The sequence below is a fragment of the Bacteroides sp. PHL 2737 genome (genome assembly GCF_004115325.2).
In the GTDB taxonomy this organism is placed as follows: Bacteria; Bacteroidota; Bacteroidia; order Bacteroidales; family Bacteroidaceae; genus Bacteroides; species Bacteroides hominis.
Genome location: NZ_CP040630.1, coordinates 2652887 through 2710557, shown reverse-complemented (window position 1 = coordinate 2710557; position 57671 = coordinate 2652887). Strand labels below are relative to the sequence as shown.

Here is a 57671-nt window from a genome sequence, read left to right as displayed (position 1 = left end):
GCCGGACGTAGACCTTGTAATAGGCTCGGTCTTGATTCCGGGAGACAAGGCTCCGCACCTGATCACCCGCAGTATGCTGAAGATGATGCAACCGGGTACAGTATTAGTGGATGTAGCTATCGACCAGGGAGGATGTTTCGAAACTTCGCACCCCACTACCCATAGTGAGCCGACGTATGTGGTTGATGGAATCGTACATTATGCCGTAGCCAATATTCCGGGAGCAGTGCCTTACACTTCTACATTGGCACTGACCAATGCCACTCTGCCTTATGTAACAGCACTGGCAGGAAAGGGGTGGAAACAGGCATGCAAAGAAGATCCGGCACTGGCTTTGGGATTAAATGTGGTAGAAGGGAAAGTGGTATATAAAGCAATAGCTGAGGTATTCGGGCTTAAATACGAGCAATTGAATTTAGAATAACAAGTAATACCACGGAGTAACACAGAGTTTCACGAAGCAGAATCATAAAAAGAAGAACTCCGTAAGACTCTGTGTTACCCTGTGGTGGAATGATCCGTTTATAACAAAAAAGAAGATACCTTGTCCGAAGCTCTGCGGTATCCCTCCAACAATTCTTTCATTACCTCGTCCACACTTTGCCTGCGGCGGAACAGAGCAGCCACCTGCCCTATCTCAAGCTCTCCTTCTTCCAGATCACCTTCGAAGATGCCTTTCTTGGCGCGTCCTCTGCCCAAAAGTTCACGAAGTTCTTCGGCAGAAGCTCCCCGCGCCTCAGCCACTTCCACCTTATCACGGAACGAATTGGTCACAAGACGGGTGGGTGCCAGTTTCTTCAGCAATAATTTGGTATCGCCTTCGTTCAACCGCAAACAATATTCCTTGAAAATATCACTTGCCGAACTTTCATCCGTCAAAGCAAAACGAGTACCTATCTGAACTCCTTCGGCCCCTAACGCCATCGTGGCGAAGATGGCCTCACCGGTACCAATCCCTCCGGCCGCAATCAAAGGTAAAGTAGTGGCTTCACGTACTGCAGGAATCAGACAAAGCGTCGTTGTCTCCTCCCGGCCATTATGCCCGCCGGCTTCAAAACCCTCAGCTACCACGGCATCGACTCCCGCCTCTTCGCATTTCATGGCAAACTTAGAAGAAGAAACGACATGTGCCACCGTGATGTCACGCTCTTTCAGCCAGCCAGTCCATGTCTTCGGGTTTCCGGCAGAGGTAAATACGATTTTAACCCCTTCTTCCACAATGATATTCATGATCTCCTCTATCTGGGGATACATCAAAGGAATATTTACCCCAAAAGGTCTGTCTGTGACTGCACGGCATTTACGAATATGTTCGCGCAAAATATCGGGATACATCGAGCCGGAGCCTATCAACCCCAAACCACCCGCATTACTGACAGCCGAAGCAAGCCTCCAGCCACTACACCACACCATACCGCCCTGAATAATGGGATACTGAATACCGAAAAGAGAAGAAATTCTGTTCATAGTCATATCGTTTTTGAAAAAAGAAGGCAAGAATCCCCCTATTTATCTTTTAACAAATTCAATGTATAATCGGTTCAGGAAGCAACACCGTTGTCGAATCACCATACGCTTTCAGAACTTCCAGTGTACGCGCCCTCCGTTCACGTCCTTTTTTGTCCCAGAAATCTTTTGTGAAAATAGTCATCAGGTCAAGACCTCCGATAGTGCCTCCACTCACAGTTACTCCACTTTTGCCAAGCTTCATGGCAGAGGTATGCACCATGCTCTGCGTAGTCACCATCCTGCCATTGGCACGTTCGCCAAACAAATTATGCCGCAACCCACTGGAACGGATTTCCTCGTATGAACTGCGGATACCTTTATCGTATACATTCTTAGCCCAGTTGGAAGGAACGGTCTCATAAAACTCGACAAACGGATCTCCTCGCCACGTATCGGCATCCACCTGTATCTTTTTTTGGTAAATAGGGTCCCAGTTATATTTGGTATTGGCCGTATAAGGCCGGAGAGTCAACACAATTTTCTTTCTATCAAGCACTTGTGGAAGCGTCTCGTCCAATTTCAGACCGGGCTTCTCCTTCGACATTTTGGGAGCACCCGGCAAACTGTTGAAATCAATCTGTTTCACAGCATCCATATTCAGCTTGATATCCTCTTGGCCGTTCAAGATGCGTTGCAGATTCAATGAATCCTTCGCAGTCCATTGGGCACGGGCTATCAGGACCATCGGACATAACCATATAAACAATATCAAACGCTTCATTCTTCTACACTTATTTAATAAGATGAAAGTACCTGCTTCGCATGTTCCTGTCTTTGAATTCCTTTACGTGGCTGTTCATCGGGCATAAAGGATCACTGCCGCCCCTGAAGACAGCACCAGAAAGTCGATACGTTTCATCTGATTTAGTTTTTTACCACCAACGGTATCCACTCCCGCAAAGGGGCTCGTCAAAGCATGCGTCAATGGTCCATGCCGTACGAGGATACTGCCTGTTTTCCCACCAGCGGCGATACCGGGCAGCAGCATCAAGTAACTCTTCATCGGTCAGGAAATAGATGCCCTCGTAGTTCTCGGCATTGGCTCTCACCATTTTGCAGCCAAACGACGCATAATGCCCTAACCGAATGGTTTCTACGATCCACAACATGCACTCGCCCAACCGGACCTTACCGCTATAGTAAGCAGATACCGGCGGAAGCGGAAAAGAAGCAACCTGAGTCAGGTCTTCTGCATAATTCAGCAATGCCGGAATATCCTTCTCCGTAAATTTAGGCACTTCTACAAAGCCCTTCGGGCTCTTGGTATTATAGTTCCCCGCTTTGAGTTGCCTTACGAAAAGGTCTACATCCGGGTTATTGTAATCTAATGTCTCTTCGCTGCAACTTACACAAGTAAGCAATGATAAAACAACCGTGAGCAGCATAAAAAATGTTTTTTTCATAACGTCCGTACTAAATGGTTAATAGGTCATGCGCAGACCGCAAATCAGGTTAAAATTCGTAGGCCGTGCCGAACGTACTGTTTCCAGCTTGGAGTCTGTCTTGAAATGGTGCGACACTCCCGGTTCGGCAAATAAAGCCAGTTTATCATTAATTTTATAGTTCACTCCCACTCCTGCGGTAAGGGCCAGTTGCACAGGCTCCTGTTTGAAGCTGTTATCGGGTGCTCCCGCTATGCACTTATCCGCAACTCCGCCTACAGAAGCATATATATCCAACTTCGGCATTTCCGCAAGTGTCACGTTCAGTTTTACGGGAATTCCCAGATAATGCAAGTTCTGTCCGGCACGCAAACTGGAATATAATAAACCGGTTTCTACGGCTAAATGTTTATTTATTTTTTTCTCTACCGTCAGACCGACCATAACAGGCATCTTATATTTACCATCTCCGGCAGGCAATGCGGTACCGACTGCCGCCTTTACAGCCCATGTCCGGGCTTTAGCGGTCATAGCCGTATAATCGGAAGACGGGGATTCATCAGCAGAATTTACTAAGGTCTGTCCATCTCCGCCGGCCTGCCAGTAGTTTTTATCCGGATGACTATTTTGTCCTCTGCGAGTAGTCGTTGCAGAGAAGCTGAATGACATGGAAACCGTAACCGAAACCGAATCATCATCTTCGTCCTGATATTGGGCCAGAGTACCGAAACGCTTAGGCGTCGGTTTACTCAAAACAGGCTCGGAATGTACGGGAGTGAAATCCTGTTTCACCACGTCACCATCCAGGTGAGTCGCATTTCCACTGACAACCGCTACCTGGGTAAAGGCTTCTTCTATCTCCTCTTTCGGAGAGAAGAACCAAAAAGCAGCCGATGAAGCAGCCAGTACCAGCAGTACGGAAGCGGCTGCCGCTACGCGGAAGAAAAACACCTTCCGACGATGGCAACGCACCATCACCTCAGAATTCAGTTCTTCCCAGAAACCATCCCGCACAGTCATCTCGGCGTTGCCCAGACGGGAACGGAACAGATCGGTTATTTCATCATTTTCTCTCTTCATGATTTCTATATTCTTTAATCCTTTTTGCCAATAAAAACTTTGCACGGTGCAACTGCGAAGTGGATGAATGCTCCTTAATACCCAACATATCGGCTATCTCTTTGTGAGACTTTTCCTCAAACACGTAAAGGTTAAAAACCGTCCGGCAGCCATCGGGCAAGTCTGCGACAAACTTCATCAACTGTTCTTCGGATATCGGTCCTGCCTCCCCTCCTTCCGGAAGATCGGGAATATCAGGAAGCTGATCCTCGTGTATCACCAACTGACTGATCCGTTTTTGCCTTCGCAGGTAATCCAGTGCCTGAGTCACCATCACCCGGGTCACCCATGTTCCAAGCGAAGACTCACCACGAAACGAAAAGTTGGTGAATATTTTGATGAAACCGTCATGCAGTACATCGTGCGCCGCTTCCATATCGCCCGTATAGCGGAAACATACCGCCAGCAATTGCCTCGAGTATAGGGTGTAAAGTTCCTTACGGGCCGAATCCTTTCCTGCCCGACAGCCCTTTATCAGTTCTATCTCGTTTTCCAATGTCAATTGTCTTTTTAAAATCGAACGTATGTCTGCGTCGTTTGTCTATTAGACGCAAGGATGCAACGAATGCTGCAAACAATAATGCAAAAAGAAGTTAAAGAAACAATAAACGATGAATAAGCCTTTGCATCAATGCGTAGCCTGTTCATCGTTTATCACTTAAGAACGTTTATCGCCGACCGTTCAAAATGTCAGCATGCCTTGAAACTCATATCGAGTCCCTTTACCGAATGGGTAAGGGCACCTACCGAAATAAAGTCTACACCACACTCGGCATAGTCACGGAGTGTATCGAACGTGATACCACCGGACGATTCGGTCTCATATTTTCCGCCGATCATCTCGACAGCTTTCTTTGTATTTTCGGGAGTGAAGTTATCGAGCATGATGCGGTCTACCCCACCGATATTCAACACCTGCTGAAGTTCGTCGAAATTGCGCACTTCGATTTCAATCTTGAGGTCTTTTCCTTTTTCCTTGCAATATTCTTTAGCACGGTTGATGGCCTTATCAATGCCACCGGCAAAGTCCACGTGATTATCTTTCAGAAGAATCATATCGAAAAGTCCGATACGGTGGTTGACACCCCCGCCAATCTTTACCGCTGCTTTCTCAAGCATACGGAGTCCCGGAGTAGTCTTCCGGGTATCCAACACACGTGTTTTGGTGCCTTCCAGCTGCTTCACGTATTTGCGTGTCATAGTGGCAATGCCGCTCATACGCTGCATCACGTTCAGCATCAGACGTTCTGTCTGAAGCAGAGACTGAATTTTACCTTCCACAACCATTGCCACATCACCCGGCTTCACTTCGGCACCGTCGTTGATAAACACCTCAACCTTCATAGTCGGGTCGAAACGGTGAAATATTTCTTTGGCAATTTCGATACCGGCCAATACACCGGCTTCTTTAATCAAAAGTTTCGATTTTCCCATTGCAGTGGCGGGAATACAGGAAAGTGTTGTGTGGTCGCCATCGCCTATGTCTTCGGCAAAGGCCAGATCAATCAGTCTGTCTATTAACTCATTCATTGGTTTTATCTATTCTTATTTGATTTATAAAATATTTGTTCTGTACCCTGCGGAAGAAGCAGTTCACCCGGAAATTGCCGTTAGCAGTGGTCAGGGTACCGATAATAAAACTCGACTCCTCTCGCTTACCTTCGTGATTTACATTAAAACCACTCACCTTGTTGCTATTAAAGAAAGAAGCAAGTGTTGCTTCAGCAGTCTGTTTGTCGACGCTTGTCGAGCGATTCTGAATTACCAGATCCACCTTCTCTCCCAAATACCTGTTCAGTTCTTGGGAGTTTCCTTTCTTAAACGCCACGACCACGCCCACCGGTATGTCCTGTGCGAAGAGCGAAGTTACAGCGAATACGAGTCCGGCCATCCATAAAAGTACCCGTTTTTTCATAATCACAAGTATTATCGATACGCAAAGGTAAGTATTTAATGCTAAAAACAACATTTTTTTCTTATTTTTGTGCAATAAACAAGAGTTTGCACTTGAATGAAAACAACCCTTATCGTCGTAGGACGGACTGTAGAGCAGCATTATATCACTGCAATTAACGATTACATAGAGCGTACTAAACACTTCATTTCTTTCGATATGGAGGTGATTCCCGAACTGAAAAACACGAAAAGCCTCACCCCGGAACAACAAAAGGAGAAGGAAGGCGAACTGATAGGCAAAGCCCTCCAACCGGGAGACGTGGTAGTGTTGCTGGACGAGCACGGAAAAGAGATGCGTTCGGTGGAATTTGCACGCTGGATGGAGAAGAAGCTGGTAAACGTCAACAAACGCCTGGTATTTATCATAGGAGGACCTTACGGATTTTCACAAAAGGTATATGATGCGGCACACGAAAAGATATCCATGTCGAAAATGACTTTTTCGCACCAGATGATCCGCCTGATCTTTGTAGAACAGATGTATAGGGCCATGACCATACTGAACGGCGGACCCTATCACCATGAATAGGGTTATCCCCTATTCATGATTCATCAACCGCCGGGCAGCCATCTCTTCATATTTCGTTCCGGGGCGACCATAGTTGGCATACGGATAAATCGAAATACCGCCGCGGGGTGTAAAGATACCGGCCACTTCAATGTATTTGGGGTCCATCAGACGGATCAGGTCTTTCATTATGATATTCACGCAATCTTCATGAAAAGCACCGTGATTGCGGAAGCTAAACAGATATAGCTTAAGGCTCTTGCTCTCCACCATCTTCACATCGGGCAGGTAACTGATACGTATTTCGGCAAAATCCGGTTGTCCCGTTATGGGGCACAAGCTGGTAAACTCCGGACAATTGAAACGTACCCAATAATCGTTCTCAGGATGCTTGTTATCGAAGGATTCCAATACTTCGGGAGCATAATCCTGCTTATATTCGGTCTTTCTTCCCAGTAAAGAAAGCTGGTCTTTCAATTCAGTCATAATCTATTAATCATTTAACGGTTTCTTTTACTTAAATACTCTTCCAGCCCCTGTTTCCGCAATTTGCATGCCGGGCAGTGTCCGCACCCGTCGGCAGGAATCCCGTTGTAACAGGTCAGCGTCTCGTTCCGTACAAGATCGAATACGCCGAGTTCGTCCGCCAATGCCCAGGTTTCGGCTTTATCAATCCACATCAACGGTGTATGGATAACAAACTGTTCGTCCATCGCCAGATTCAGAGTGACATTCAACGACTTGATAAACGAGTCGCGGCAATCGGGATAACCGCTATAATCGGTCTGCGAAACTCCGGTAACCAAGTGGAAAGCTCCCTGTTCACGGGCAAAGACAGCGGCAATACTCAGAAAAAACAGGTTACGTCCCGGAACAAAGGTGTTCGGGAACGAATCTTCCGGCTTGTCTTCGTCCATCGAGATGCTGGTATCCGTCAACGAATTGCTTCCAAGGCTCCCGATAAAAGAGGTGTCCATCACATGAAACTCCACTCCTGCCCTTTCGGCTATTCCCCGGGCCAGTTCTACCTCGTGTGCATGTTTCTGTCCGTACAGGAAACTAAGCGCATATACTTTGCTGAAATGTTTCTTCGCCCAGAAGAGACACGTTGTAGAGTCCTGTCCGCCACTGAACAGAACTACTGCTGAATCATTTTTCATCATTTATTTTCTTGAAAAAAGTGTTTTTAAGTTCTCCTTATTATATATCCTTTACCTTAAGTACATTATAGGAGATGTCGGTATCATAAACATCGCTCCCGTCAATTCTCTTAACGGCTTTCACGACACGGATGGTGATCGGAAGGATAATCACTTCGTAAAGGGACTTCAGCACAATCTGAGTGCCCATCATCACCAACAGCTCGGGCCAGGCAATCAGTCCGCCGAATGCGATGGGAAAGAAGATCAGTGAATCGGCCGTTTCTCCCACTACCGTAGACCAGATGGCACGGGCAGAAAAATTACGTCCGCCACTGGCCACTTTCATTTTACTCATGACATAGGCATTGAGAAACGAACCGACCAGAAAGGCCAACAGACTGGCTACAACAATGCGGGGAGCCATGCCGAACACAAAATCAAAATGCTGTTCGCCTTCCCAGAAAGGTGCTGCGGGCAACGCCACGGCAATCAGCCCGAGCCCTACCACAAAGAAGTTCATGGCAAATCCGCTCCAAATAATCAGACGGGCCTTTTTAAATCCCCATACTTCGGCTATACAGTCATTGATAATATAGGATATGGGAAACACCAGCAATCCGGCAGTAACAGTGATACTGCCAACCTGAATCACTTTGGTTTCGAGAAGGTTTGCTGCAATCAGGCAGACGTTGAACAGAATGCCGAGCAACATGAAGGGTATAGATACTTTTTCTTTCATAATTCCTGTTTTTTACGTGGTGTTCTAGAATACACGACCGCTATTCACGGCATCATACGTTTACGGGCAGCAAAGGTAGCAATTCTTTTTTAATCGACAAAATAACAATATATGTAACGGGGCATTACATATATTGTTATCGCGATAACATATAATGTAATGCCCCGTCCAGGTACAACATAACAAACACTTAACACACTATTCTTTTTTACTCTTGTCACAGAGTTGCAAAAGCCCATTCATACTTCCGGAAAATCCGGCATCAATCTTAATAAGCGCTCTTACGAGAAGTCTTTCAAATCCTGCTGTAATCTTTTGCGGATCAGGAACAGACGGCTCTTGATAGTCCCTACCGGCAAATCCATCTTCTCAGCTATCTCACGATACTTGAATCCGGCAACAAACATCAGGAAAGGCTTCTTCAACTCTTCGGGAACGGCATTAATCACCTTATAGAGTTCCTTCAGATCGTAAATTGTTTCAAAGCGGTTGCCGTCCTCACCTTCCGTCATGGTTTGCGCATAGAGATTATAGGTGGAATCGGTCATATCCACTTCACGTAACGACTTACGGTAATTATTGATAAAGATATTGCGCATGATGGTATACATCCATCCCTTGAAATTCTGGGTATGCACAAATTTCTCTTTGTTGTCCAATGCCTTCAACAGACAATCCTGTACCAGATCATTGGCCGACTCCCGGTCAGCAGTCAGTTTATAGGCAAAATGTTCCAGTTCGGGCTGCATAGCCACTATCTTATGGGTAATATTCATCTTTTCCATTGCTCTTCTTTCTTTCTGATTATCGAATATGCAAAGATTCGCATTTTAAACGGTCTGTCCTATAGCAATTCTTCCGCATAATTTGGCGATTTTTCCCTCGGCCCTTCAACCATTTCCCATTTAAGTTGTTCAATAGGGCAATTCACCTAAAACTTAACTTATAATGAAAACATTTTTTAGATCTGTAGCTATGCTACTCGGATTGGGACTCTTGCCTGTAGCGGCACATGCCCAGAAAAAAGTAATCATCGAAGATGAAGAACCGAACTCCGTGATGTTTGTATCGACCGACAAAGCCGGAGACGAGATTATCCGGATCATGAACGAGACGCGTCTTCCGCGTTTCCAGGAACCGAAGGCTCCACGCTTCGTACTGACCGACCGGCAAGGAAAGTTCGCACTGGGTATCGGCGGATATGTACGGGCAACCGCCGAATATGACTTCGGGGGAATTGTGAAAGATGTAGACTTCTATCCGGCGCTGATTCCTAATAAAGGCTCTGCCGACCGTGCACGCAATCAGTTCCAGATGGATATCAGCACTTCGACTCTTTTCCTGAAACTGGTGGGACATACCAAACGTCTGGGTGACTTCGTGGTTTATACTGCTGCAAACTTCCGTGGAGACGGAAAGACTTTCGAGTTGCAGAATGCTTATGCTACCTTCCTCGGCTTTACTCTGGGTTACAGCTATGGTAACTTTATGGACCTTGCCGCCCTGCCTCCTACCATCGACTTTGCAGGCCCTAACGGCTCGGCTTTCTATCGAACTACTCAATTGAGCTATATGTGTGACAAGCTGAAGAACTGGAAATTCGGCGTCGGTGTCGAAATGCCATCGGTAGACGGTACCACGAATCAGTATCTCACCATCAACACCCAGCGTATGCCCGACTTCACTGCCTCAGCACAGTATAACTGGAATGCCAACAGCCACCTGAAGTTAGCTGCCATCGTTCGCAGCATGACTTATTCAAGTTCCGTAGACAATAAGGCGCACTCAAAAGCCGGATACGGACTTCAAGCTTCAACTTCCTTCAACGTGACTCCGAAATGGCAAGTATACGGACAGGTGAATTACGGAAGGGGTATCGGACAATATCTGAACGACTTGAGTAACCTGAATGTGGATATTGTTCCTAACCCGGAAAAAGAAGGGCGCATGCAGACGCTCCCCATGTTGGGATGGTTCGCCGGATTGCAATACAACATCAGCAAAGATGTATTTGTATCGGGCACTTACAGTTTGTCACGCCTCTACTCGGAACACACGTATCCAAGCGATGTACCCGATATGTACCGGAAGGGCCAATATCTGGTGGCTAACCTGTTCTGGAACGTAACCAGCAACTTACAGGTAGGCGCCGAATATCTGAGAGGATGGCGTACGGACTTCAGTAGCAATACCCGTCATGCCAACCGCATGAACGCATTGGTACAATATTCGTTCTAACTTTTTATAAATCTCTCTGAACTCTAACGTAAAAAAAGTCCAAGGACGAACCCAGCCCCGTCTCTGTTATTACCCTACGGAGATGGGGCTAAAAATAAAATTTCACCACACAGGGATTATCATCTTCTACTCTTTTACTTAATGCCCGATATTCTCCCTCGGGAAGTATACTCTTATAATTTTCCAACTCCTCGGTCGGAACGATGCAAAGCATAAAGTCCTCAGTCACCACCTCCGGGCTGATCCGGATTCCCTCCCGTGTCTTCTCAAAATAAAAAACAACTCCATCCTTTTTGCGATAAAGAAGATTTGTAAGTTTCCTTTGGGGATAGGATGACATACTGAATAATTGCGCATAGTAGTATTTATCCGTCTGATATTGCTTGGTGAAATTAAAGGCTATCTTACCCGTTTTACGGTATTCCCTCAGCCGTTCTTCCTCTTCCTTACGTGTATCCGGCCCTGAATTAAAATGATACTGCTCTATATTTATATTCTGCTCTCCCATATCCCAGCGATAAGCTACACGAAGGCTATCCCGTGTGATTTCGTAAACTTCTTCATAAAACGTAGGAGAAAAGTAGGCTTTACCCTGATAAGAATAGAATACATCCCAACAAGCCCAGTTCAGACAGAAGTGATCAGACCAGAACTCATTGATCAACTTCGCCGAATCGGCCTCCAACCGCATGACGCAAGCCCCGTCATCTTTGTTCAGTGCCGACCACGTCAACAGGTCACCGCCCGGAGTCAATCCTATCTTCTGGAAGTTTATCTTCTCCGGCAGTATCTTTTTATCTATAAACGAACCGTCCAGCCGATAGGTATACATCGAACCGAAAGGAGACAACATATACACCAGTTTTCGTTGGTCATTAATGACTGCATCATAAATCTGTGAATATTCACCGGGACCTTGCCCTACTCTCCCGATAGAACGGAGATAGTTCCCTTTTTTATCAAAAGCCATCAACGTGATATGCCTGAAAGTAGGATAATCCTGAGTCAATATATAAGTAGTATCTCCGGAAACAAGCACTCTCAAAATTGTGGCCAGCAGGCAACTGTCCGAGGTTTCCAACGGAATCACTTCAACTTTAGAAAACAGTTCGGAAACGGAAACAGGAGTTTCTTTCAGCTCCACTTTCAGAATATCGGGCTCTTTCACGGGATTAGTCCGGCTGCAAGAAATGCATGCAAAGCTCAATGCAGCAAAGAAAAGAAAAAATGTGTCTCTCATATCTTTCAGGATTAGAACACAAAGATAATCTTAATATAGGAGGGTTAAATGAAAAAGGACCGGATTATTTGAGTAATCCGATCCTTCTTGAGAGTTATATTAATAAAGATTAGTAGAAGCCTTGTATCAGAACTTATAGTCGAGACCGATACCGAATACTTTATTGGTACGAGTAAAGACATCCTTTCCGGAGATTCCTGTACCTCCATAATTAGGAGTCTCTTTGGTATATTTATCGTAATCAGTCCAAAAATAAGCAACGTTCAGTTTCAGGTTCTTCGCAATGTCGAATCCGGCACCAAAACCGTATGAATAAGAACTAACTGCAAAACTCATATCGCTCTGGTAATTATCACCTACACCATATTTGGTACGTTGCATACCGGCACTTACCTGGGCCCATTTACAAACATCCCATTCGATACCACCCAAATATTCGTTAGTACCTTGTTTGATGAAATGCTGTTTACCCATAGTCTGGCCGGTCACAGGATCTTTAGCATCGGCCATACGTGCACTGGTATCAAAGAAATGATGATAACCAACTGAAGCACGAAGTACCGGAAGAATTTCATAAGAAACACCTACTGTCAACAAAGCCGGAATATCGTGCGGAGTATTTACTCCATTCGCAAACAGCCCTGTATTATCTATACGAGTCTTGTTCTCTACATTCAGTTTGGTGTTGAACTCATATTTTACACCAATGTTCCACTTATTCATCTTAAAGTCCAAGCCCAAAATAGGAGTTACCCCCCAACCTGTCTGGTCGCAGTCCAACTCTTTATCAGCCGTCAATTCTGCAACACCGGTCGCTTTCTTTGCGATAGCATCATATTTTGCATAATTAACCATATCATTCGCTGCCAGATAAGCATCTGCAGCTGTTCTGGCTTGCTTGGCATAATCGCTGAAATATTTGTTCACATTTACCATTTCCCCTCCACCGATATTAGCTTCAATATTACGAATATGTCCTTCATATCCATTGCTTACGTAATTCATACGTACACCGGCAAATGCAGACAAGTAATCGGTGATTTTATAAGATGCTCCCAGTTGAAGACCAAAAATCATCTGCTTACCACGCATATAGCTGTCAACCGAGTATTTATTGGTACCTTCAAAGATATTAATCGGCAGAATGCCTCCGTCTACCATTTCTTTACCGGCAGCTACCATCATTCCGGGCACTACAGATACCAATGACTCGAATGAACCCAATCCCTCATTAAAGGTAGCCTTACCACCACCACCGGTTACTGCAAAATTCCCGGAGAATGCCCACTTATCCTTCTTATATACTGCAAATACACTGGGGATGAACGGAGCCGAAGCTTCACCTTTATATACTTTTGTAGCGTTTCCGCCAAAGCCTGCAAACGGAGCGAAAGTAGAAGTGATGGTTCTTGTCTGGAAAGCACTCTGTCCGTTGAGAGACAGATGAAAACCATCTTCCATGAAGGCGACACCTGCCGGATTGGAATATACTGCGTCAATTTGTGTAGAAGCATCACGAGCCAACATTCTCAAAAACAATACGTGCTGATTGGTATTTGTCAGGAGACCTCCCGCAAAAGTTGAAGTTGAAACGATTAGCAACCCGATGCTAATCAAGAATAATTTTCTCATCTAAATCTTTTTTAAGTTATTTCGGGCGCAAAGGTACAATAATATTGCACATGACGAATATTTCTGTGCATCTAATTACGTTTTCACCAACAAATTAATTGGAAACACAAACTGTTTCGATTGAAACAAATAGGAAAACATCGCAAGAAAAGACACCCCGAAAGCCAAACATTACTCCATTGCTAAACGTTTTTATATCATATAGAATATAAATAAGAAAACTATGGCATATACAATCGCATTTTTTGGTACCAAACCCTACGATGAAGCTTCTTTCAACGAAAAAAACAAAGAATTCGGATTCGAACTCCGATTTTTCAAAGGTCACTTGAACCGGCACAACGTGCTGCTGACCCAGGGAGTGGATGCTGTCTGCATTTTCGTGAACGACACAGCTGATGCTGAAGTAATAAAAACAATGGCCGCCAACGGGGTAAAATTACTCGCTCTTCGCTGTGCCGGATATAATAATGTAGACTTAAAAGCCGCTGCCGAAAACGGAGTAACCGTTGTCCGCGTCCCGGCCTATTCACCGTATGCCGTAGCCGAATATACGGTTGCCCTGATGCTTTCACTCAACCGGAAGATTCCGAGAGCTTCGTGGCGTACACGGGATGGGAACTTCTCTCTGCATGGACTGTTAGGTTTCGATATGCACGGAAAAACAGCAGGTATCATCGGTACGGGAAAGATTGCAAAAATACTGATACACATCCTCAAAGGATTCGGCATGAACATATTGGCCTATGACCTATATCCGGATTATAACTTTGCACGGGAGAACCAGATAGTATATACGACGCTCGATGAATTATACCACAGCTCGGATATCATATCATTGCACTGCCCGCTCACTGAACAGACAAAGTATCTGATCAATGACTACTCGATCAGCAAAATGAAAGACGGAGTAATGATCATCAATACCGGACGGGGACAGCTGATTCATACCAATGCGCTGATCGAAGGATTAAAAAATAAAAAGATCGGTTCGGCCGGACTGGATGTTTATGAAGAAGAAAGCGAATACTTCTACGAAGATAAATCGGACCGTATCATCGACGACGATGTGCTGGCACGTTTGCTGTCATTCAATAACGTGATCGTAACTTCTCATCAAGCATTCTTTACCCGCGAGGCTCTGGCTAATATTGCAGCAACGACTTTGGAGAACATACGGGACTTCAAGAACCGGAAACCTTTAGTGAATGAAGTGAAACTGGGCAATGCTTAGAAAAGAGCAACACGAAAAAGTGATGTGTAACAAACAATAATGCCTGCCACTTCTTTCTCAAGAAACGGCAGGCTTAATCCAAGGGGGGGGAACCCGGATGAAATACATAATATCCGGGATTACTATTTAGCATTCTCTATTTATGTGCCTTCGGTTCACCCTTTTTTCATCAGTATTCCACAATGCTCTCTAACAAAGGCTCTCCCTTCAGAGGAGCATAAATAGTTACTTTAGCAAAACCATACTTGGGCTCGCGAGTTACTGTTTTAGTCATACAGATGAAGCGGTAGTTATAGCCGCTTACCAGTTGTTTGGCAACCAGAAGTGGAGTATAATCCACCCCTTTCAAAGTCATGCAGGTCTGAAACAATTCTTTATCCTGATCCGTCAATGGTTCAAATTCTCCCCAGCCTCCTATTATTATATCCGCTTTCTCGGAAGTAACTACTGTATAAGGGAATACGTCTTCGTAAAGGACTCCCGTGACATCACGATAATAGGCAAACTGAATCTCTACCTGTCCCGGCTGCAAAAACTGGAAAGTAAAAGACTGTACAGACATTCCACCCAAGGTATCGGCATCTTCTGACAATTCCTCCACAAGGGCAACTCCACCAGTCAGGCGTACTAAAGCGTAACGATAACCAGTACCTGCATGTGAGGTACGTTTGATGGTGATTGTATCACCTACTTTGAATGCTTTCCTAATCATAACAATACGTGTTTTTTAAAAGATTAACTCTGTGAAATTTTCTAATAGCCTGATGCAGTGACCGGCCTTGCTGAGAATAATCTGCCGGGAGAAAACTCCCGGCAGATTTTGGGTACAGTACATCACCTAAACCAGATTCGTTGATGTGGTTCAAAGGTAAAGGGAAAGATTTACAGATCAAAATACCTGAAGTGGGTTATTCTCTCATTTTTTCACTCTTAGTCTCTCATTTTTTCACTTTCACTCAGTAATTTCCTTATTACTAACACGTTGTACTCCTACCTGGAAATCGGTAGGAGTCACCCCAAATTTACCGGAAAAGAGACGATAAAAAGATTGGGTAGACATTCCACACTCCTGGGCTATCGTGTCTACTGTATAATCGGGGTAATCTTTCAGCATCTTGGCAGCATACTCCAAGCGAAGATTATTAATGTATTTTGAAAAACTCATTCCGGCATATTGCTTAAAAAGCGGCGCAAACTTATTCTTGGGAATGTAGATTGTCTTGATTAACTCCTCTCTCGAAAAGTCCGGCTGAAGATATAACTGCCGGTTAATGATTTCACGCTCCAGTTTGTCGAACAGCATTTTATCGTGTACCGCATTGTTATCTTCCGTCTCGGGTTCCGGATCGACAGGAACATCCGACTTTCCGGGCTCTTCTGCCTGCAATGCATTTCCATCTATATACGTCCGTACTTCCCGCTCTTTCTGTAACTGTTCTTTCAATAGATGGTTCTCCTCTTTTTTCCGGTAGAGTTCTTCTTTGTGAACCAGCAAATCCTCGATGGTTCCTACCATTGCCTTATTCTTACGGCGTATGGTACGATTATGTCGGATGGTTCTCCATAAAAGTACCCCTAACAGAAAAACAATACAGACCACAAATATCAGCAAGGCATTCCTCATCCGCATATCAGCGGCTTGCTGCTGAATAAACATGTCCTTTTCATTCGTTTCATAAACCGCTGCCAGTTCCAATGCAGCACTTTTCTGCTCTCTGGCCTTAATGCTATCACGCAACACAGCCAGCTGTTCAAAATATCTTGCAGCAGTCCGGTAATCACCTTTATCCCGATAGGCACGCCCGAGGGACTTCTTAATGGTGACCATATAATAATTTACCGTATCTTTCCGCGTAACATATACCTTTTCACGAGCAGAATTCATACGGATCACCTGATCATACATCTTCCGATCGAACAGATAAGGCATAATCAGGTAGTCATCGCGATCGTATTCCTTACTTACTGACAAAAATAGCCGGTAATAGCGGTCAGCCTCTTCCGACCGCCCCAACCGGAAAAGAACCACAGCGTAATGGGCATACATCGCCTTTTTCTCCTTTCCGCTCAATCCCTCCATCGGTATCTCACTGCCGGTCTCTTCCGTCACGATCCTTTCTAATGCAGCCAGTGTTTTCAGGGCCTCTTCACTACGCCTGTCCGACTCCTGAAATATCAGCAAAGTATTGTAATTATAGCGCAGGTTATCGTACTTATATGGGTAGTCTGTTTTTTCCATCATCGCTACCGCCTGCTCCATGAATTCATATCCCTTATCCTTATTACCCTGATAATAGAGCATCTTCCCCATATTAAACAGAGCAACGGACTGCATCGCTTTATCATCACACAGCTCAGCCCTCTTCAAAAGCAAATCCACATACTGTGCCTTTTTATTCTCATTGTGCAAACAGTCGTAACACGAAATCATACGGTGCACCTGTTCCATATAGTTTTTATCACTATTGAGCACCGAGTCACTTTCCAAAGCACGCTTATAGAATTTCAACGCCCAGTAGTATTGCCCTACATTGAAATACAAATCGCCTTCCACCACATCCAAGCGGAACGGAGGAAGCGACTTCTGTTTCCTCAACTGCTCCATGATCTGCTGCGCTTTTTCAAAGTCGGAGAATGTATACTTATATACGTTGTCATCTGTAATCAAACTGTCTGGTAAAGAAAACGTTCCGGCGCAAACAGACACCGGAGATATAAAACAATGAAGCAGTACTAACAGAATAACATACAATAACTTTCTCATATCTTCTTACTATTGGCAGATTTTAGAAGCACAAAAATAAGATAATAATATTTTCAACAAAATTTTCTCCGGCTCATATTTACCGAACGCATTCAAATCTTTTCTGTTTGCCGGATTTCAGGAGCCTGATTGTTTCTCTTCTGGAACCGCCTCCTTCCCCTTGTTCCTAATAAAAAAGTGAACGCTTCAAACCATTTATACTTCCCAATTGTTTGGCTTATAGAATACATTTTAAAAGAAAGGATACATTATGAAAAAGGTAGTTCACCGCTCGGATACCCGCGGACGATCTTTATATGACTGGCTTGACAGCCACCACAGTTTCAGCTTTGATGAATATTATAATCCCGAACGCATCCACTTCGGCGCTTTACGGGTGCTGAATGACGATCGTGTCGCACCGGGAGAAGGTTTTCAGACCCACCCACATAAGAATATGGAAATCGTCTCCATCCCCCTAAAGGGATTTCTGGCACACGGAGACAGTAAGAAGAACAGCCGTACCATCACTGTTGGCGATATTCAGGTGATGAGTGCCGGAACAGGCATCTATCATAGTGAAATGAACGGCAGCAAGTCGGAACCTGTGGAGTTTCTACAAATATGGATCATGCCCAAAGAGCGAAACACCCACCCACTCTATCAGGATTACGACATCCGGGGGTTGCTGAAGAAAAACGAACTGGCCCTGATTCTGTCACCGGATGGCAGTACACCAGCCAAACTGCTACAGGACACCTGGTTCTCGATGGGTGAAGCAGAAGCCGGAAAAACGCTTGAATACAAGATACATGGAACGGATACGGGAGTCTACGTTTTCCTCATCGAAGGAGAAATAAAAATAGACGATATCATCCTGACCCGCCGCGACGGATTGGGAATCTCTGAAACCAAAAGCTTTGAGATAGAAACCTTGAAAGATTCCAAGATATTACTGATAGAAGTACCGATGTAAATTTAAAGTAATTGCTTATGTCAACCGATCATACGTCCACACATCCTGATTCCCCTCTTCACGGAAGAGGGGCCGGGAGTGAGACTATCAACCTCGCTGCCATCCGGCAGGAGTACACCAAAGGCGGGCTGAAGGAAGGAGATCTTCCCGACAACCCGCTTTCTCTTTTCAACCGATGGCTGCACGAAGCTATCGATGCACAGGTAGAAGAACCTACAGCCATGCTGGTAGGTACCGTATCCCCCGAAGGGCGACCATCGACCCGTACCGTATTGCTGAAAGATTTACATGACGGAAAATTTATCTTTTATACCAATTATAAAAGCCGTAAAGGCAGTCATCTGGCAAAGAATCCGTATATTTCCCTCTCTTTCGTCTGGCACGCGCTGGAAAGACAGGTACACATTGAAGGTATTTCCTCAAAAGTCCCTGCCGGTGAATCCGATGCCTACTTCCACCAACGCCCCTACAAAAGTCGCATCGGAGCACGCATCTCTCCTCAAAGCCGTCCGTTGAAGAGCCGGATGCAATTGATTCGCAGTTTCGTTGCAGAAGCTGCCCGATGGGTAGGCAGAGAAGTGGAACGTCCGGTACACTGGGGAGGCTATGCCGTCACCCCTGAACGAATCGAGTTCTGGCAGGGTAGAGCCAACCGACTGCACGACCGCTTTCTCTACACCCTCCAAGCGGACGGAAGCTGGCGGAAAGAGAGGCTTGCCCCTTGATATTTCCGGTTATTGTGCTTGCGCAACCAACAAATAATACGTAATATTGCATTCATAAAATACATCCGCTTATGATTCTGGATTATATATACCACAGCGGGTTTGCCATCGAAGCAGAAGGTGTAACCCTTATCATTGATTATTACAAGGACTCTTCGGAAACAGAACGAAATAAAGGTATCGTACACGACCGTCTGCTCCAACGACCCGGCAAGTTGTATGTACTTGCCTCACATTTTCATCCCGACCATTTTAACCGGGAAATACTGACCTGGAAAGAGCAACGTCCGGACATTATCTATATCTTCTCAAAAGATATCCTGAAGCATCATCGGGCACAAAGTGAAGATGCGATCTATATTAATAAAGGTGAGGAGTACGAAGATGATACACTGCGCATTCAGGCTTTCGGTTCTACGGACGTAGGCATCTCCTTCCTGATTCATCTGCAAGGGAAAAGCATCTTCCATGCCGGTGACCTCAACAATTGGCATTGGAGCGAAGAGTCTACCGAACAAGAGATACGCAAAGCCGAAGGCGACTTTCTGGCAGAAGTGAAATTTCTCCGGGAATCTGCTCCGGCCGTCGATCTGGTAATGTTCCCCGTCGACCGCCGAATGGGAAAAGATTATATGAAAGGCGCCCAACAATTCATCGAACGAATAAAAACTACTATATTTGTACCCATGCACTTCAGCGAAGACTACGAGGGAGGTAATGCTTTCCGGTCTATAGCCGAAGCCGGTGGATGCCGTTTTATCACCATCACTCACCGGGGCGAAAGCTTTGAGATATAACTAAATAAAACATACGATTATGAACAAACTGACACAATTTTTTCTCGTGTTATTTATGATTTGCCTGCCTGCAACCCTTTGGGCAGACAATGACAAAGATGATGATGACAGCAGATACCTTGCGGGCGCCGTGCCCGAAGTTGACGGACGGGTAGTTTTCAGCCGCGAATTCAGCATTCCCGGTATGTCACAAGACGAAATCTATGAACGGATGCTCAAGTGGCTTGACGGACGCATGGCCCAGAACAAAAACAATAGCCGCGTGGTATATAAAGACCAAGGTGTCATTGCCGCAACCGGCGAAGAGTGGCTGGTATTCAGCTCTACCGCTCTTTCTTTGGACCGTACTTGGCTGACCTATCAAATCACCGTTAACTGCCAGCCGCAGAAGTGCACAATGGAAATAGAAAAAATCCGCTACACTTATCGTGAAAAAGAAAAATATACAGCCGAAGAATGGATCACCGATAAATTTGCTCTGAATAAAACCAAAACCAAACTGGTACGTGGTCTTGCCAAATGGCGCAGGAAGACGGTAGACTTTGCCGATAACCTTTTTGAAGAGGCAGCAAAAGCACTGAGCCAAAAACCTCAGGAAGCCGCAGCAGCAGAAACCGCTCCAAAAAAGCCGGCAGTAGTGACCGCTCCGAAAGTTGTGGTAATCGGTGGTGAAAAAGAAACTGAAAAGGTAGAAAAAGCAGCTACGGTTACCCCCGCAATCCCTGTTACCCCTCCAAGCACAATGCCGGGCTATAAAGAAGTAGCTCCCGATCAAGTTCCTGCCAACGCCATCCAGATGGGTGCAGGCCGACTGGTGATCGCTATCGGCTCCGATCCTTTCAACATGACCATGATGACAGCTAACGCCGGAGGATCCATAGGAAAAATTTCCGGAAGCCCTGTTGTATTCAGTATCCTCTCGCCCGACCAGCCTTACGAGCAATTGGAGAAAGCAGAGACATATAGCATACGTTTCTATCCTACAGGACAAAGCGAGCCGTCTGTCATAATGGAATGTCAGAAGCTGCCTGCCCCGACACCAATGGAAGGACAGCCCAGAACTTATGCAGGTAAAATAACAAAAGCATTTATGAAATAAATCAGCCACCACAGATTACACGGATAAACACAGATTGAATTTTAATTAGATTATTAATATAAACAATCTGCCCTAATCAGTATAATCTGTGGTGCAACTTTATAAGTTCTATTTTAACCTAAAACAAAATAAACTTAGCAACAATGGAAATAAAAAGTAGATTTGACCACTTTAACATCAATGTGACTGATCTGGAACGCAGCATTGCTTTCTACGAAAAAGCACTGGGACTGAAAGAACACCACCGGAAAGAAGCCGCCGACGGCTCCTTTATCCTGGTATATCTCACAGATAGCACCACCGGATTCTTATTGGAACTCACTTGGCTGAGAGACCATACCGAAGCATATGAATTGGGAGAGAACGAAAGCCATCTCTGCTTCCGTGTAACGGGAGATTATGATGCCATACGCCAATATCACAAAGAAATGAACTGCGTATGCTTTGAGAATACTGCCATGGGACTGTATTTTATCAACGATCCGGATGATTACTGGATCGAAATATTGCCGGAGCGGTTCTAAAACGATAAACGACGCATGTTTCTAAACAATGAACGATAAACAGGCTGCACATTAATATTGCAAACAGTTTATCGTTCATCGTTATTTACCGTTTATGTCTATTCGCCCTCTTTCTCCGGATTTCAGCTTTCATCTTGGCTGCTCCGGAACCATGGGTTCCCTTTATATAAGTTGTTTTCTTCGCTTTTGTTTTCACTTTATTTTCATCTTTTTTCGGGCCTTCTTTCTTTCCTTTAAAGACAATCCCACCCATAATTGCATCTTCTAAACTCATAATCTTTCCTTTCTTATTCTATATTTTCCGTGGACAAAGATACTCTTTTTCTGTGAATTCCCTATCTTTGCCCGCTGTAACAACTAAAAACCAATCAATGGATACATTCCTGCTCCCGGCAGAAAAAGACCCGATGGGTGCCGCCATAGCCGATTATTATCACAATCACAAGGCAGACAGACTGCGTGTATTTTCTTCTCAGTTCGATGAAGACGAAATACCCGTCAAACAACTTTTCCGCGAAGCCGGACAGATGCCCCTGCTCGAACGCACAGCTCTTCAAATGGCTACCGGAAGAATACTCGACGTAGGCGCCGGAAGTGGCTGCCACGCCCTTGCTCTTCAGAAAGCCGGCAAAGAAGTTTCTGCCATCGACATCTCTCCTCTGGCCGTCGAAGTAATGAAACAACGGGGAGTAAAAGATGCCCGCCAGATTAATCTGTTCGACGAACACTTTGCCGATACTTTCGATACCATACTGATGTTGATGAACGGTTCCGGTATCATCGGACGCTTGGAGAATATGCCTGTCTTCTTCCGTAAGATGAAACAAATACTCCGCCCGAATGGTTGCATCCTGATGGATTCAAGTGACCTCCGCTATCTGTTCGAAGATGAAGACGGAAGTTTCCTAATCGACCTGGCCGGAGATTATTATGGAGAAATCGACTTCCGCATGCAGTACAAAGACATTCAAGGTGATTCTTTCGACTGGCTGTATATCGACTTCCAGACCCTCAGTGCCTATGCTGCCGACAATGGCTTCAAGGCCGAAATGATAAAAGAGGGCAAACATTATGACTACCTGGCCAAACTGACTGTTGTCCCGTGACCGGGCAGGCATGAAAATTCCCGATAACCAGTCCTCCTAAAAGACTAAAACGGAAACAATAACGGCAACACGAACACCATCACCACGCCCATAATGATCTGCAACGGAAGACCAACTTTTACATAATCCATAAATGTATAGCGTCCTGCCGGCATCACCAGTGCATTAGGCGGCGTGGAGAAAGGTGAAGCAAAACACATACTCGCCGCCACCGTCACGGCAAACAGAAACGGATAGGGACTCAGTCCCAACTGTACGGCAGAGTGAAGCGCAATAGGAGCAAGCAGCACCGCAGTAGCCGTATTGCTGATAAACATCGTCATCAGCGAAGTAGTGAAATAGATGCCTGCCAACAAAGCAAAAGGCCCGTAAGTACCCAGACCGTTCACCAATGATTGCGACACCACTTCCGAAGCCCCGGTTTTCTCCAATGCCAATGACATGGGCAACATTCCCGCTATCAATACAATACTCTCCCAGTTGATTGTTTTATAAGCTTCTTCCACATTGCGGAAACATCCGGTCAGCACCATCAGCAGAGCTGCGACAATTACTGCCGTCACAGGGGCCACCGGAATAAAGTCGAACATCATGGTTATAATCATCCCCAACATGATCAGTGCCGCTACCGGTGCTTTATGGTTCAAGGTCACTTTAGCTGCTTCAGCCAATGGTTGCCCCAGAACGACCCATTGCGACTGGTCTTCACCAAGCCTGGCAATGTTTGCCCAACTTCCCTGTACCAGCAAGACATCTCCCGAATGCATTTTTTCATCCTTCAGGTTCTTCAACAAGTAGTCACGCTTGCGCTGAATTCCCAATATATTAATGCTGTAATTCTCCCTGAATCCGGAAGCTTTTACCGGTTTGTTTATCAAATTGGCAGTAGGCAGCAACAAGATTTCGGCAATGCCTATCTCCTGAAAATCGAAACCTTCATCCGTATTATGCAAATTACCTTCCGTCTTATGTGTATCCAATAAAGCCAGACGATTCTCACCGACAAAACGTTTCACGTTCTCAAACTCCCCTAATACATAAAGAATATCTTCTGCTTCAATCAGGGTTCCCGCTTCTGCCATCTCCTGCTTTTTTGTCTTAAAAAAGTGTCGGGATGAAACCGATCGGCGACGCACTTCCAGAATTGTCACATGATACCTCTGCGGAATCCCTAACTCCTGTATTGTTTTACCGACAATTCCTGAAGATTCTTCGACCTCCACCCTATACAGGTTCTGCGATAACTGATATTCCCCCGCCAATTCCTGAAGCGACTTATTCTTATGCTTTCCCCGCGTTTCTTTATCTGTTTTCTTCGTCAGGAATATCTTACTCAGCGGGATCAGCACAATCAGACCGACAGTAACACATACCAGTCCCACGGGAGTGAAGGTAAAGAAAGAGAGCCGTTCATATCCGGCTTCAATCAAGGCATTCTGTATCACAAGGTTAGGCGGAGTACCAATTAACGTCATCATACCACCCATACTGCTGGCAAAAGCAAGAGGCATCAGCAGACGGCTTACATTGATATTGGCACTCATGGCCATGCTGACCACAATAGGCAGCATCAACGCCACCGTTCCCGTATTGCTGACAAAAGCGCCGATAGCCGCTGTCACCAATATGATCAGTACAAAGAGTTTCAACTCGCTTGTTCCCGCAAACTTCAGGATACGGCTACTGATCATCTTTGCCAGCCCCGTTTGGAAAATAGCTCCGCCCACCACAAACAGACCGATCATCATAATAACAACAGAATTGGAAAAGCCCGAAAGCGCTTCCTCCGGAGTAAGGATATTGAAAAGTATTAATAATACCAGCGCACACAATGCCACTAAGTCAGACCGTACCTTTCCACTCATGAAAAAGGCAGCTGACAGTACGAGAATAATAATCGTTATAGCCATAAAATAAAAAGATGGGGTGATTCCATGCTAAAAACAAAAAATCACCCCTGCTTGTTCAACTTATTTCTTCAGCATTTCATCAATTTGATTTACCAGTGAAGTAAATTCCTCTTCGTTATACAAACGAGTCAGCTTCACAATCTTACCTTCCCGGTCTATCAGTACATTGCGGGTGATACCCGATTCACGCAATGCATATTTTGCAAATATATCCGCTCCCGGATCCAATCCCAACGGATAAGTCACCCCTACTGACTTACCAAATGCAATCACTTTGTCAAGAGGTTCGTCACGATCAATACCGATCAAGGCAAACTCCGGATTGCTTTGATGTTTCAGCCAGATATCTTTCTCTATAAAAGGCATCTCTTTACGACATACTCCGCACCAACTGGCCGTGAATTGCAACATCACCACTTTGCCACGAAGTGCAGAAAGCTCTATCTGCTTTCCGTCTGTCAGAGTAATAGTAAAATCGGGGGCCATCTCTCCTACTCTCACAATATATCCTGTGCTGTCTGCCGCAACACTATCCGTTTTCACCACTACACTATCCGCAACAACGGTTGCTTTATCCGCTTTTCCCTGTCCGGAACATGCTGCCATACCCCAAAGAAGCAATGACAGACCACATACATAAAAAAAGTTCTTCTTCATACTTTTCTATAATTAATTGATTTGCAAAAGTAAACAAAGAATCCGATTTATCAAACACTATTTTTATGAAGCATTTTTTGCCAAAGTATTTGCAAGCTTAAAAGTTTTTCCTACCTTTGCACCCGCAAAACAGAAATGACGCCTCTTTAGCTCAGTTGGCCAGAGCACGTGATTTGTAATCTCGGGGTCGTTGGTTCGAATCCGACAAGAGGCTCAATAAAAGAGAAAGGATCAGCAATTGCTGATCCTTTCTCTTTTATTGAATTAATTTCTTTCCTGAACTTACTTCCGAGCTACTCCTCCTTCTTCTTTCTCACGTAATAAGGTACAAAAACAAAAAGAAGGATTTTCCCCACTTTCTTTAAAAACGTATCTAACGAATGATGCTCCAAAATGTCAGAAATATAATTTTTAAATATTCCTTCACCGAACGATTACATATATATTTCATATTATACCGTATTTTATCGGGCATAATCTGTTCTATATATGCCTTGTCGGGATCCGAAGCCTTTCCTAGAATCGTATTTTCATCCACATATTCAATAGAAGCATAATCCGTAATTCCGGGACGTACGCTCAATACCTTTTTCTGGTCATCAGTATACAAATCCACATACTTACGAACCTCAGGCCGTGGTCCCACCAGACTCATATCACCTTTCAGTACATTGAACAACTGGGGTAATTCATCTAATTTATACTTCCGGATAAAATACCCGGTACGGGTTATTCTGGGATCTCTCCCCCCCACCGTTATCAGTCCCTTCTTATCAGCCCCCACACGCATTGAACGGAATTTATAGACATAAAAATCCCGCCCGTATTGTCCCACACGAAGTTGTTTATAGAAACCGCCTCCTTTACTTTCAAGGCAGATGGCTATATAAAGAAAGAGAAAAATGGGAGAAAGCAGAAGAATTCCCAAAAGGGAAAAAACAATATCAAAAAAACGAATCAAGAAGCTTATCTGTTTAGTGTTTGTAAATATACTATCTGTTTTCTGCGATTACGGTCGTATAGGCCGCCTTTACAGTATCAATAATGAAATTCAATTTTTCACTATCCAGTTGAGGATATATCGGCAATGATATCTCACCCTTAAAATTCTGATAAGCCTGTGGATAATCATTCATATCATATCCCATCGATTTGAAGAACGACAACATCGGCATCGGTATAAAATGTACATTCACAGCCACTTCACGTTTAGCGATCTCGTCAATCATCCGGTCACGTTGCTCTTCTGTAAAGTCTTTCACACGCAAAGCATAAATATGATAAGAGCTTTCCTTTTCTCCATCTACAGAAGGCGGAACGATGGCCCAGTCACAAGTCGAAAAAGCATCATTGTAAGTATTGAACACCCTCTTCCGCTCCTTCAGTAACTCCGGATATTCCCGTATTTGCGCCAGTCCGATGGCAGCATTCACATCGGCCATATTGATTTTCATTCCGAAACCGACAATATCATAACGCCATCCTCCGGCTTTAGATTTCGAAAAAGCATCCTTAGTCTGGCAGTTCAGGCTCATCATCCGGAGTTCTTTATACAGCTCTGCATTATCGAACGGCTTGGGCAAGTTCAAACAAATGGCTCCACCTTCGGCAGTAGTCACGTTCTTCACGGCATGGAGTGAAAAGATAGCCACATCAGTTTCGCAACCGGTACGCTGCCGGTTACTGTAACGTGCCCCCAAAGAATGGGCAGCATCATTCATCACCAAGATACGTCCTAATTTTTCTTGCACCGGAGATTCCGCACGGAACAATTTTATCATTTCAGATTCCTGTACCAGTGCCATGATCTTTTCATAATCGCAAGGAAAACCGGCAATGTCTACCGGGATAATTGCCTTTGTTTTAGCAGTAATAGCTTTACGAACAGCCTCTACCGAGATATTAAAATCCATTCCGGAATCCACCATCACCGGTTTAGCCCCGGCATGAAGCACGGCCAATGCCGTTGCACTATAAGTATAAGCAGGAACAATTACTTCATCTCCCTCCTTCACTCCCAGCCAACGCAACATCATAATAGCTCCTGATGTCCAGGAATTGACACAAAGTACTTCCTTTGCTCCCGAGAAAGATTTTATTTCTTCCTCCAAAGCCTTCACTTTCGGACCGGATGTGATCCAACCGGAACGTAACGAATCAACGACTTCGTTGATGACCGCCTCGTCAATATAAGGTGGTGAAAATGGTATTTTCATTATATAACGATCAAATTAAATAATATCTAAATATTTCCCTAAAATAACACTCTCTGAATAACTATGCTCTGCCAATTTCCGAGCTCTATTGCCCATCTCTCTTAATGTCTCAAGTTGTAACGTTGATAAATTATTCAAAAATTCTATAAGCCGTTCTTTTTCTGTCCATTGAAAACAGAAACCTATTTTATTATCCGAAACCACCTTCCAAATCTCACTATCAGAGTTACCAATATACAAAATAGGCTTGCCTGCTGCCATTATATTATATGATTTAGAAGGCACTGCCAATCCATACATTTCATCTGCCAATGTTATTAATGCAATATCACAAGATCCTAAAATTTCACTTTGTTTATTTCTACTATATCCCCCATCAAATAGAACATTCCTTATTTTCTTAGATTTCACTAAATCCATCATTGCCGATTTTAAAGCACCAGTACCTCTAAAAGAGAATATTAATTCATCATTTCTTATCAGACTTATAATATTTATTAAATCTAATAATCCTTGTACTCGCCCCATATTACCAGCATATAACAATGTAATTTTATCTTTATTATCCGATATTCTTGGAGTAATAGAGTTTACCTCAGCCCAATTTTCTATAATACTTATTTCTGTGTTTACACTAAAGTGCCCAATTTTATTCCTCATAACCTTCTCCATATCCCGACCAATAACTATCAGCTTATCAGCGTAAGAATACGATTTATCAAAAAGTTTTTTCAGCAACTTATATAATAGTGTTGAACTATTTTTCATTTTTCCTGTAGCCCTTATATTCTCAGGAAAAACATCATAGACCAAAACAGACCAATATATACCTTTTATTTTCTTCACAACAGTAATAAAAAGCAATAAGAACACTGGAGTAGTCACAATTAGTACTTTATCATGTTTAGCAACCCTTTTAAATAAACAATACGACAGATTCAGACTTATTTTTAAAGCTTTATATAAAAGAAAAATATAATTACTATTTTTGTTTATTTTAGAGCCTTTAATTCTGATTATATTAATACTGGGAATAACATTAAAGTCCTTATTATTATTTTCTTTCTCTTTATCATATTTTCCATTACAACATATAACATTCACATCATATTTATTAGACATTGCATTAGCTATCTTTGTTAATAAATACGAAGTAGAAGTTTCTTCTGGATAAAAAAGTTCACTGACAATCCAAAGTTTCTCCATTTTTACTCACTCCATACCACCCGTTTCACATAATCTGTGTAAGAAAGAATAATCCGTACCACTTTATCGCTCACATTTGGCATAGAATAATCATATACCGAACGGAAATAATTATTATCAAGAGACCGATTCTGCAACTCTGCTAAACCTTGCATTACACGTTCAGGATTTAAGCCTACCATCATAACATTTGCTTCCTCCATCGCTTCTGGACGTTCATGAGCTTCACGAATATTCAAAGCGCAAAAATTCAAAATACTAGCTTCTTCACTAATTGTACCGGAATCAGATAAGACAGTATTGGCGTTCAGCTGAAGTTGATTATAGTCACTTAAACACATTGGCTTCATTAATCTTACCAAATCATGAAAAACAATCCCTTTTTTCTCAATCATCTTGCGAGTTCGAGGATGGCAAGACACAATTACCGGATATTCATAAGTTTTAGCTATCAAATTTAAGATATCAACCAAATTAAAGAAATTTTTATCACATGTTATATTTTCCTCGCGATGAGCAGAAACAACAAAATATTTGCCTTTTTCAAGGCCAAGTCTCTCCAAAATAACAGATGACTTTATTTTGGGCAAATATTGCATTAATACTTCATACATTGGACTGCCAGTCTTAATGATACGATCTGCAGGAATCCCTTCACGCAAAAGATACTCCCGTGCAATTGAGCTATAAGTTAAATTTATATCACTAATATGATCTACTATTTTACGATTACTTTCTTCTGGTACACGCTGATCAAAACAACGGTTACCTGCTTCCATATGAAAAATAGGAATATGCCGCTTCTTAGCAGCAATTGCACAAAGGCAAGAGTTTGTATCTCCCAATACAAGAAAAGCATCAGGCTTCACTTCTTCAAGAACAGGATCTATTTTTAGAAGTATCTGCCCTGAAGTATTTGTAGCATTTGAACCAGCCGCATTTAGAAAATAGTCAGGCTTTCTTAATCCTAAATCTTCAAAAAAAACTTCATTCAATTCATAATCGTAATTTTGCCCTGTATGCACAAGAATATGTTCTATAGCAAGACTTGAGTCTAGTTTTTGTAATACACATGCTAATCTGATAATCTCAGGACGTGTACCTACAACCGTTAAAACCTTTAATCGTTCCATATCATTTATATTTTCTCAAAATAAGTATCTCCATCAGCAGGATTATACCATTCATTTATCCAAAATTGTGTATAAAGTTCTTCCTCACCAATATTCTCTATATTATGGGTATACCAAATGGGAATATCCACATAGGAAGGTTCATTTCCATCCAAATAGAAACTGATAACTTCATCACTTCCTATTCTACGAAGTTGGATACGTGCTTTCCCCCTTATTACCGTAAAACGTTCTATTTTACGGCTATGATAGTGATTCCCACGTATAATACCCGGAAGTGTAGTAGAAAATGAGACTTGTCCACCAATTCCTAATTTTATAGTTTCAACAAATGCCCCTCTTGAATCAGCATGTTTTATCAATTTTACAGGAAAATGCGTTGTATAATCAATGTAACTTCGAAAAGTATTAAAGAGATTAAGTGCATTCTGGTCACTTAAAAATGGAATAAATCCTTGATCTAAATAATACACTTTATAAGCACTCAATAAGTCCAAAATTTCAGTGACCCCTTTCTCAAAATCATATGGTACTTCTTTACGTTTAATTACTGAAAAAGAGGACTCATGTATCGATTTTATTATATCAATAATATATTTACAGAGATTACCCACATAAATTAAACCAATTCTACTATCCTGAACAATCTTTGGTTGTTCATTATGCGTTAGTTTATGACAAAACGTAGCAATAAAAGAATTGTAATTAGGACGGCCGAAAGGACCATATACATTAGGAATAACCAAGCCAACAAAAGAAGCACCATTACATCTTGCCCAATTCTCTAATAACTCACGTCCTTCACGTTTAGAATTACCATATTCATTATTCCGCTCCTCCTGAGTAGAAGAAGCAAATAATACACAAGGAGTACATTTTTCACTCTCCATAGCCACAATTAATTGTCTCACTAAACAAAGATTTGTTTCGTAAATTATTTGTGGATTCGAATGACGATTCATTGCTGCCAAATGTACAATAACATCACATTGTTTAACAAACTCTCTTAAACGTAACCCATCTTGAAAATAATTATCTTCAAAAGGAATACGAATTATTGTTTCTGGAAATAAACCAAGCTCATTATAAAGATGGCCTCCAATAAATCCAGACTGTCCTGTTATACCAACTTTTATCATATAAAATCAGAATTAGTCACAAACCAAACATTATTACACATTAAGACCTTCATGAATAAAATCAAGTTTAAACAAAAGTTGCTCCATACCTTCAACATCCAAACGCCGAGTATTATGGGAATGATAATCCTCTATCTGAGATATCTTTTCACTACCTTCTATAAAAAACTTATCATAGTTCAAATCACGCGTATCACAAGGAATACGATAATAATCACCCATATCTTCTGCTTTTGACATTTCTTCACGAGTAACCAGTGTCTCATATAGCTTTTCACCATGACGAGTACCAATCACTCGTATCTCGGCATCACTAGAATAAATCTTCTTCAAAGCATTTGCCAACACGTTTAAAGTAGCTGCTGGAGCCTTCTGTACAAATAAGTCACCATTCTTGCCATGCAAGAAAGCATAAATCACTAGATCAACAGCATCATCCAGAGTCATCATAAAACGGGTCATATTGGGATCAGTAATAGTTATAGGAGCACCATTTTTTATCTGCTCAACCCACAAAGGAATGACTGAACCACGACTCGCCATAACATTGCCATAACGAGTACAGCAAATAGTCGTTTTTCCGTTTTCTCCCAATTGCCGTCCTTTAGCAATTGCTACTTTCTCCATCATGGCTTTACTTATCCCCATAGCATTGATAGGATAAGCTGCCTTATCAGTAGAAAGTACTACGACATTTTTAACACCATACATGATAGCTGAATCTAATACATTTTCCGTGCCAAGAACATTAGTACGAACAGCCTGTATTGGAAAAAACTCACAGGAAGGAACCTGCTTAAGAGCAGCGGCATGAAAAACATAATCTACTCCATCCATAGCCCCATCAACAGAACGTTTATCGCGAACATCGCCAATGTAAAATTTAACTTTAGGATTTTGTAAATGATGACGCATATCATCTTGTTTTTTTTCGTCACGAGAAAAGATACGAATCTCCTTGATATCAGAATCAAGAAAACGGCGTAACACTGCGTTCCCAAAAGAACCAGTTCCACCAGTAATCAATAAAACCTTATCCTTGAATAAAAGCATAATTCAATATATAATAATTAATTTATCACTTTGATAATTTTAGCAGGATTACCAGCAACTACAGTAAAAGGCGGAACAGATTTAGTAACTACAGCACCAGCTGCAATGACAGCCCCCTCACCAATTATTGTTGCTTTACCTAAAATAATAGCATTAGTCCCTATCCAAGCTCGCTTTTTTATAATTTTAGAACGATACTCAATCGGTTGTTTTTTAAACCAAAGATCTTTATTCTCAAAAGTATGATCATGAGTGAGGACAACGACATTATCTGAAATAACAACTTGTTCTTCTATTTTTAATCCTCCATTATAATCAAGCAACACTCCTGAGGCAATTAAGACATCATCTGAAATCTCCAATTTCTTACTCCCCCCAACATGTGAACAAGAAAAAGAAACTTTATTACCAATAACAACCCGTTCAGTTCCTAAATATTTATTAATAATCAAGCTCCTTATTTTCTTTATATAAGGTAAATTAAAAAAAGAATATCTGATAAAAATTGAAAAAAGGAAAGATAACATATCAAAATTTCAAATCTAATTTTTTAAGAATTGGAAGTAACTTCGAATCAAGTTGAAATGTTAATTCATAATTTGAATAATATATTTCACGTCCATTATTGCCCATGAATTCAATTCTATCTAAAGCACGATCAAGCAATATTTTCCAAGTTTCATCATACAAATAGTTCACCACATATCCAATCCCATTCTTCTCAACATAATCAGCTGCCAATATTCCAAAGTTCACAATTACAGGTATCCCTAGCATCATTGCATCATACAATTTATTCGAAGCTGCTAACCTATTTATTTCTAAGGAAGGATCATATAGAGAAAAGATTCCTTGACAATCTTTGATTAAAGAAAATAAGGTATTCTGAGGCATAAAGTCATAATAGACAACATTAGGAAGATCTATAAACTTACGTTTAAGTGAAGAATCAGTAAACCTTCCAGCTATTATAAACTCATATGAAGGATTATCATATGCAAAATGGTATATAGAATCCATCCCTCTATTAGATGATAACCAACCCGTAACAGCAAACTTCTTTTTATATGCAGGAAGGATAAAATCTCCTTTAAAAAAGTCATAAGGAGCATTATATATAACTATCGCATTATTATCTAAATTAGACAATCGATTATCATCAACATGAATTGTAACAAAAGCTCTTTTTCTAATTTTTATCTCAACGTTATCAACTAATTTCGTAACCAACGATGGCATTTTATGACTTTTTGTAAATTCATCACGAATTTCGTATATATATATCACATCTTGTCGAAAGAGAGATAATAAATACAATATCAATCCCGATTCAAAATTTATAGCAAAAAAGACCTTATTTTTATAACTCCTCTTAGACAACTCACAGAATCCTTTGATGATAAATACTAAATAATAGAAAATAAGTCTGATTCCACCATATCCTCCACTTTTCACCAAATAATTAATACTGATAAATTTATTATCATTGCATAAATCTTTCCTATCCCTCAACCAAGCCAAGATTTCCAATCTTATTTGTTTTGAATACAGATATTGTGCAATTTTTTGGAGTCGTGTATTTTTCAAAGAACTGGCCACAACAAATACCAAAGTATCAAACATGTTATTATCCATTATCTTGTAACATAATCAATAGCATTTAACACGCCATTTGCCATTATCAATGGTGTCGCATAATTATCATAATATTGTTTTGCGGCATGCCCCATTGCTATAAATTTATCGGGAACTTGTGCAGCATTAAATAATATATTTTCAAGTTCACTTTCATTTGAATACAAAATGCCATCTATTTCATTATGTATATTAAATATTTCTCCACCTGTTATTGCATTTTGACGAGTTATAAATGGGACACCATATCCCATACTTTTTAAAACGGATAATCCTGCCTGATCTGGTGAGATACAAATAATTGATGTTTGAAAATAAGATTTTATAATATCTTCATCGTAAATAGCACCGTGCATAATAATACAATCATTTAAAAAATTCTCTCGAACAACCTTTACAATATTTGTAAACTCAGGTCCCTCACCTATTACATGCAATAATGGCATATTTCCATTTATTGTAGATTTAACCTTAATATATGCATTTATTAGTTCATATATTTTTTTCTCTTTATACAATGTCCCTGTAAATAAAAAATCCTTCTTTTTAGTATCACTAATTACATAACTCTGATCAACAGCAACTGTATTATGAGCAATAAAAATTTTACTATCATCAATTTTATAATCTTTCCAAAAGCTTAGGACCTCTTTCATATAGAATATAATTGCATCTGATTTCATAAAAACTTCATATTGTATTTTATCCAGAAAGGTCTTTTTCCTATATAAATTATATCTGTTTACATAGGAAGACCTTATACCAATCGACCATGGGATAACTTTATATTTATGGGGAAAAAACGGAAGCAAACAATATGACAAATTATGTAAATCAGAAGCAAAAATAATGATATCAAATTTTTCACATAACTTTCTAAATTTTCCTTTTATCCATACAATCGTACCCCACCGAAAAGCACACAATCTTATTTTTCTAAAATTACAAACACTTTTAGTATTATCATTCTTATAAAAAAAGCAATAGTCAATTCGTGATGATTACTAATTATATTATATATAGGAACTCTATATTCCGAGATAGATTCCAATAAAATCAGAATATTCTTCTTTCTCATCAATTCAATTCTATAAGAAATTCCGTTATACGTTTTGCAGATAATCCGTCTCCATAAGGATTTATGGCTTGGCTCATACTATTATAATTCGAGTTATCATCAAGTAAAGCAGAAACACTATTGACTATCTTTTCATAATTAGTTCCTACTAATTTAACAGTTCCCGCTTCGAGTGCTTCTGGACGTTCCGTAGTATCACGCATAACTAAAACAGGTTTACCCAGCCCTGGAGCTTCTTCTTGTATTCCTCCACTATCTGTAAGAATAATCGTTGATTTCGCCATTAAATACACAAACGGAAGATATTCTAATGGCTCTATAAAAAAGATATTTGACATATGCTCTTCGCCAAAAACTTCATAAATAGGTTTGCGCACATTAGGATTTAAATGCATTGGATAGAGGAAATCAACTTGAGGATACTTCTCTGTTAAAGTCTTAATAGCAAGACACATATTATTAAAACCATCACCAAAATTCTCACGTCTGTGTCCTGTTATCAAGATTAACTTTCTATTTTCCGCTAATCTACTAATATCATAACCTGATTTTATCAGTAAATTACAAGTCCTTTTTCTAGATCTTTATTATTCTTTATTTTATTAATAACTATATGAAGGGCATCAATAACAGTATTACCTGTTATTAATATATTTTCATTGTATACACCTTCCTGTATCAAATTCTGCTTACTCAATTTAGTAGGGGCAAAATGATAAGTAGCAATTCGTCCTGTTATTTGTCTATTCATCTCCTCAGGCCAAGGACTATAAATATTATGTGTTCTTAATCCAGCTTCCACATGACCTACAGGAATTTGCTGATAATAAGCTGCCAAGGCAGTTGCCATAGAAGTCGTTGTATCACCATGAACTAAAACTATATTTGGACATTCTTTTTTCAGAATATCCCGCATTCCAATAAGTACTCTAGCAGTCACATCATACAAATCCTGACCTTGTCTCATTATGTTCAAATCATAATCTGGTTGTATATCGAATAAACTAAGTACTTGATCAAGCATTTCACGATGTTGTCCCGTCACACAAACGATCGCATTTATCTTATCTGAATGAGCCTGTAACTCCTTTATAAGAGGAGCCATCTTAATGGCTTCAGGACGAGTCCCAAAACCAACATTATTTTTTTTTTTCATCGTATACAAACTTTATTTTTTTATAAATTCCACAAAAATCTATAATTATCTTTTTATCGTCATAAACCAAAGATTTAAAAACGGAATGAGCAACAAGAAATACAACAATATCAGCAGTAGTATAAGCTTCTTTATAATTAGTTAGTTTAAACACCTTATGCTCTGTCACATTAGGTTCAACCACCAAAATATCTGCATTATTACAACTTTGCATCACTTTTGTAGTTATATACTTAGCAGGAGCTTCTCTCAGATCATCTATATCCGGCTTAAACGCTAATCCCATCATCGCCACAACAGGTTTACGATGATGCTCTATTTCAAATTTCAACATTTCATTTGTCACTTTTTCCGCACACCAAAATGCCTTATAATTATTTATTTCCCGCGCTTTTGAAATGATCTGTGATTCTATAGGAAAATCGGCTGTTATAAAGTATGGATCAACAGCAATACAATGACCACCAACACCACATCCAGGCTGAAGAATATTAACTCTAGGATGTTTATTTGCCAAGCTTATCAATTCCCAAACATTAATACCTGCTTTATCACAAATTAATGAAAGTTCGTTAGCAAAAGCTATTTGAACATCACGAGATGAATTCTCTGTCAATTTACACATCTCTGCAGTTTTACTGTTAGTTCTATGAAGTTTCCCCTGTACAAACTGACTATAAAATTCAATAGCTTTATCTGTTGAAGCCGGATTAATTCCTCCAATGACTCTATCATTATTTATAAGTTCATGAATAACATTACCAGGTAAAACTCGTTCCGGACAGTAAGATATAAAGATTTTACCTTCCAACTCTGGACGAATAGAAAATATAAGATCGCTCATCTTATCAGTTGTACCTACAGGTGAAGTCGATTCAATAACATATAAATCTCCTTCTTTTAAAAAAGGGATAACTGCGCGTGTTGCTGATTCAACATACGAAATATCCGGTTCATGATTTCCTTTAAAAGGAGTAGGAACCACTATAAAATAAGCATCACTCTCTTCTGGTGTAAGAGATGCTTTTAACTTACCACTAGTAACAACTTCCAAAAGAAGTTCTTGCATTCCAGGTTCAATAATGTGTAAAATTCCACTATTTGTCATTTCAACAACCTTTGGATTAATATCTACACCTATAATTTCGATACCGTGTTTTGCAGCAGTTATAGCTGTCGGAAGGCCAATGTACCCAAGCCCCATAAAACATGCTTTCATTTGAATTATATTTTTATAAATACATTATTAATTATTTTCTATTAGACAAATACGAAACCAAAAGATAAGAAGGCAATCCTAACAATGGATATAAAATCCACAATTCCAAGCCAGATCCTCTTGCAAATTGAACAATAGTTATAGATAAAAAAAGTGCTATATAATATTTCAGTGAGGCTAATGTCTCAAACGAAACAATTAACTTTTTATATAAAAACTCAATACCAGAGAATAAAAAATAAACAGCAAACGGTGCAAAAAAACAAAAATTAGCAATAGCCTCCCCATAAAATCCAACAGGCAAAGAGCCACCTCGAGAATAGAATCCTGGAACAAAAGTTGAAGTATATATATTGATCATACTCTCTGGTTTCAACGGAAATAATTCTCTAGGAATCGGCAGAAACAAAGGCTTTATAAAAGTAGAACCCAATAGAGTCGGAATCTGATTATTTAATACATAATCAGCACAATTTACCGTATCAAAATACACGCCTGAGAACTCTAAATTATCAACAATAGCATCTCTAAATATATCACTTTTAATATAATCTCCAATATAAAAAAATGCTACTAATACATTCTCAACATCAAAGTTACCATACCCTCTTGCAATAGACATTGCCATTATAAAAAACAAGAAAATACTCAGACACATTAAAACAAATAAAACATTCTTAAATGTAAACTTTATTTCATACCTCCGATTAAATAACTCAAAAAATAAGATAAGCAATAGTACATATAACAATTCACGTTTAGATTCATAGGACACAAGAAAGAAAGAAAGCAGCAGAATACAATAACATGGCAAACGAGCTATAAAATTTGAAAATCTGTTCAATAGACGTGGCATTATATATATAGTTATAGCAAACATACTAGGATAAATCCATAAATTAAATATCTCTATCTTTAGCAAGGAAAATAAAGAAATCAATACCACAGAAAGTAGTGGAATGATAAAAGATCCCTCTTTCTTAACCGAAGGAGGCCAAATCGTATATATCCTAATATTCTTTTGTATAACAAGAAATAGACACCAATTAGAAATCAAAAACAAAATAAGTATTTCTCTATAATTTTTCACATTTAGAAAAGTTCTTGCCATTCCTTCTGAGAAAGAGAACAAAGAGTTTAAACCAATGTCGCGAGGAGTAACGTAGCTACCCGCAATAAAATAAATAAAAAAGTAATTAGCAGTTATAAATGTAGGAGAAAACAATACAGATACAGTTATCTTATTATTTACAATATAAAAAAGGAACACCAAATACTGAAAAAAATAGAAATAAAAAGAATTATATTTCAACCATAGCTCGTCTGCAAAAAAACAAAAAACAACAGGTACAGCAACAAACAAATAATTCATCATAATTATCGTTTGTGACTTTTCCAAATGTTTAGAAAGTACTATCATATATTCTTTCCTCCAATTATACTATTAACTATATCAATAGAATAATGCAAGTACTTACAATTAAATATAAAAGAGAACGCCCAATAAAGACTCCAGTATAACAGAAAGAGAGATAATATAATCTGCCAAGAACTAAAATCAATCAAAATAGTTTTCACACAATATGAAATACTAAAAGCTCCTATAATAGAAGCTATAATAGGTAATAAATCCAAAAACTGTGCTCCCAATGAGATACGTATTTGCTTACCACAGAAATAGCACATCACAAAAAGATCAAATATAGAATAAAATACAACCCCACATAAAAGGATTGTAATATCATATCGGACTGTAAATATCAATACAATTATACAAATAACTTTTTTAAACAGTTCAAGGTTTAGAATCAGGCGGCCTTTTCCTTTTATTTTTAGTATATTACTATTTATATTAGATAAAGGATATAAAGCCCCAACAACACATAAATATTTAAAATAATCCGACGCAACAATCCATTCAGGAGGTAATAATATTTCAAAAATAGCATTTGAAGTAAGTAATAGGAAAATCATTATTGGTGATATTATAAAGACAGACACTCCAATTATTTTACAATAGTTTTCTTTTAAACGTTCATTTTCATCTTGAATTTGAGATAGTATAGGAAAAGTAACTCGCTGAATCACTTCTGTAAGGCTCGTCGAAGGAATTTTCTGAAACCGATCAGCCTGAGAATATAATCCTAGTTCTTTTGCATTATAAAACTTTCCAATTACAAGAGCATATATATTGTTAAATATACCAGATATAAGACCAGTAAACAACAAACTCATAGCAAAAGGAAACATGTCTTTTATTGAACTCGTAGAAAAAATTAGTTTAGGCTTCCATTTACTGTATATCCATAAAAACAAAGTTCGAAATGAATATAAAGATAAATTTTGTATGACTAAAGCCCAAACATTATGCCAATAATAAGCTATAAGTATACCTATTCCCCCTGATAAAATTGATGATAAAATAGTGATCTTTGATAAAGTTTTAAAATCAATCAATTTATTCAATAGGGTATAATGAATTAACCCTATTGCATTTATAGGAAAAATTAAAAATGCAACTTTTGAAATAGAGTTTAATTCCGGTTCATGATAAAAAGATGCTATTAATCCAGAACAATTATAAAGAATAATATATAATACTCCTCCAAAAATGAGATTAACATAAAAAACAGATGAATAATCGATCTCTTCTACATCTTTCTTTCGAATTAAAGCTTGTCCAAAACCGCTATCCAATATGATTTGCCCAATCGCCATAAAGACACTGAGCATCCCAATTAAGCCAAAGTCAGAAGGAGATAAAAATCTGGCAATAATAAGAGTTACTATTAATTGAATCAATAGTGTTGAAAACTTTTCTAAAGAGCTCCATATAAATCCTTTTAACGTTTTCTTTTTCAATTCATTCATATAATGACAATGCCTCCTATAAGTAGAAAATACAGCTCAAGGCATATCTTCAAATCACTTTCACAGATAGCTCTTAATATTTGCGTCAATAAGAAAAGAACAAAATGCATAAACTACAACCAGATCTGAATATTTTAATATTATCTATAACCTTCAAAAAACCGTTTCCATATCAAAGGAAATTAAAAATCATCCTATATATTTAGTAATATATATCTTCAATACAAATTTTCCAAACTATAAAAATAAACAATCTGTAACGTAGTAAAAATCATTTTTATAATTTTTACTACGTTACATATATATCTATGTTTATTAATTCACAGAATATTGTATAAAAACTTCAGACGCAAGGACCTTCAATAATATCACCAAAGTCAAACCAATAAATATTAGTGCATATAATCAGTCTTCTATCTCGCTACATGGATAGCTATTCTCTTCCATTGTCTGCAATGTTTCCATCACTTCCAATTCTTCTTCTGAGAGCGCCCTGCTTTTCCAGCCATCCATTATTTGATGTGCTTCTTGTGCCAAATCTTCCTCGAATACCTCGCCATAGCAATATGTCAGCAATTGACATTTTAATAGAGAAGCGGGAAGATGATCTAACACAGCAAAAGAGCGATCTAAAATGCTTTGTATCTTAGATTCTTTGTCGCCATCATTGTAAATGGTAGCATTATAACCCATTAACAGGGATAGACAAATCGCTGCTTCTTCCTCAAAAGTAGCACCTTTCATAGAGAAAAGGGCTTCGGACAAGCGAAAAACTTCGGTGTTCAGTTGACGGAAATGATCGGTATAGATGGGAGAGCCATCCGTACCAAGATAAAGCAACTCACGGGCAATGTGTTGCAGATTTTGGACTTGATTCATATAATTTTGAAATTACGAATTACGCTGAAAGAATACGAAGGTAACTTTTAGGTACTTTGACACTGGCAGACAGAACCCCATGAATGCGGATCACCACATAGGTGCGATTGGCAAGGCTGGATAACTCACCTTCGATACCACAAAACTCTCCTTTGACAACCTGTACTTTTGTACCCACGGTAAGAGGAAGGTCGTCAAAAGTTACATTTTCCGGAGCTAAATCCATCACAAACTTAAAGTCCTCCATCTGCTTGTTGGGGACGATGAGCAAAGTATGGGTATAAAGATCCTTCATATAAAATAAAGGAACGTGATCATCCTTCGTGATGGACCAGGCACGCTCTTTGGTAGTCCGGACAAAAATAAGATTCTTGATAACAGGAACTTCTACCCTACGACGACGATATTTCAGTTGGCGAATGACAAATTGTGTAGGAAGAAAGTATTCTATTCCAAGCTTTTCTAAAGCATTACGAATAGCAAACTCCTGATCCTTCTTTGTCCGAGCGGCAAACCAATACTCCTGTTGTTCAGACATTTATTGTTGGAAATTAAAACTCGATAGGTTACTTTCGGGTGCGCTACGCGGTTTGGACGAGACATCTTTTCTCATTCAAACCGTAAGTATTTCCGATAATATTTATAGTGGTAAAACGGACGAAATTGTTTCAAAAAACGTTCGTTTATAAACACAAAGGTAAGGCACATTTTTATAACAACAAAATATTTTTATAAATAAATTGCTTTTTTCTCTTTTTTACTAAAACACACTACTGATAATGAAAGAGTTATGAATAAAAAATAGTGTTTTTATCTATATTTTTTTTCATAAGAACGGGATTTTTCAAAAAGGTCAAAAAAAGGTGTTTCAAATGACGAACGTTTTTTGAAACAATTTCCCCCTATTTTTTCTATAAATTCTACATAACGTATATGTCTGTAGCCCAATAATAGGTATCCCACCCTCCTATCACTTACACACAAGATTTTCTCCTCTTACGCGCGCGTAAGCACATCTGCTTTTCAAAAAGATACAATATATTTGCCGGAATTATATAAATTATTCAAGTTTCGGAAGTGTAAACCCTCGTTTATAGTTGACAAAAAAGCAAGTACCCCAGCTTTCGCCCGAAAAGTCCATCCGTGAGGCGGAGAAGCGAATTTCAGACTTAACCATCTGAAAAACAACACCTTTAAAAAGTAAGATTTCTGTTCTCAAAAGCATTGTTTTAACATAGAGTTAAAGCTTGTTCTTTGGATGCGAATAACAAATTCTTTAAATGCAAAAGACTTGTTATTTGCGCATAAGAATAAGACAGCCTAAAAAAAGCGTTAACAATGTTAATTGAAGAAAGGTATAAGGATGAAGATACCGGTTCAGACGGCATAAATTCACTTCTAAGACTTGGGTGCACTCGGAGCAAATGCGATGAATGTATAACGGAAAGAGATTCACCACAGGGTTTCACAGAGTTTCACAGAGTAAAAATGATGAAGAATAAAACTCAGTGAGACTCTGTGTGACTCTGTGGTAAATCATTCTCCTTTTGCCTTCATCAGTTTTCCGGCTTTGAGGTCAATATAATAAAGCATTCCCCGGGCTATCTCCATACGCCCGATTTCCTTGTCCGGAAATTCGGCTAACAGCCCCAACAAATCGCCCGTCTCGGGGTCATAGCGCTGTATCTTCCCGCTCTTTTGTACTGACATCAGGAGCTCTCCGCCATAGGACAGCAGTCCCAAAGGCTGTATGGCGTCGTACTTAAATACGGCATCGGAAGTGATGTGTGTCTCTTCGCCAAACACAATCTCCATTTTTGAGGGAGTAAACACTTGCAGGCTTTTGTTGTACCAGTCGGTGAGGTACATGCGCCCGTTATGCTCCGCCATGCCATGAATGCGGGGCTGATAGTCATATCCGATCCCTTCGGGTACCTTTACCTTTCCGATCCAAGGGACACGAAACGCAGGCTCGGTAACAGCTTCATAAATCCAATAACCGCGAATGGTATTTTTATCACGCACCATCAGCCTCTCACCGCATTCGCGAAGACCGTAACAATGAGTCATGCTGTAAATATCGTCACCCCACTTTCCATCCGAACGCCCGATGGCATTGACGAACTGAAGGGTACGACGGTCGAAAACGTTAATACGGGAGTTGTACATGCCCACAAAAATATAACGGTCCGAAACAGCCATATCTCCTATCTCAGCGTTAAATGTCTCTTTAGTATCTTTCCGCATCCACGAATCGATGCGTCCGATCAGCTCGCCTGTCGTCAAGTTCAACAAAAGAACAGAACGGTCGGCGGCATTATTGTTGGCAACAAATAATGTATCCCCTTTGACCCGTACGGACCGGGGAGTTAAATTGGCCGGAAGCACTCCGGGAATAATCACTTCGCCGGCATCGGTAAACGTGGTATAAACCGGTTCTTCGGGAGAGGTATTGCCTTTATCAGCCGGTTCTTCGTCCTTGGAACAGGATACACAACAGGCAGCAGACAGCAATAATAACAGATATAAAAATTTTAAATTCATATTTACTTATTTTTTTGAATTTCATTCACTACAGGGTTTCACAGAGTCTCACAGAGTTTTGTACTCTATATTTTCACTCCGTGAGACTCTGTGATCCTCTGTCGTGAGCTTTTTTAGTCCAACTCGGATATTTCAACAAACATCACTTTTCCCTGTATCAGGCGCGGAGCGTTCGCGTTCCGACCTGAAAGATAGAACATATCGTTATGGAAAAAGAGGCGTCCCGGAGCACCGAATCCCATTCCTCCGGCAAAAGAAGAGTAAGCATCCTTCTCCTCTCCGGTGAGGAGATTCACTCTTACGATACGGTTATTGGCACAGACAACGTACATTTCATCCTGAAAGAATCCCATACTCAACGGCTTGCTTTGCATACGGTAGGAACGGACAAAGCGGACCGGCTCTCCTTTCGTAGTAACGGTGGAGGGATCGATTACGAGGATACGCGAACTTTCATAGTCCGATACGTAAATAAGTTCCTTGTAACGTGCCACGGTCTCGAGATTAAATCCATTGTTGGAAGTTGTGCTGTCGGTGTTCTGGGCAAACACGGGGACCTTGAAACGATTTTCCGGTGTACAGTCCGAAAGCTGTACCACCTTGATTTTTTGTTTATCACGAATAAATAGTTTGTCACCGGCTACTTCGGCAGACTCGCATTGCAACAACGAGCTCGACTGCCAACCTGTACGCCCGATAGTGGTTACATACGTATAATCGTTCCGGCGAAACATGTCGATCCGGGAAGAGCGGTTCACCACAAAAATATAATCGCTGTTGACGGCTACATCCATCACTTGATTATCGAACTTTTCAGCTTTTCCGTCATACATCCAACCTGTCAACGAGTAAAGCAATTCGCCGGTGGAGGCACGAACAATCCGGACACCATCCGATCCGTCGACACGGTTGGCTATAAAAAGGGTATCACCCGAACGGCGCATTCCCACAGGATTATAGCTCTGTGTACCTACACCGATAGCTGCCGCATCCAGCTCTTTCTCAAAAGTCAGTGTAAGGATGGAATCGGTAGTGAAACCGAACCCCGGCATATTGTTTTTATCACATGCGGCAAAAGTGAGCAACAAAGTCGCCACTACCATAAAAATGCTGTATCTTTTCATCATAACTCTATGTCGGGATTATCGGCATCGTTGATACCGGGGTTATAATCATTGTAACTCTTGAATGGATTGATGACATAAGGCAACATCCGGTGTTTCATCATGTAACGGTATACTTTCGGCACAATCTCGTCGGGCATCGATCCATAACACAAGCTGCTGGAATGGCCGTAACCCAGACAGTGTCCCAATTCGTGAATCCAGACATGAAGCACCCAATTGCAATCTATCGCTACCCGGTTCTGGTAAAAGAAGCCCGAAAGATATTCCTCACGCAATCCCAGTGCGTTTCCTCCGCCAAGTCCGGCGATTCCGGGCCCGGTGACTACTCCGAACACCAGACTTTGCTTATTCAGAATGGATTTCAACAATCCCTCACGGTCAATCTCCTTCCCTGCATCGTTATGGATGCTACCTTTATAATTCATCAATGAATCACGAAAAATTCCGGAACTGAACATAACGGCCATATTTACCGCTGAAGTGGCATAATAACGGGCTGCATTGGGCGTCATCACTCCCCAGTTACCACTACCGTATTTTCCCATCTGAATGCGGGTCTTCATCTTGATGGTTTTCAACATATCGAATACAGAATCGTTGCATGTGAGCAACAGTTCGTACTGATCGGGAGAAAGCAAAGCCAGATTGTTGACACGGACAGGCTTGCCGCTTTTGGAGGGATAGACTGCCTCGCCCATCTTCAGCGGAGAATCCAACCGGATGTTGTAAAAGCCCGGAACTTCTTCAAACTGCATCAGATGGATGGTATCACGCAAATGGGGCATCGTAAGCCATACGGAGACTTCTTTGAAATCGTGAGCCATACCATTGAACAGGCGGAGCTTTCCGTCTGTCATCGATACATTAAGCGGTTGGTTCACATAGAAGGCGCGATCGGCCGAAACAATGTCATCAACGCTCTCACCATCTTCAAACATCTGTTCTCCCTGATTGAGAAACTCCTCTGCCGAAATTTTAGTCAAGGCAGGCGGTGTGCCAAAGGCATTGAGAATGTCGACGGTATCATCATCCTGGCAAGCAAACAGAGAGAGTGCCAGAAGCGAAATACCTAAAACTTTCTTTTTGTTCATAGTGTAGGGTTTATTTGTTTTTTGAGGGCGCAAAGATAATACAAAAAGGGAAAATGCAAATAAAGGTGTCCAAATACTGTCCGCCAATCGACAGAGAAACCGCATCTCAAATAAAAACAGGCAAATCTTATCCGATCCCAAACGATTCTTTGTAAATTTGCACATACTTATTTATTAGACAAAACATTATGAAAAAACTCTTTTTATGGGCACTGTCAGCCTTGTTAACCTTTCCGGCAGCTGCTCAGGACTTCGTCCCCGAAGCTTCGTTTTACGGCGAAAACTACTGGACTCCCGACACACTGGGTAATCACCGTGCCGTTGTTTCAATGAATACTCCCGCCACCGTAGCGGAAGCTTATATCCCCTGGCGCAGACGCGACGCCAATCCCGAACAGAAAGGGATTATTGTGATAAATGCTTCTACCGGCAAAGTAGTGGACAATGTACTTCCGGTGGAAATCAACCGTGAGTACGGACGTATCCGGTTCGATGCCAGTACAGGTACAGGGAATTACTATGTATACTATCTGCCCTACCATACATCGGGAGGTCCATACCCCAAAGTGAACTATCCGAAGCAACCTGACAGAGCCGACGCACAATGGAAAGCAATCTGCAGTTCCACTCCGGGAACAAAGGTGACCCGGGCCAAACTGGTCAGATTCGAGTCGTTAGGCAGTTTCAACAGCTTCTATCCGATGGAAATCATTGCCACAGCAAAAGAGAAACAGGCATTGGCAGAAGCCAATAGCAATAAACCGTTCCTGCTGCTGCCCGAAGACCGTAAGTTCCCTATCCGTATGTTCGACGATCTCTCGTACCGTCAGGTAACCCAAGGAGCCACCGGCGAATTTTTCGGTGAAGCAGACTTAAACGAATATTATGTATTGCAACTCGGACTATGGGCTTTCAAGAATCCGGTGAACGGGGTCAAAGTAACCTTCACCGACCTGAAAGGTAAAGACGAGATGATTCCGGCATCGGCCATCACTTGTTTCAATACGGAAGGGACCGACTGGATAGGGCGCCCGATGCATCCGGAAGTAAACGTGGGCAAGGGGCGTGTACAGCCGCTTTGGATAGGCATTCAGATGCCGGAACATGCCGGCAGAGGCATTTATAGCGGTAAAGCCATTGTCAGCGATTCATCGGGAGCCTCTCAAGAGGTAAAGATCACGATCAACCTGTCCGACAATGTGTTGGTAGACAAAGGAGACAGTGATTTGTGGCGTTTGTCACGCCTGCGCTGGCTGAATTCACAATATGCCGTAAACGACCAACTGGTGAAGCCGTTCATTCCGATGACGGTGACAGACAACACAATCAGCGTATTGGGACGAAGCGTCACTGCCGGCGAACTGGGGTTACCGGCTTCCATCCGGAGTTATTTCACCGAAGAGATGACCTCCGTTGGCAAAGAAGCCAAAGACATCCTGGCAAAACCGATGGAGCTCGTCATCCGCCGGAATGGAAAACAACTGCCCGTCACCATCACTTCACCATTGAAATTCGGCAAGAAGGAAGACGGAATTGTTAGTTGGACAGCTGCCGGGAAGGCCGGATCACTCGATGTGACGGTACATGCCAGCATGGAGTTTGACGGTTTCATGAGTTATCAGATTAAAGTAAAAGCAACCGAAAACACATCGGTAGATGACATAGCTCTGATGACTTCCATGCCGGCAGCGACTGCCAAATATCGTTTGGGAATGGGATATGAAGGTTCTCTGCGTCCTAAAAGCGACCGATGGAAATGGAATGTGGAACGCAATCAGGAAGGTTTCTGGTTCGGCGACGTAAACGGTGGAATGCAATGCCTGTTCCGTGCGGAAAACTACCGCCGCCCGCTGAACACCAATTTCTACAAAATGCAACCGCTGAACATGCCGCCATCCTGGTTCAACGACGGCAAAGGAGGTATCAGCTACCGGGAACAAGGGAAACAAGTGGATATCGAAACCTACAGCGGAAAGCGGACCATGACCAAAGGAGAAGAGCTGAACTTCGACTTCCTGGTGCTGGTGACACCTTTCAAACCGATAGACACCATGAAGCAGTGAACCGATCGCTACTATCACGGTTACCAGCCTGCCGAAAAACTGAAAGAGGGTGATGCGCATGCTTATCAGGCGGTAGACGTAGTAGCCGAAACCGGAGCGAACGTCATCAACCTGCATCACGGCAATGCAGTCAACCCGCATATCAACTATCCGTTCTTCCGTCCGGCCTTCATGAAGCAGTACGTTGACGAATCGCATGCCAAAGGTTACAAAGTGAAAATCTACTACACCGTAAGGGAGCTGAACAATCACGCACCGGAGCTTTTTGCCCTGAAAAGTCTCGGACACGAGATCTTCTCTCCGGGCAAAGGAGGAGGATATGCATGGTTGCAAGAGCATCTGGACGGTGACTACATCGCCGCATGGTTTGTAGATGCCTACAAAGATGCAGCCATCGTGAATACCGGCATTTCACGCTGGCATAATTTTTACGTGGAAGGGCTGAACTGGCTGACAAAGAATGTAGGTATCGACGGTGTATATATCGACGACCTGGCTTTCGACCGCAACACCATGAAACGTATCCGCCGGGTACTGGAAAACAATCGTCCCGATCCGCGCATCGACGTTCATTCCGCCAACCAATTCAATCCGGCGGACGGGTACATCAACAGCATCTTCCTGTACATGGAACACATGCCTTACCTGGACCGTCTTTGGTTCGGCGAATACTTCAAATACGAAAAATCACCGGAATACTGGCTGACAGATGTTTCGGGTATCCCCTTCGGCATGATGAGCGAAATGTTACAGGACGGTGGCAATCCTTACCGGGGTATGCTATACGGCATGACAGCACGCGAACCGATGGAGTCCGTCCCTTCACAACTCTGGAAGGTATGGGATGCTTTCGGTATCAAGGACAGCCGGATGATGGGGTATTGGGTATCATACAATCCGGTGAAAACAGGACGCAGCGATATTCTGGCCACTTCGTTTGTCAAAGATGGCAAAGTGATGATAGCCATTGCCAGCTGGGCAAAGAAAGACAGTGAGGTGAAACTACAAATTGACTGGGAGAAACTGGGGATAGACCCCGACAAGGCAAAACTGACGGCACCTGCTATCAAAGGTTTCCAGGAAGGATTCACACTGTCAGCCAAAGATAAAATCAAAATACCGAAAGACAAAGGCTATATCTTTATTCTGGAGTAAAGATAGATAAAATCAATGAAGGTGTGTCGAAAATGTCAATTCCGCATGGAGACATTTTCGACACATCTTCATTTAAAATATGATTGACACCTTTAGCAAAGCTCACAAAGCATATCCGAATTTACATTTTCACTTTTTGAGTATCCTCTTTAAATAGTCGACATCCAACAATAAATTCACAGTCTCAAACTTTCCTTTATAGAATACAGCCCAGTTATTGAAAACGCAGGGCAATTCCTTTGCTTTTTGTAACGTATCCACTTGAATGAAAGATACGGGAACGTCATTCATTTCGCAATACTGTTTTATTATTTCAATGTTTTGACAGATATAGGGACATTGCATATCATAGTAAATCGTCAGTTCGTTGCTTTCAATCTCCTGCTTCTTTACATTTTGCGCAAACCGGGGTATTGTTCCGTCAAAAGAAAGCGCAAGCAATTCATATCCGTTATCAGTAGTATCAACAACTTCAAAACCGAACTTCTTCGCAAATGATTGGTCAGAAAGCCAGGATTTTTGTTTTTTTGCTCCCAGCATACAAATACCGGATTTACCCTTTGCTTTGGCATCAGCCAAACAATACTCCATCAATGACTTTGCATACCCTTTTCCTTTGTAACTACCTAAAACCCATAAGCAATATACGTAATAATAGTTATCACCGGTTATGGGGACCCAAGCTGTTTCAAGGGGAGCATATTCGATAAAAACCGTAGCCTTTGCATTCAATTTTCTAAAGACGTGACCTTCATTCAGCCGGTCAGAAAGCCATCGCCGCTTTGCTTCAATACCCTGATGTGGCTTTTTACTGCGGATAATGCAACATAAATGCTCACCGGCAAGGTTTTCTGTTGTCAAATTTACAAAATCAGTATCCATACGCACCCTCACTTTAAATTTAGATATTATCAACCAACTGACCGGGATAGTGCTACTTTATGACTATTATTAATAAATCACAAAGCACCAATGTAGTGAATTTAAATGAAGAAACTTCACTGAGGGCTTCCTTCATAAAAAATAATTTTATCACTGTCTTGGTTCTGCATAAACGATATAGCGTGCCGAATCGTCTTCGTCAAGTAATAAAACCGCATTGGCGTTATCTGTAACCCATATAGCGCACGGATAGGCATTCGGATATACCTTTTGCTCGGAAAACAGTTCCTTATATAATCGAAAGATCTTTTGCTTATCCTTTTTATCTTCGTAAGTAGGTTGCGAATAGAGTAAACAGAAGTAGTTATAAAGCACATCATAACTTTGGCTCAGATATTTATCGCTTGTAACATTAAAGTATGCAACTTCCACTGATGGGACACCAGCATTAAACCGATAAGTAGTCATCAAATCAGGGTTACTGCCAATAACATCGGCATAAGAAGTCCACGCCTGTGAAGTATTAGTCACATCCTTCCAATTAAATCCCAGAAAATCTTTATCATTAATGATAGTAACCGAAAGTATGTCTTGGTAAAGCACCTTGTTATCCTTCCATGCTGTAAGGCAAGTTTCATAATCTCCGGGGAATATAAAGCAGTGCCCCCACTCCATAACCAGATGGCTCTTAACTACTCCTTCTCCACTTTCACGTTCATACAACCGATAGCTGCCTTTCTGTCCATTCACTGTCCAGACTATTGAATCGCATACCTCTGACAGTAATCCCATCGTTATAGATTGCGAACCATCATTTGTTAGATAAAAATCCATACGATCAAAAACATTTTTCCTATTCCCTTTTTTAAGTGCAAGGTGAGGCATCGGCGCTTTGGTCACTTCCACTTTTATCGTGGCAGTCTCTCCTGTTTCATGATCGGTAACGATAATATCGGTTTCTCCATCCCGCTTACCTGTAATTTTGATATCAGAGGCATATTCCGTATTTCCACCCCATGTATAAACAGCATCAGCCACTTCACCATCAGTTATATCCAATGTCGTGTTTTCATGGGCCGTCAGCTTTACAGATTCACTACCGCCCAATATGATTTTGCATGAATTTACAGTCAACTCCAAATGGCAGGCAGATTCCGTTTCTTCATTGTTGCAACCAATAAGATTAATTGTGCACAAGAACAACAGTAGTAGTTTTGATAACTTTTTCGTTTTCATTTTTTTATAGTCTTGTTTTACCTTTCATGAAAGCACTTGCAAATATAAGAAAAATGCAATACACTCTACTATGTACTGCATTTTTATATGTCTTACGACATATTATACGGAAATATGGAATCCTCATCTGTCGGATATGCTCAAATGGCTTGTATATGGATTTAGAGGATTGTGTCCTATTATCTATTCTGCAACTTGCTCCCTAATATTTTTTGCTGCAATAGTGTGGAAAGAATGAATTTATTGGTCCCCAGATTGGAATCCAACAAAGAAAAATCCCTTGAAAGCACTTGACTTTCAAGGGATTTAAAGTAATGTTCGAGGTTCCTGGCGGATTCGAACCGCCGTACACGGTTTTGCAGACCGCTGACTAAGCCACTCATCCAAGGAACCTTGTTTCTCGTTTGCGGTTGCAAAGGTAGTACAAATTTTGAAACTACCAAACTATCCGCAGCAATTTTTCTTTGTCTTTTTTTTCTTAGACGAACACTCTTTCCGCTTCTTCTCCATCATATCCTTTAATTCACAGCCACTTGCACAACTTGCACAAGGGTTATCATTTTCTTTCACACGACGAAAAAAAACATAAATACCATAGAGGATGCGGGCTACACACAATATAATCAGTAACCCGACAACCCATTCTTGCCAATTCATAAAAACAATCCTCCTATCTGATAAACGGCAAATGAAACAATCCATGCCAATGCTGTGGTATATCCTGCCGTAAAGATAGCCCACTTCCAACTACCGGACTCTTGCTTGATGGCCACCAACGTGGCAATGCACGGGAAGTAGATCAGCACAAACAGCATATAGCTGAATGCTGCAAGCGGAGTGATCGGAATCCGTTCAGCCAGACTGACCGCATCGGCATCGGCATCATTGGTATAAAGTACACCGAGCGTACTTACTACCAACTCCTTGGCACCCACACCGGAAAGAAGACCGATACTCAGCTTCCAATCGAATCCTAACGGCTCAAGTACAGGCTCTACTGCCTGACCTATCTGCCCGATATAAGAGTTTTCCTGCTGTTCCGCCTGGGTAGGATAAGCATTATGATCCGGATAATAGCCCAAAAACCAAATGATAATGGAAGCAATCATAATGATACCTCCCATCTTTTTGAGGTATTGCGCGCCTTTTTCCCATGTATGCCGAAAGATAGACTTCATAGTCGGCATGCGGTAAGGTGGAAGTTCCATCACGAACGGAGTATCATCTCCCTTCACCAGAAAACGGCTGAACAAACGAGCCATAACAACCGCCAATGCGATTCCGATAACATAAATTCCCAATAAAACCAAACTGCCATTATTAGGAAAGAAAGCACCCACCAATACCAGGTAGATAGGCAGACGGGCACTGCACGACATCAACGGATTGACAAGCATGGTGATCAGACGGCTCTTCCGGTTCTCAATGGTACGTGAAGCCATTATTGCAGGCACATTACACCCGAAACCCATTATCAAAGGAATAAACGACTTACCGTGCAAGCCCATCTTATGCATGATTTTATCCATAATAAATGCGGCACGAGCCATATAACCCGAATCTTCCATCAAGGAAATGCAGAAATACAATATCAGGATGTTGGGCAGAAATACAATCACTCCTCCGACTCCACCAATGATACCATCAATCATCATATCCTTCAGCGGGCCCTCGGACATGTTATCCCGAATCAGGTTACCCATCACCTCGACAAGCCACTCGATACCCATCATCGGGTACTCCCCAATTACAAACGTACCCTCGAACATCAGATACATAAAAAGGAAGAAAATGGGATATCCCCAAATGCGATGGGTCACAATGGAGTCGAGCACCTTCGTTGTCTGTTCCTGCTCCAGATGATTGTCGGTGAAAGTTTCTTTCAACGCTCCACTGATAAAACCATATTTAGCATCTGTCAAAGCAGATTCGCTATCTTCATTCATTGTCTCCTGTATACGCCGGGCCGCTTTATCCCGTTTCTTTTCCACCTCTGCGGCATTGGGCAGAGTATGAATGAAGCGTTCTATTTCAGGATCATTCTCCAGCAATTTGATAGCCAGATAACGGGTAGAATATTTATGGCGGATAAATTCGTTCTTTGAGATTTCTTCTTTCACCGCATCGATAGCCTTCTCCAAATCGGGGCCATGATTGATATGAATATGGCGGAATACTTTGCCCACCGGTTCTTTACCATGGGTATAGTCGGCAGGATGTTCACCGTGATCCTTAAAGTTAGGCAGGGTCTGATGCCAATCCATGATTTCCTTAGCCACTTCCGGATGGATATGCCCTTTTTTATCAATAAAGTCGGCACCTTCGTAGAGATTGATAACGACATGGAAAAGACGGTCTACTCCGATATTTTTCTTGCAAACAGTAGGTACCATCGGAACACCGAACAAATTGCCCAGCAGGCGGTGATCAAGGGTATTACCGCTGGCTTCCAGTTCATCGTACATATTGAGGGCTACTACCATGCGTACATTCATATCGATAAGCTGGGTAGTAAGATAGAGATTACGCTCCAGGTTGGAAGAATCGACCACATTAATGATCACATCCGGCGTTTCATCAATGATGTGGCGGCGGACATAAATTTCTTCGGGAGTATAAGCTGACAGAGAGTAAGTACCGGGCAAGTCGACTATCTTGAAGTGATAACCCTGGAAATCAAAATATCCTTCTTTGGCATCTACGGTCACACCGCTATAATTGCCTACATGTTCGTGGGCTCCTGAAGCCAGATTGAAAAGAGAAGTCTTACCACAGTTCGGATTACCGACCAGCGCCACATTTATCGTACGCCGTTTTCCAAGGGCAACCCGCTTCAAATCTTCCTCTTTTACGTCAATATCTTCAGTCAATCCCTGATGATAAGCAGATTCCTGTGTTTGTAACTTAGCCTCCTGCTCGCTGATGATCTCGATCATATCAGCCTCCTGTCGCCGCAGAGAGATTTCATAACCCATTATTTTGTATTTGATCGGGTCTTTCAGTGGAGCATTAAGCAATACTTCTACGGTTTTTCCCTTGATAAAACCCATCTCCACAATCCGTTTACGGAAGCCGCCGTGTCCCAGCACTTTGACTATGACTCCCTTCTCACCTGTTTTTAATTCGGACAATCGCATAGTGTGTGTACCTCTAATTTTGGCGCAAAGATAATTCATAACTTTGTGGCATGCAAATTATTTAGATTGTTTTTAAATAAGAGAGAATTCTTATCCATATTGACAAAACTATTATCTTTGCAATATGATACAACATAGAATAGCACAATACATCGAAAAAGAGAAGCTCTTTTATCTGAATGACAAGGTATTGGTAGCACTAAGCGGCGGAGCCGATTCTGTGGCTTTGCTACGATTGTTGCTATCAATGGGGTACACCTGTGAAGCTACCCATTGCAATTTCCATCTGCGGGATAAAGAATCGGACAGAGATGAAGCATTTGTACGCCGGTTGTGCCATGAAGCGGAAGTACCTTTACATACCGTACATTTTGATACAATTCAATATGCCGCCGACAAACACATTTCTATCGAGATGGCTGCCCGTGAATTACGCTACGAGTGGTTCGAAACGCTCAGGAAACAGCGTGGAGCAGCTGTTATCGCAGTAGCTCACCATAAAGACGACAGCGTAGAGACCGTATTACTGAATCTGATCCGGGGTACCGGCATTAACGGACTGCTCGGAATCCGTCCAAAGAACGGAAACATCGTACGCCCTTTGCTTTGCCTGAGCCGCGATGAAATAATCGCATACCTGCAACGCATGAATCAGGATTACGTAACGGACAGTACCAATCTTTTGGATGATTATACCCGGAATAAAATTCGTTTGAACCTGTTACCTCTGATGCAGGAAATCAATCCATCGGTTAAAGAGAGCATTATCCGCACGACTAACTACCTGAATGACACGGCAACTCTATACAATAAAGGTATAGAAGAAGCACGGACACGCGTGCTGACCTCCGAAGGTATCCGGATAGAGGCTTTACTGCAAGAACCGGTACCGGGAGCCATCCTCTTCGAACTGTTGCATCCGCTCGGTTTCAACGCCGCCCAAATAGAAAGTATACAACAATCACTCGACGGACAGCCGGGAAAAGTCTTCATCGGTAAAGGGTGGAAAGTCATAAAAGACAGGGAATTGCTGCTAATTGAAGAAGATATAAAGGAGGAAGAAGCCAAACCACCTTTCCGTCTGGTTACGGAAGTATATGATTATACTCCTGAATTTATAATTCCCAAAGATAAAAAAACAGCTTGCTTTGATGCAGACAAGATGGATGCAGCATGGTGTATAAGAAAATGGAAACAAGGTGATGTGTTTATTCCTTTTGGAATGATCGGCAAAAAGCGTGTAAGCGACTATTTGACGGACCGGAAGTTCTCCCTGAGTGACAAGAAGAAACAATGGGTGTTGTGTTGCGGAGAACGAATTGCCTGGTTGATAGGAGAACGAACGGACAATCGGTTTAAAGTAAGCAACAACACAAAGCGGGTAATGATTATCCGAATCTCCCCCAAAGATATCAACTAAAAATCAACTGATTACATTTACCAAGCCCTTACCGGCACATGTAAAAGCATTTACTCCGGCATGTAAAAGCATTTACCCCGGCGTGTAAAGGCATTTACCCCGGTATGTAAAAGCATTTACCTCGGTGTGTAAATGATGACTACATCCGAAGCGCCACATGCCCTCACTATAGATGACGTAAGCTACACGTCTGCCGGGCAAACCAAAAAACAGAGCCTCGCGACACTTTCTATCGGATAAATTGTATCTTTGTAAATCCAAATCTTGAAAGTAGAGATAAAAACGAACGGATGATAAAATAATAACTAACTAAACATGATTCATTATGAAAGGGAAAAAGAATCTTTTAATTCTATTCTCCTGTGTGTTTATGATCATCATCGCAGGATTATTCGCTTGCACACGCAGCGCTAAAGAAATTATTCCGTCTTCGGAATACGCTCCTTACGTCAATGCCTATACGGGCGGTGTCATTTCTCAATCTTCTCCCATACGGATTGAGTTGACGCAGGACCAGCCGATGGTGGACTTAAACAATGAACTAAAGGATAATCCGTTCCGCTTCACTCCTTCGATAAAAGGGAAGGCCTATTGGGTCAGTAATAATACTGTCGAGTTTCTTCCGGAAGAGGGACAACTGAAACCGGGAGAACTGTATCAAGGAACATTCCAGCTGGGAAATTTCGTTGAAGTGGATAGCAAATTGAAATCATTCGACTTCTCCTTCCGGGTACAGGAAAGCAATTTCACATTACATACAGCTCCGCTTGAAATAACCGCCTCTTCACCCGATAAAGTAACTGTGAAAGGAGAGATCCGTTTCAGCGATAAAACGACTAAGGAGCAGGTAGAAAAAATGCTTTCTGCCAGTGGCGGGCTGTCTTCTCCGACAGTCACCGTAGAGTCCACCTCCAATCCGTCAGCCTATAGCTTCGTCATCGGCAATATCCAAAGAAATAAACAAGACTACGAACTTGAAATCACAGCAGACGGAAAGTCCGCCGGAATTGACCGGAAGCAAAGTGAAACAATCACTATTCCTGCCAAAGACAGTTTCCGCTTCCTTTCTGCCGAACGCATCGACCAACCGGAAAACGGAATACAAATCGTCTTCTCAGACCCGGTTTCGGATGCTCAGGATTTAAAAGGACTGATCGAAATACCGGAGATTTCTTCGTATATCTTTCAGGTAACGGATAACCGTGTGAATGTTTATTTTGAAGCCAGTCAGCTCAGCAAGCTTACACTGAAAATACACGAAGGCATAAAAAACGGCCAAGGAAAAGCACTGGGAAACTCACACTCTATCTCTTTTGGCGAACTGAGTCTGAAACCTCAGGTAGAAATAGCCTCTGCAGGTGCCATCATTCCCGACTCAAAAAACCTTGTCATTCCGTTCCGGGCCGTCAACCTGTATGCAGTAGATTTGCGGGTTATCCGCATCTTTGAAAACAATGTACTGATGTTTATGCAAAACAATTCGCTTTCTTCGGCCAATGAATTAAGAAGATCCGGAAGACTGGTTTACAAAAAAACATTGTTTTTAGGCAAAGATTCATCAAAAGACCTTCATAAATGGGAAAACTATTCTATTGACCTGGCAGGTCTGATCCATCAGGAACCGGGTGCTATTTATCGTGTCATCCTTTCGTTCAAACAGGAGTATTCGGCCTACCCTTGTGGTGGTGAAAGCCCGAGAATGCAATTTTCCGAGGAAACCGAATCTTTGACCAAAGTCACATCCGGCACTCTTCCGGAAGAAGATGAAGCAGTCTGGGACAAACCCGAAACATATTATTATTTCAGCGGAAATGAAAATGCCGACTGGAGTCAGTACCGATGGGATGAACGGGACAACCCTTGTCACCCGTCTTATTACATGACATCTGACCGGATAGCCACTTGTAATGTGCTGGCTTCCAACATCGGCATGATTGTGAAACGCAATTCAATGAATAAACTTTGGATAGCAGTAAACAACATCCTGGATACCAAACCGGTGGAAAAAGCCCAAGTCACTGTTTACAATTTCCAGTTACAGCCTGTAGGTAAAGCAGTGACGGATTCGGAAGGTTTCGCCACAATTGAAACGAAAGGGGTGCCTTTCATCGTAGTAGCGGAATCAGACAAGCAAAAAGCCTACGTAAAAGTAGCAGACGGAGAAGAACAGTCCACCAGCCGCTTTGATGTGGGCG

General features: G+C 41.6%; 51 protein-coding genes, 2 tRNA genes and 3 pseudogenes (2 of these 56 running past the window's edge). 15 read left to right on the top strand and 41 right to left on the bottom strand.

What is annotated here, in order from left to right; all coding sequences use genetic code 11:
* On the top strand, positions 1-424 hold the 3' portion of the coding sequence (gene ald, locus DBK98_RS11065; protein WP_032535982.1) for an alanine dehydrogenase. Its footprint begins 686 nt before the window's first position; 424 of the gene's 1110 nt are visible here — the last part of the coding sequence; its start codon lies beyond the left edge, outside the window; the stop codon is at positions 422-424.
* 98 nt (positions 425-522) lie between these two features.
* Here the strand turns inward: ald and DBK98_RS11060 are convergent, their stop codons facing one another.
* From DBK98_RS11060 to DBK98_RS11030, 7 genes are all read right to left on the bottom strand, one after another.
* Positions 523-1467 carry a nitronate monooxygenase family protein gene (locus tag DBK98_RS11060; protein ID WP_005776238.1) on the bottom strand — a complete coding sequence of 315 codons (945 nt, stop codon included), beginning with the start codon at positions 1465-1467 and terminating at the stop codon, positions 523-525.
* A gap of 58 nt (positions 1468-1525) precedes the next feature.
* Entirely contained in the window at positions 1526-2230 is a 705-nt protein-coding gene (locus tag DBK98_RS11055) for a DUF4858 domain-containing protein (protein ID WP_005776237.1), read from the bottom strand.
* A gap of 151 nt (positions 2231-2381) precedes the next feature.
* Positions 2382-2894: a DUF4943 family protein gene (locus DBK98_RS11050; RefSeq protein ID WP_005819122.1), complete on the bottom strand. Its 513-nt coding sequence runs from the start codon at positions 2892-2894 to the stop codon at positions 2382-2384.
* Positions 2895-2930: 36 nt separating this feature from the next.
* Positions 2931-3971, bottom strand: coding sequence for an outer membrane beta-barrel protein (locus DBK98_RS11045; RefSeq protein ID WP_032535981.1), 1041 nt, complete (start codon positions 3969-3971; stop codon positions 2931-2933).
* Positions 3955-4506: an RNA polymerase sigma factor gene (locus tag DBK98_RS11040; protein ID WP_005776233.1), complete on the bottom strand. Its 552-nt coding sequence runs from the start codon at positions 4504-4506 to the stop codon at positions 3955-3957. The genes DBK98_RS11045 and DBK98_RS11040 overlap by 17 nt, the downstream gene beginning before the upstream one ends.
* A gap of 194 nt (positions 4507-4700) precedes the next feature.
* Entirely contained in the window at positions 4701-5540 is an 840-nt protein-coding gene (gene nadC, locus DBK98_RS11035; RefSeq protein WP_032535980.1) for a carboxylating nicotinate-nucleotide diphosphorylase, read from the bottom strand.
* The gene (locus DBK98_RS11030) at positions 5533-5925 is read right to left on the bottom strand and encodes a DUF4783 domain-containing protein (RefSeq protein WP_032535984.1); all 393 of its coding nucleotides are present in this window, start codon (positions 5923-5925) and stop codon (positions 5533-5535) included. The genes nadC and DBK98_RS11030 overlap by 8 nt, the downstream gene beginning before the upstream one ends.
* Before the next feature lie 96 nt (positions 5926-6021).
* On the opposite strand from DBK98_RS11030, the gene rlmH reads away from it, so the two are divergent.
* Entirely contained in the window at positions 6022-6495 is a 474-nt protein-coding gene (rlmH, locus tag DBK98_RS11025; RefSeq protein ID WP_005776229.1) for a 23S rRNA (pseudouridine(1915)-N(3))-methyltransferase RlmH, read from the top strand.
* 9 nt (positions 6496-6504) lie between these two features.
* Here the strand turns inward: rlmH and queF are convergent, their stop codons facing one another.
* The 4 genes from queF to DBK98_RS11005 all read right to left on the bottom strand — a co-directional run bounded on the left by queF (position 6505) and on the right by DBK98_RS11005 (position 9140).
* Entirely contained in the window at positions 6505-6960 is a 456-nt protein-coding gene (queF, locus tag DBK98_RS11020; RefSeq protein WP_032535979.1) for a preQ(1) synthase, read from the bottom strand.
* A gap of 14 nt (positions 6961-6974) precedes the next feature.
* Entirely contained in the window at positions 6975-7634 is a 660-nt protein-coding gene (gene queC, locus DBK98_RS11015; RefSeq protein WP_005809507.1) for a 7-cyano-7-deazaguanine synthase QueC, read from the bottom strand.
* Positions 7635-7674: 40 nt separating this feature from the next.
* Positions 7675-8355 carry a queuosine precursor transporter gene (locus tag DBK98_RS11010; protein ID WP_005776226.1) on the bottom strand — a complete coding sequence of 227 codons (681 nt, stop codon included), beginning with the start codon at positions 8353-8355 and terminating at the stop codon, positions 7675-7677.
* A 281-nt stretch (positions 8356-8636) separates the two neighbouring features.
* A complete protein-coding gene (locus DBK98_RS11005) occupies positions 8637-9140 on the bottom strand; it encodes an RNA polymerase sigma factor (RefSeq protein WP_005809512.1) in 504 nt (167 codons plus the stop codon).
* A gap of 163 nt (positions 9141-9303) precedes the next feature.
* Here DBK98_RS11005 and DBK98_RS11000 point away from each other — a divergent pair, with 163 nt between their 5' ends.
* Complete coding sequence (locus tag DBK98_RS11000; RefSeq protein ID WP_005776129.1) at positions 9304-10593, top strand: DcaP family trimeric outer membrane transporter; 1290 nt, start codon at positions 9304-9306, stop codon at positions 10591-10593.
* Between the two features lie 88 nt (positions 10594-10681).
* Here the strand turns inward: DBK98_RS11000 and DBK98_RS10995 are convergent, their stop codons facing one another.
* Positions 10682-11833, bottom strand: a complete 1152-nt coding sequence (locus DBK98_RS10995) for a 6-bladed beta-propeller (protein WP_032535978.1) — start codon at positions 11831-11833, stop codon at positions 10682-10684.
* A gap of 126 nt (positions 11834-11959) precedes the next feature.
* Positions 11960-13465, bottom strand: a complete 1506-nt coding sequence (locus DBK98_RS10990) for an OmpP1/FadL family transporter (protein ID WP_022011298.1) — start codon at positions 13463-13465, stop codon at positions 11960-11962.
* Between the two features lie 223 nt (positions 13466-13688).
* On the opposite strand from DBK98_RS10990, the gene DBK98_RS10985 reads away from it, so the two are divergent.
* Positions 13689-14699, top strand: coding sequence for a 2-hydroxyacid dehydrogenase (locus DBK98_RS10985; protein ID WP_005776126.1), 1011 nt, complete (start codon positions 13689-13691; stop codon positions 14697-14699).
* A 169-nt stretch (positions 14700-14868) separates the two neighbouring features.
* On the opposite strand, the gene DBK98_RS10980 is transcribed toward DBK98_RS10985, so the two are convergent.
* Together DBK98_RS10980 and DBK98_RS10975 are read right to left on the bottom strand one after the other, a co-directional pair.
* Positions 14869-15411: a protease inhibitor I42 family protein gene (locus tag DBK98_RS10980; protein ID WP_032530181.1), complete on the bottom strand. Its 543-nt coding sequence runs from the start codon at positions 15409-15411 to the stop codon at positions 14869-14871.
* Between the two features lie 240 nt (positions 15412-15651).
* Positions 15652-17463 carry a helix-turn-helix domain-containing protein gene (locus DBK98_RS10975; RefSeq protein WP_032535977.1) on the bottom strand — a complete coding sequence of 604 codons (1812 nt, stop codon included), beginning with the start codon at positions 17461-17463 and terminating at the stop codon, positions 15652-15654.
* 250 nt (positions 17464-17713) lie between these two features.
* On the opposite strand from DBK98_RS10975, the gene DBK98_RS10970 reads away from it, so the two are divergent.
* The 5 genes from DBK98_RS10970 to DBK98_RS10950 all read left to right on the top strand — a co-directional run bounded on the left by DBK98_RS10970 (position 17714) and on the right by DBK98_RS10950 (position 21563).
* Positions 17714-18418, top strand: a complete 705-nt coding sequence (locus tag DBK98_RS10970; RefSeq protein WP_032530180.1) for a pirin family protein — start codon at positions 17714-17716, stop codon at positions 18416-18418.
* A 17-nt stretch (positions 18419-18435) separates the two neighbouring features.
* Entirely contained in the window at positions 18436-19143 is a 708-nt protein-coding gene (gene pdxH / locus DBK98_RS10965; protein ID WP_080714518.1) for a pyridoxamine 5'-phosphate oxidase, read from the top strand.
* Between the two features lie 71 nt (positions 19144-19214).
* Complete coding sequence (locus DBK98_RS10960) at positions 19215-19940, top strand: MBL fold metallo-hydrolase (RefSeq protein ID WP_005776118.1); 726 nt, start codon at positions 19215-19217, stop codon at positions 19938-19940.
* A 19-nt stretch (positions 19941-19959) separates the two neighbouring features.
* Complete coding sequence (locus DBK98_RS10955) at positions 19960-21039, top strand: DUF4468 domain-containing protein (protein WP_032535976.1); 1080 nt, start codon at positions 19960-19962, stop codon at positions 21037-21039.
* A 143-nt stretch (positions 21040-21182) separates the two neighbouring features.
* Positions 21183-21563 (top strand): VOC family protein, encoded by a 381-nt coding sequence (locus tag DBK98_RS10950; protein WP_005776116.1) that lies wholly within the window; start codon positions 21183-21185, stop codon positions 21561-21563.
* 85 nt (positions 21564-21648) lie between these two features.
* On the opposite strand, the gene DBK98_RS10945 is transcribed toward DBK98_RS10950, so the two are convergent.
* On the bottom strand, positions 21649-21837 hold the full coding sequence (locus tag DBK98_RS10945) for a hypothetical protein (protein ID WP_005776115.1): 189 nt from the start codon (positions 21835-21837) through the stop codon (positions 21649-21651).
* A 97-nt stretch (positions 21838-21934) separates the two neighbouring features.
* Here DBK98_RS10945 and DBK98_RS10940 point away from each other — a divergent pair, with 97 nt between their 5' ends.
* A complete protein-coding gene (locus DBK98_RS10940) occupies positions 21935-22669 on the top strand; it encodes a bifunctional 2-polyprenyl-6-hydroxyphenol methylase/3-demethylubiquinol 3-O-methyltransferase UbiG (protein ID WP_032535974.1) in 735 nt (244 codons plus the stop codon).
* Between the two features lie 44 nt (positions 22670-22713).
* Here DBK98_RS10940 and DBK98_RS10935 read toward each other — a convergent pair whose 3' ends face one another.
* Positions 22714-24579 carry an SLC13 family permease gene (locus DBK98_RS10935; RefSeq protein ID WP_032535972.1) on the bottom strand — a complete coding sequence of 622 codons (1866 nt, stop codon included), beginning with the start codon at positions 24577-24579 and terminating at the stop codon, positions 22714-22716.
* Positions 24580-24639: 60 nt separating this feature from the next.
* Positions 24640-25236 carry a TlpA disulfide reductase family protein gene (locus DBK98_RS10930; RefSeq protein ID WP_005776111.1) on the bottom strand — a complete coding sequence of 199 codons (597 nt, stop codon included), beginning with the start codon at positions 25234-25236 and terminating at the stop codon, positions 24640-24642.
* A gap of 140 nt (positions 25237-25376) precedes the next feature.
* Between DBK98_RS10930 and DBK98_RS10925 the strand changes: the two genes are divergently transcribed.
* Positions 25377-25450: transfer RNA gene (locus DBK98_RS10925), tRNA-Thr, on the top strand.
* A 159-nt stretch (positions 25451-25609) separates the two neighbouring features.
* Here DBK98_RS10925 and DBK98_RS10920 read toward each other — a convergent pair.
* The 15 genes and pseudogenes from DBK98_RS10920 to upaY form a co-directional block, all read right to left on the bottom strand.
* Positions 25610-26197, bottom strand: coding sequence for a sugar transferase (locus DBK98_RS10920; protein WP_032535971.1), 588 nt, complete (start codon positions 26195-26197; stop codon positions 25610-25612).
* Between the two features lie 31 nt (positions 26198-26228).
* Positions 26229-27452 carry a DegT/DnrJ/EryC1/StrS aminotransferase family protein gene (locus DBK98_RS10915; protein ID WP_032530178.1) on the bottom strand — a complete coding sequence of 408 codons (1224 nt, stop codon included), beginning with the start codon at positions 27450-27452 and terminating at the stop codon, positions 26229-26231.
* A gap of 15 nt (positions 27453-27467) precedes the next feature.
* Positions 27468-28658 (bottom strand): glycosyltransferase family 4 protein, encoded by a 1191-nt coding sequence (locus DBK98_RS10910; RefSeq protein WP_032535970.1) that lies wholly within the window; start codon positions 28656-28658, stop codon positions 27468-27470.
* A gap of 2 nt (positions 28659-28660) precedes the next feature.
* The gene (gene wecB / locus DBK98_RS10905) at positions 28661-29791 is read right to left on the bottom strand and encodes a non-hydrolyzing UDP-N-acetylglucosamine 2-epimerase (protein WP_032535968.1); all 1131 of its coding nucleotides are present in this window, start codon (positions 29789-29791) and stop codon (positions 28661-28663) included.
* Between the two features lie 5 nt (positions 29792-29796).
* A complete protein-coding gene (locus DBK98_RS10900; protein ID WP_033572619.1) occupies positions 29797-30930 on the bottom strand; it encodes an NAD-dependent epimerase/dehydratase family protein in 1134 nt (377 codons plus the stop codon).
* Positions 30931-30963: 33 nt separating this feature from the next.
* Positions 30964-31983, bottom strand: coding sequence for a polysaccharide biosynthesis protein (locus DBK98_RS10895; protein ID WP_033572618.1), 1020 nt, complete (start codon positions 31981-31983; stop codon positions 30964-30966).
* A 17-nt stretch (positions 31984-32000) separates the two neighbouring features.
* Positions 32001-32435, bottom strand: coding sequence for an acyltransferase (locus tag DBK98_RS23520; RefSeq protein WP_270408757.1), 435 nt, complete (start codon positions 32433-32435; stop codon positions 32001-32003).
* A 76-nt stretch (positions 32436-32511) separates the two neighbouring features.
* Positions 32512-33618, bottom strand: a complete 1107-nt coding sequence (locus DBK98_RS10885; RefSeq protein WP_033572617.1) for a hypothetical protein — start codon at positions 33616-33618, stop codon at positions 32512-32514.
* Positions 33618-34301 carry a glycosyltransferase gene (locus DBK98_RS10880; RefSeq protein WP_187143824.1) on the bottom strand — a complete coding sequence of 228 codons (684 nt, stop codon included), beginning with the start codon at positions 34299-34301 and terminating at the stop codon, positions 33618-33620. Before DBK98_RS10880 ends, DBK98_RS10885 begins: the two co-directional genes overlap by 1 nt.
* A gap of 394 nt (positions 34302-34695) precedes the next feature.
* Positions 34696-35852: pseudogene (wecB, locus tag DBK98_RS10875) on the bottom strand (non-hydrolyzing UDP-N-acetylglucosamine 2-epimerase).
* Positions 35836-37071 (bottom strand): UDP-N-acetyl-D-mannosamine dehydrogenase, encoded by a 1236-nt coding sequence (gene wecC / locus DBK98_RS10870; protein ID WP_187143823.1) that lies wholly within the window; start codon positions 37069-37071, stop codon positions 35836-35838. Before wecC ends, wecB (DBK98_RS10875) begins: the two are co-directional and overlap by 17 nt.
* 31 nt (positions 37072-37102) lie before the next feature.
* Complete coding sequence (locus tag DBK98_RS10865; protein WP_187143822.1) at positions 37103-38446, bottom strand: hypothetical protein; 1344 nt, start codon at positions 38444-38446, stop codon at positions 37103-37105.
* Positions 38447-38487: 41 nt separating this feature from the next.
* On the bottom strand, positions 38488-39942 hold the full coding sequence (locus DBK98_RS10860; protein ID WP_050503186.1) for a lipopolysaccharide biosynthesis protein: 1455 nt from the start codon (positions 39940-39942) through the stop codon (positions 38488-38490).
* 405 nt (positions 39943-40347) lie between these two features.
* Entirely contained in the window at positions 40348-40821 is a 474-nt protein-coding gene (locus DBK98_RS10855) for a UpxZ family transcription anti-terminator antagonist (protein ID WP_022011128.1), read from the bottom strand.
* 19 nt (positions 40822-40840) lie between these two features.
* Complete coding sequence (upaY, locus tag DBK98_RS10850) at positions 40841-41359, bottom strand: capsular polysaccharide transcription antiterminator UpaY (RefSeq protein ID WP_005776089.1); 519 nt, start codon at positions 41357-41359, stop codon at positions 40841-40843.
* A gap of 716 nt (positions 41360-42075) precedes the next feature.
* On the opposite strand from upaY, the pseudogene DBK98_RS23515 reads away from it, so the two are divergent.
* Positions 42076-42333, top strand: a pseudogene (locus tag DBK98_RS23515) (hypothetical protein).
* A gap of 24 nt (positions 42334-42357) precedes the next feature.
* On the opposite strand, the gene DBK98_RS10845 reads toward DBK98_RS23515, so the two are convergent.
* The 3 genes from DBK98_RS10845 to DBK98_RS10835 all read right to left on the bottom strand — a co-directional run bounded on the left by DBK98_RS10845 (position 42358) and on the right by DBK98_RS10835 (position 45583).
* A complete protein-coding gene (locus DBK98_RS10845; RefSeq protein WP_032536018.1) occupies positions 42358-43365 on the bottom strand; it encodes a hypothetical protein in 1008 nt (335 codons plus the stop codon).
* Positions 43366-43478: 113 nt separating this feature from the next.
* Positions 43479-44492, bottom strand: coding sequence for a hypothetical protein (locus DBK98_RS10840; RefSeq protein WP_032536019.1), 1014 nt, complete (start codon positions 44490-44492; stop codon positions 43479-43481).
* A complete protein-coding gene (locus tag DBK98_RS10835; protein WP_005809599.1) occupies positions 44489-45583 on the bottom strand; it encodes a hypothetical protein in 1095 nt (364 codons plus the stop codon). Before DBK98_RS10835 ends, DBK98_RS10840 begins: the two co-directional genes overlap by 4 nt.
* A gap of 188 nt (positions 45584-45771) precedes the next feature.
* Between DBK98_RS10835 and DBK98_RS10830 the strand changes: the two are divergent.
* Positions 45772-48801 (top strand): annotated as a pseudogene (locus DBK98_RS10830) (glycoside hydrolase domain-containing protein).
* Positions 48802-48930: 129 nt separating this feature from the next.
* Here DBK98_RS10830 and DBK98_RS10825 read toward each other — a convergent pair.
* From DBK98_RS10825 to feoB, 5 genes are all read right to left on the bottom strand, one after another.
* Positions 48931-49683, bottom strand: a complete 753-nt coding sequence (locus DBK98_RS10825) for a GNAT family N-acetyltransferase (RefSeq protein WP_005809603.1) — start codon at positions 49681-49683, stop codon at positions 48931-48933.
* A 150-nt stretch (positions 49684-49833) separates the two neighbouring features.
* Positions 49834-50919, bottom strand: coding sequence for a pilus assembly protein N-terminal domain-containing protein (locus DBK98_RS10820; protein ID WP_005809607.1), 1086 nt, complete (start codon positions 50917-50919; stop codon positions 49834-49836).
* 321 nt (positions 50920-51240) lie between these two features.
* Positions 51241-51312: transfer RNA gene (locus DBK98_RS10815), tRNA-Cys, on the bottom strand.
* A gap of 51 nt (positions 51313-51363) precedes the next feature.
* Positions 51364-51576, bottom strand: a complete 213-nt coding sequence (locus DBK98_RS10810) for a hypothetical protein (RefSeq protein ID WP_005809609.1) — start codon at positions 51574-51576, stop codon at positions 51364-51366.
* Positions 51573-54056, bottom strand: coding sequence for a ferrous iron transport protein B (gene feoB, locus DBK98_RS10805; protein ID WP_005776077.1), 2484 nt, complete (start codon positions 54054-54056; stop codon positions 51573-51575). The genes DBK98_RS10810 and feoB overlap by 4 nt, the downstream gene beginning before the upstream one ends.
* 124 nt (positions 54057-54180) lie before the next feature.
* On the opposite strand from feoB, the gene tilS reads away from it, so the two are divergent.
* Both tilS and DBK98_RS10795 read left to right on the top strand, forming a co-directional pair.
* The gene (gene tilS / locus DBK98_RS10800; RefSeq protein WP_005809613.1) at positions 54181-55476 is read left to right on the top strand and encodes a tRNA lysidine(34) synthetase TilS; all 1296 of its coding nucleotides are present in this window, start codon (positions 54181-54183) and stop codon (positions 55474-55476) included.
* A gap of 325 nt (positions 55477-55801) precedes the next feature.
* On the top strand, positions 55802-57671 hold the 5' end (the start) of the coding sequence (locus DBK98_RS10795; RefSeq protein WP_005809615.1) for an alpha-2-macroglobulin. 3719 nt of this gene lie beyond the right edge of the window; 1870 of the gene's 5589 nt are visible here — the first part of the coding sequence; its start codon is at positions 55802-55804; its stop codon lies beyond the right edge, outside the window.

What these genes read in the sequence shown, in the direction of transcription:
- DBK98_RS10900 (WP_033572619.1), bottom strand. Translation starts at nt 30,930, where the DNA reads ATGATAAAAGTTGGTATAACAGGACAGTCTGGATTTATTGGAGGCCAT.
- DBK98_RS10935 (WP_032535972.1), bottom strand. Translation starts at nt 24,579, where the DNA reads ATGGCTATAACGATTATTATTCTCGTACTGTCAGCTGCCTTTTTCATG.
- DBK98_RS10970 (WP_032530180.1), top strand. Translation starts at nt 17,714, where the DNA reads ATGAAAAAGGTAGTTCACCGCTCGGATACCCGCGGACGATCTTTATAT.
- wecC (WP_187143823.1), bottom strand. Translation starts at nt 37,071, where the DNA reads ATGAAAGCATGTTTTATGGGGCTTGGGTACATTGGCCTTCCGACAGCT.
- DBK98_RS11010 (WP_005776226.1), bottom strand. Translation starts at nt 8,355, where the DNA reads ATGAAAGAAAAAGTATCTATACCCTTCATGTTGCTCGGCATTCTGTTC.
- DBK98_RS10915 (WP_032530178.1), bottom strand. Translation starts at nt 27,452, where the DNA reads ATGAAAATACCATTTTCACCACCTTATATTGACGAGGCGGTCATCAAC.
- DBK98_RS11050 (WP_005819122.1), bottom strand. Translation starts at nt 2,894, where the DNA reads ATGCTGCTCACGGTTGTTTTATCATTGCTTACTTGTGTAAGTTGCAGC.
- DBK98_RS10980 (WP_032530181.1), bottom strand. Translation starts at nt 15,411, where the DNA reads ATGATTAGGAAAGCATTCAAAGTAGGTGATACAATCACCATCAAACGT.
- DBK98_RS10910 (WP_032535970.1), bottom strand. Translation starts at nt 28,658, where the DNA reads ATGGAGAAACTTTGGATTGTCAGTGAACTTTTTTATCCAGAAGAAACT.
- DBK98_RS10945 (WP_005776115.1), bottom strand. Translation starts at nt 21,837, where the DNA reads ATGAGTTTAGAAGATGCAATTATGGGTGGGATTGTCTTTAAAGGAAAG.
- DBK98_RS10940 (WP_032535974.1), top strand. Translation starts at nt 21,935, where the DNA reads ATGGATACATTCCTGCTCCCGGCAGAAAAAGACCCGATGGGTGCCGCC.
- upaY (WP_005776089.1), bottom strand. Translation starts at nt 41,359, where the DNA reads ATGTCTGAACAACAGGAGTATTGGTTTGCCGCTCGGACAAAGAAGGAT.
- DBK98_RS10960 (WP_005776118.1), top strand. Translation starts at nt 19,215, where the DNA reads ATGATTCTGGATTATATATACCACAGCGGGTTTGCCATCGAAGCAGAA.
- DBK98_RS10990 (WP_022011298.1), bottom strand. Translation starts at nt 13,465, where the DNA reads ATGAGAAAATTATTCTTGATTAGCATCGGGTTGCTAATCGTTTCAACT.
- DBK98_RS10995 (WP_032535978.1), bottom strand. Translation starts at nt 11,833, where the DNA reads ATGAGAGACACATTTTTTCTTTTCTTTGCTGCATTGAGCTTTGCATGC.
- DBK98_RS10865 (WP_187143822.1), bottom strand. Translation starts at nt 38,446, where the DNA reads ATGATGAATTATTTGTTTGTTGCTGTACCTGTTGTTTTTTGTTTTTTT.
- DBK98_RS10955 (WP_032535976.1), top strand. Translation starts at nt 19,960, where the DNA reads ATGAACAAACTGACACAATTTTTTCTCGTGTTATTTATGATTTGCCTG.
- DBK98_RS11060 (WP_005776238.1), bottom strand. Translation starts at nt 1,467, where the DNA reads ATGAACAGAATTTCTTCTCTTTTCGGTATTCAGTATCCCATTATTCAG.
- queF (WP_032535979.1), bottom strand. Translation starts at nt 6,960, where the DNA reads ATGACTGAATTGAAAGACCAGCTTTCTTTACTGGGAAGAAAGACCGAA.
- DBK98_RS10880 (WP_187143824.1), bottom strand. Translation starts at nt 34,301, where the DNA reads ATGAAATCAGATGCAATTATATTCTATATGAAAGAGGTCCTAAGCTTT.
- DBK98_RS10950 (WP_005776116.1), top strand. Translation starts at nt 21,183, where the DNA reads ATGGAAATAAAAAGTAGATTTGACCACTTTAACATCAATGTGACTGAT.
- DBK98_RS10930 (WP_005776111.1), bottom strand. Translation starts at nt 25,236, where the DNA reads ATGAAGAAGAACTTTTTTTATGTATGTGGTCTGTCATTGCTTCTTTGG.
- pdxH (WP_080714518.1), top strand. Translation starts at nt 18,436, where the DNA reads ATGTCAACCGATCATACGTCCACACATCCTGATTCCCCTCTTCACGGA.
- DBK98_RS10885 (WP_033572617.1), bottom strand. Translation starts at nt 33,618, where the DNA reads ATGGATAATAACATGTTTGATACTTTGGTATTTGTTGTGGCCAGTTCT.
- DBK98_RS10860 (WP_050503186.1), bottom strand. Translation starts at nt 39,942, where the DNA reads ATGAATGAATTGAAAAAGAAAACGTTAAAAGGATTTATATGGAGCTCT.
- wecB (WP_032535968.1), bottom strand. Translation starts at nt 29,791, where the DNA reads ATGGAACGATTAAAGGTTTTAACGGTTGTAGGTACACGTCCTGAGATT.
- rlmH (WP_005776229.1), top strand. Translation starts at nt 6,022, where the DNA reads ATGAAAACAACCCTTATCGTCGTAGGACGGACTGTAGAGCAGCATTAT.
- nadC (WP_032535980.1), bottom strand. Translation starts at nt 5,540, where the DNA reads ATGAATGAGTTAATAGACAGACTGATTGATCTGGCCTTTGCCGAAGAC.
- DBK98_RS10895 (WP_033572618.1), bottom strand. Translation starts at nt 31,983, where the DNA reads ATGCTTTTATTCAAGGATAAGGTTTTATTGATTACTGGTGGAACTGGT.
- DBK98_RS10820 (WP_005809607.1), bottom strand. Translation starts at nt 50,919, where the DNA reads ATGAAAACGAAAAAGTTATCAAAACTACTACTGTTGTTCTTGTGCACA.
- DBK98_RS10825 (WP_005809603.1), bottom strand. Translation starts at nt 49,683, where the DNA reads ATGGATACTGATTTTGTAAATTTGACAACAGAAAACCTTGCCGGTGAG.
- tilS (WP_005809613.1), top strand. Translation starts at nt 54,181, where the DNA reads ATGATACAACATAGAATAGCACAATACATCGAAAAAGAGAAGCTCTTT.
- DBK98_RS10810 (WP_005809609.1), bottom strand. Translation starts at nt 51,576, where the DNA reads ATGAATTGGCAAGAATGGGTTGTCGGGTTACTGATTATATTGTGTGTA.
- DBK98_RS11030 (WP_032535984.1), bottom strand. Translation starts at nt 5,925, where the DNA reads ATGAAAAAACGGGTACTTTTATGGATGGCCGGACTCGTATTCGCTGTA.
- DBK98_RS11045 (WP_032535981.1), bottom strand. Translation starts at nt 3,971, where the DNA reads ATGAAGAGAGAAAATGATGAAATAACCGATCTGTTCCGTTCCCGTCTG.
- DBK98_RS10845 (WP_032536018.1), bottom strand. Translation starts at nt 43,365, where the DNA reads ATGAATTTAAAATTTTTATATCTGTTATTATTGCTGTCTGCTGCCTGT.
- DBK98_RS11055 (WP_005776237.1), bottom strand. Translation starts at nt 2,230, where the DNA reads ATGAAGCGTTTGATATTGTTTATATGGTTATGTCCGATGGTCCTGATA.
- DBK98_RS10840 (WP_032536019.1), bottom strand. Translation starts at nt 44,492, where the DNA reads ATGATGAAAAGATACAGCATTTTTATGGTAGTGGCGACTTTGTTGCTC.
- queC (WP_005809507.1), bottom strand. Translation starts at nt 7,634, where the DNA reads ATGAAAAATGATTCAGCAGTAGTTCTGTTCAGTGGCGGACAGGACTCT.
- DBK98_RS10985 (WP_005776126.1), top strand. Translation starts at nt 13,689, where the DNA reads ATGGCATATACAATCGCATTTTTTGGTACCAAACCCTACGATGAAGCT.
- DBK98_RS11005 (WP_005809512.1), bottom strand. Translation starts at nt 9,140, where the DNA reads ATGGAAAAGATGAATATTACCCATAAGATAGTGGCTATGCAGCCCGAA.
- DBK98_RS10975 (WP_032535977.1), bottom strand. Translation starts at nt 17,463, where the DNA reads ATGAGAAAGTTATTGTATGTTATTCTGTTAGTACTGCTTCATTGTTTT.
- DBK98_RS11000 (WP_005776129.1), top strand. Translation starts at nt 9,304, where the DNA reads ATGAAAACATTTTTTAGATCTGTAGCTATGCTACTCGGATTGGGACTC.
- feoB (WP_005776077.1), bottom strand. Translation starts at nt 54,056, where the DNA reads ATGCGATTGTCCGAATTAAAAACAGGTGAGAAGGGAGTCATAGTCAAA.
- DBK98_RS10835 (WP_005809599.1), bottom strand. Translation starts at nt 45,583, where the DNA reads ATGAACAAAAAGAAAGTTTTAGGTATTTCGCTTCTGGCACTCTCTCTG.
- DBK98_RS10855 (WP_022011128.1), bottom strand. Translation starts at nt 40,821, where the DNA reads ATGAATCAAGTCCAAAATCTGCAACACATTGCCCGTGAGTTGCTTTAT.